At 64.1% G+C, this 57,203-nt stretch carries 52 protein-coding genes (1 of these 52 running past the window's edge); 35 read left to right on the forward strand and 17 right to left on the reverse strand.

The genetic code is table 11. The annotated features are described in order from the left end of the window. From ACIQC5_RS18865 to ACIQC5_RS18875, 3 genes are all read left to right on the forward strand, one after another. A partial coding sequence (locus ACIQC5_RS18865; protein ID WP_400285847.1) for a hypothetical protein occupies positions 1–221 on the forward strand: 221 nt, incomplete at its 5' end. A 155-nt stretch (positions 222–376) separates the two neighbouring features. Further along, complete coding sequence (locus tag ACIQC5_RS18870) at positions 377–1,864, forward strand: glyceraldehyde-3-phosphate dehydrogenase (protein ID WP_400285850.1); 1,488 nt, start codon at positions 377–379, stop codon at positions 1,862–1,864. Positions 1,865–1,899: 35 nt separating this feature from the next. Further along, entirely contained in the window at positions 1,900–2,925 is a 1,026-nt protein-coding gene (locus ACIQC5_RS18875; RefSeq protein WP_400285853.1) for an ATP-dependent 6-phosphofructokinase, read from the forward strand. Positions 2,926–2,941: 16 nt separating this feature from the next. Here ACIQC5_RS18875 and ACIQC5_RS18880 read toward each other — a convergent pair whose 3' ends face one another. Both ACIQC5_RS18880 and ACIQC5_RS18885 read right to left on the reverse strand, forming a co-directional pair. Then, positions 2,942–4,021 carry a substrate-binding domain-containing protein gene (locus ACIQC5_RS18880; RefSeq protein WP_400285855.1) on the reverse strand — a complete coding sequence of 360 codons (1,080 nt, stop codon included), beginning with the start codon at positions 4,019–4,021 and terminating at the stop codon, positions 2,942–2,944. Between the two features lie 128 nt (positions 4,022–4,149). Further along, complete coding sequence (locus ACIQC5_RS18885; RefSeq protein ID WP_400285858.1) at positions 4,150–6,171, reverse strand: PQQ-binding-like beta-propeller repeat protein; 2,022 nt, start codon at positions 6,169–6,171, stop codon at positions 4,150–4,152. 292 nt (positions 6,172–6,463) lie between these two features. Between ACIQC5_RS18885 and ACIQC5_RS18890 the strand changes: the two genes are divergently transcribed. The 5 genes from ACIQC5_RS18890 (at position 6,464) to ACIQC5_RS18910 (ending at position 13,266) form a co-directional block, all read left to right on the forward strand. Then, positions 6,464–7,777, forward strand: coding sequence for an ABC transporter substrate-binding protein (locus ACIQC5_RS18890; RefSeq protein ID WP_400285860.1), 1,314 nt, complete (start codon positions 6,464–6,466; stop codon positions 7,775–7,777). Positions 7,778–7,861: 84 nt separating this feature from the next. Next, the gene (locus ACIQC5_RS18895; RefSeq protein WP_400285863.1) at positions 7,862–8,794 is read left to right on the forward strand and encodes a carbohydrate ABC transporter permease; all 933 of its coding nucleotides are present in this window, start codon (positions 7,862–7,864) and stop codon (positions 8,792–8,794) included. After that, a complete protein-coding gene (locus ACIQC5_RS18900) occupies positions 8,791–9,717 on the forward strand; it encodes a carbohydrate ABC transporter permease (protein WP_400285865.1) in 927 nt (308 codons plus the stop codon). Before ACIQC5_RS18895 ends, ACIQC5_RS18900 begins: the two co-directional genes overlap by 4 nt. Further along, complete coding sequence (locus ACIQC5_RS18905) at positions 9,714–10,727, forward strand: hydroxyacid dehydrogenase (protein ID WP_400285867.1); 1,014 nt, start codon at positions 9,714–9,716, stop codon at positions 10,725–10,727. Before ACIQC5_RS18900 ends, ACIQC5_RS18905 begins: the two co-directional genes overlap by 4 nt. A gap of 109 nt (positions 10,728–10,836) precedes the next feature. Continuing rightward, on the forward strand, positions 10,837–13,266 hold the full coding sequence (locus ACIQC5_RS18910) for an HAD-IC family P-type ATPase (protein ID WP_400285869.1): 2,430 nt from the start codon (positions 10,837–10,839) through the stop codon (positions 13,264–13,266). Here ACIQC5_RS18910 and ACIQC5_RS18915 read toward each other — a convergent pair. After that, the gene (locus tag ACIQC5_RS18915) at positions 13,248–13,658 is read right to left on the reverse strand and encodes a hypothetical protein (protein ID WP_400285872.1); all 411 of its coding nucleotides are present in this window, start codon (positions 13,656–13,658) and stop codon (positions 13,248–13,250) included. The two genes, ACIQC5_RS18910 and ACIQC5_RS18915, sit on opposite strands and share 19 nt — an antisense overlap. A gap of 249 nt (positions 13,659–13,907) precedes the next feature. Here ACIQC5_RS18915 and ACIQC5_RS18920 point away from each other — a divergent pair, with 249 nt between their 5' ends. The 13 genes from ACIQC5_RS18920 to ACIQC5_RS18980 all read left to right on the forward strand — a co-directional run bounded on the left by ACIQC5_RS18920 (position 13,908) and on the right by ACIQC5_RS18980 (position 27,644). Beyond that, positions 13,908–14,597 carry a hypothetical protein gene (locus ACIQC5_RS18920; protein WP_400285874.1) on the forward strand — a complete coding sequence of 230 codons (690 nt, stop codon included), beginning with the start codon at positions 13,908–13,910 and terminating at the stop codon, positions 14,595–14,597. Between the two features lie 35 nt (positions 14,598–14,632). Continuing rightward, complete coding sequence (locus tag ACIQC5_RS18925) at positions 14,633–16,033, forward strand: phage tail sheath subtilisin-like domain-containing protein (RefSeq protein ID WP_400285877.1); 1,401 nt, start codon at positions 14,633–14,635, stop codon at positions 16,031–16,033. Between the two features lies 1 nt (position 16,034). After that, complete coding sequence (locus ACIQC5_RS18930) at positions 16,035–16,517, forward strand: phage tail protein (RefSeq protein ID WP_400285879.1); 483 nt, start codon at positions 16,035–16,037, stop codon at positions 16,515–16,517. Positions 16,518–17,782: 1,265 nt separating this feature from the next. Then, the gene (locus tag ACIQC5_RS18935; RefSeq protein WP_400285882.1) at positions 17,783–18,541 is read left to right on the forward strand and encodes a hypothetical protein; all 759 of its coding nucleotides are present in this window, start codon (positions 17,783–17,785) and stop codon (positions 18,539–18,541) included. Positions 18,542–18,596: 55 nt separating this feature from the next. Continuing rightward, entirely contained in the window at positions 18,597–20,117 is a 1,521-nt protein-coding gene (locus ACIQC5_RS18940) for a phage baseplate assembly protein V (protein WP_400285885.1), read from the forward strand. 18 nt (positions 20,118–20,135) lie between these two features. Beyond that, complete coding sequence (locus ACIQC5_RS18945; RefSeq protein ID WP_400285887.1) at positions 20,136–20,474, forward strand: hypothetical protein; 339 nt, start codon at positions 20,136–20,138, stop codon at positions 20,472–20,474. A gap of 13 nt (positions 20,475–20,487) precedes the next feature. Then, positions 20,488–20,922, forward strand: coding sequence for a GPW/gp25 family protein (locus tag ACIQC5_RS18950; protein ID WP_400285890.1), 435 nt, complete (start codon positions 20,488–20,490; stop codon positions 20,920–20,922). Further along, the gene (locus ACIQC5_RS18955) at positions 20,919–23,564 is read left to right on the forward strand and encodes a putative baseplate assembly protein (RefSeq protein WP_400285893.1); all 2,646 of its coding nucleotides are present in this window, start codon (positions 20,919–20,921) and stop codon (positions 23,562–23,564) included. Before ACIQC5_RS18950 ends, ACIQC5_RS18955 begins: the two co-directional genes overlap by 4 nt. Beyond that, a complete protein-coding gene (locus tag ACIQC5_RS18960) occupies positions 23,557–24,117 on the forward strand; it encodes a phage tail protein (protein ID WP_400285895.1) in 561 nt (186 codons plus the stop codon). The genes ACIQC5_RS18955 and ACIQC5_RS18960 overlap by 8 nt, the downstream gene beginning before the upstream one ends. After that, positions 24,110–24,586: a hypothetical protein gene (locus ACIQC5_RS18965; protein ID WP_400285898.1), complete on the forward strand. Its 477-nt coding sequence runs from the start codon at positions 24,110–24,112 to the stop codon at positions 24,584–24,586. Before ACIQC5_RS18960 ends, ACIQC5_RS18965 begins: the two co-directional genes overlap by 8 nt. Position 24,587: 1 nt before the next feature. Further along, a complete protein-coding gene (locus ACIQC5_RS18970; RefSeq protein WP_400285901.1) occupies positions 24,588–25,439 on the forward strand; it encodes a PASTA domain-containing protein in 852 nt (283 codons plus the stop codon). Next, a complete protein-coding gene (locus ACIQC5_RS18975) occupies positions 25,436–26,374 on the forward strand; it encodes a PASTA domain-containing protein (RefSeq protein ID WP_400285903.1) in 939 nt (312 codons plus the stop codon). The genes ACIQC5_RS18970 and ACIQC5_RS18975 overlap by 4 nt, the downstream gene beginning before the upstream one ends. A 43-nt stretch (positions 26,375–26,417) precedes the next feature. After that, positions 26,418–27,644 (forward strand): pyridoxal phosphate-dependent aminotransferase, encoded by a 1,227-nt coding sequence (locus tag ACIQC5_RS18980; protein ID WP_400285906.1) that lies wholly within the window; start codon positions 26,418–26,420, stop codon positions 27,642–27,644. 110 nt (positions 27,645–27,754) lie between these two features. Here ACIQC5_RS18980 and ACIQC5_RS18985 read toward each other — a convergent pair whose 3' ends face one another. The 4 genes from ACIQC5_RS18985 to ACIQC5_RS19000 all read right to left on the reverse strand — a co-directional run bounded on the left by ACIQC5_RS18985 (position 27,755) and on the right by ACIQC5_RS19000 (position 32,552). Then, positions 27,755–28,567, reverse strand: coding sequence for a hypothetical protein (locus tag ACIQC5_RS18985; protein ID WP_400285909.1), 813 nt, complete (start codon positions 28,565–28,567; stop codon positions 27,755–27,757). After that, positions 28,542–29,837: an APC family permease gene (locus ACIQC5_RS18990; protein WP_400285911.1), complete on the reverse strand. Its 1,296-nt coding sequence runs from the start codon at positions 29,835–29,837 to the stop codon at positions 28,542–28,544. The genes ACIQC5_RS18985 and ACIQC5_RS18990 overlap by 26 nt, the downstream gene beginning before the upstream one ends. Positions 29,838–30,010: 173 nt before the next feature. Continuing rightward, positions 30,011–30,460, reverse strand: a complete 450-nt coding sequence (locus ACIQC5_RS18995) for a hypothetical protein (protein ID WP_400285914.1) — start codon at positions 30,458–30,460, stop codon at positions 30,011–30,013. Between the two features lie 16 nt (positions 30,461–30,476). Further along, positions 30,477–32,552 (reverse strand): primary-amine oxidase, encoded by a 2,076-nt coding sequence (locus tag ACIQC5_RS19000; RefSeq protein WP_400285917.1) that lies wholly within the window; start codon positions 32,550–32,552, stop codon positions 30,477–30,479. A gap of 122 nt (positions 32,553–32,674) precedes the next feature. On the opposite strand from ACIQC5_RS19000, the gene ACIQC5_RS19005 reads away from it, so the two are divergent. Continuing rightward, positions 32,675–33,265 (forward strand): TetR/AcrR family transcriptional regulator, encoded by a 591-nt coding sequence (locus ACIQC5_RS19005; protein ID WP_400285920.1) that lies wholly within the window; start codon positions 32,675–32,677, stop codon positions 33,263–33,265. A gap of 56 nt (positions 33,266–33,321) precedes the next feature. Here the strand turns inward: ACIQC5_RS19005 and ACIQC5_RS19010 are convergent, their stop codons facing one another. Then, complete coding sequence (locus tag ACIQC5_RS19010) at positions 33,322–33,963, reverse strand: LysE family translocator (protein ID WP_400285923.1); 642 nt, start codon at positions 33,961–33,963, stop codon at positions 33,322–33,324. Between the two features lie 161 nt (positions 33,964–34,124). Between ACIQC5_RS19010 and ACIQC5_RS19015 the strand changes: the two genes are divergently transcribed. Then, on the forward strand, positions 34,125–35,537 hold the full coding sequence (locus ACIQC5_RS19015) for an aldehyde dehydrogenase family protein (protein WP_400286227.1): 1,413 nt from the start codon (positions 34,125–34,127) through the stop codon (positions 35,535–35,537). Between the two features lie 144 nt (positions 35,538–35,681). After that, on the forward strand, positions 35,682–36,539 hold the full coding sequence (locus ACIQC5_RS19020) for a prephenate dehydratase (protein ID WP_400286230.1): 858 nt from the start codon (positions 35,682–35,684) through the stop codon (positions 36,537–36,539). Between the two features lie 6 nt (positions 36,540–36,545). On the opposite strand, the gene ACIQC5_RS19025 is transcribed toward ACIQC5_RS19020, so the two are convergent. The 5 genes from ACIQC5_RS19025 to arsB all read right to left on the reverse strand — a co-directional run bounded on the left by ACIQC5_RS19025 (position 36,546) and on the right by arsB (position 41,095). Further along, positions 36,546–36,968, reverse strand: a complete 423-nt coding sequence (locus tag ACIQC5_RS19025) for a low molecular weight phosphatase family protein (RefSeq protein ID WP_400285926.1) — start codon at positions 36,966–36,968, stop codon at positions 36,546–36,548. After that, positions 36,965–38,356, reverse strand: a complete 1,392-nt coding sequence (locus ACIQC5_RS19030; RefSeq protein WP_400285929.1) for an NAD(P)-binding domain-containing protein — start codon at positions 38,354–38,356, stop codon at positions 36,965–36,967. Before ACIQC5_RS19030 ends, ACIQC5_RS19025 begins: the two co-directional genes overlap by 4 nt. A 180-nt stretch (positions 38,357–38,536) precedes the next feature. Next, the gene (trxB, locus tag ACIQC5_RS19035; RefSeq protein WP_400285932.1) at positions 38,537–39,526 is read right to left on the reverse strand and encodes a thioredoxin-disulfide reductase; all 990 of its coding nucleotides are present in this window, start codon (positions 39,524–39,526) and stop codon (positions 38,537–38,539) included. A gap of 27 nt (positions 39,527–39,553) precedes the next feature. Next, complete coding sequence (locus ACIQC5_RS19040) at positions 39,554–39,976, reverse strand: arsenate reductase ArsC (RefSeq protein WP_400285935.1); 423 nt, start codon at positions 39,974–39,976, stop codon at positions 39,554–39,556. Between the two features lie 18 nt (positions 39,977–39,994). After that, positions 39,995–41,095 (reverse strand): ACR3 family arsenite efflux transporter, encoded by a 1,101-nt coding sequence (gene arsB, locus ACIQC5_RS19045; RefSeq protein ID WP_400285938.1) that lies wholly within the window; start codon positions 41,093–41,095, stop codon positions 39,995–39,997. A 192-nt stretch (positions 41,096–41,287) separates the two neighbouring features. Between arsB and ACIQC5_RS19050 the strand changes: the two genes are divergently transcribed. The 3 genes from ACIQC5_RS19050 (at position 41,288) to ACIQC5_RS19060 (ending at position 44,559) form a co-directional block, all read left to right on the forward strand. Beyond that, entirely contained in the window at positions 41,288–41,611 is a 324-nt protein-coding gene (locus ACIQC5_RS19050) for an ArsR/SmtB family transcription factor (RefSeq protein ID WP_400286233.1), read from the forward strand. 50 nt (positions 41,612–41,661) lie between these two features. Next, positions 41,662–42,156, forward strand: coding sequence for a GNAT family N-acetyltransferase (locus ACIQC5_RS19055; protein WP_400286236.1), 495 nt, complete (start codon positions 41,662–41,664; stop codon positions 42,154–42,156). Positions 42,157–42,270: 114 nt separating this feature from the next. Next, on the forward strand, positions 42,271–44,559 hold the full coding sequence (locus tag ACIQC5_RS19060) for a PEP/pyruvate-binding domain-containing protein (protein ID WP_400285941.1): 2,289 nt from the start codon (positions 42,271–42,273) through the stop codon (positions 44,557–44,559). Positions 44,560–44,601: 42 nt separating this feature from the next. On the opposite strand, the gene ACIQC5_RS19065 is transcribed toward ACIQC5_RS19060, so the two are convergent. Continuing rightward, a complete protein-coding gene (locus ACIQC5_RS19065; protein ID WP_400285944.1) occupies positions 44,602–46,770 on the reverse strand; it encodes an MMPL family transporter in 2,169 nt (722 codons plus the stop codon). Between the two features lie 166 nt (positions 46,771–46,936). Between ACIQC5_RS19065 and ACIQC5_RS19070 the strand changes: the two genes are divergently transcribed. From ACIQC5_RS19070 to ACIQC5_RS19085, 4 genes are all read left to right on the forward strand, one after another. Next, positions 46,937–47,467, forward strand: coding sequence for a MarR family winged helix-turn-helix transcriptional regulator (locus ACIQC5_RS19070; RefSeq protein ID WP_400285947.1), 531 nt, complete (start codon positions 46,937–46,939; stop codon positions 47,465–47,467). 99 nt (positions 47,468–47,566) lie between these two features. After that, on the forward strand, positions 47,567–48,382 hold the full coding sequence (locus tag ACIQC5_RS19075) for a class I SAM-dependent methyltransferase (RefSeq protein WP_400285950.1): 816 nt from the start codon (positions 47,567–47,569) through the stop codon (positions 48,380–48,382). 224 nt (positions 48,383–48,606) lie between these two features. Further along, entirely contained in the window at positions 48,607–48,966 is a 360-nt protein-coding gene (locus ACIQC5_RS19080; protein ID WP_400267709.1) for a YciI family protein, read from the forward strand. 3 nt (positions 48,967–48,969) lie between these two features. Continuing rightward, a complete protein-coding gene (locus ACIQC5_RS19085) occupies positions 48,970–50,214 on the forward strand; it encodes an RNA polymerase sigma factor (RefSeq protein WP_400285953.1) in 1,245 nt (414 codons plus the stop codon). A gap of 97 nt (positions 50,215–50,311) precedes the next feature. On the opposite strand, the gene ACIQC5_RS19090 is transcribed toward ACIQC5_RS19085, so the two are convergent. Further along, entirely contained in the window at positions 50,312–51,367 is a 1,056-nt protein-coding gene (locus ACIQC5_RS19090; RefSeq protein WP_400286239.1) for a DNA polymerase IV, read from the reverse strand. 176 nt (positions 51,368–51,543) lie between these two features. On the opposite strand from ACIQC5_RS19090, the gene ACIQC5_RS19095 reads away from it, so the two are divergent. Continuing rightward, positions 51,544–52,167, forward strand: coding sequence for a LysE family transporter (locus tag ACIQC5_RS19095; RefSeq protein ID WP_400285956.1), 624 nt, complete (start codon positions 51,544–51,546; stop codon positions 52,165–52,167). Positions 52,168–52,223: 56 nt separating this feature from the next. Here ACIQC5_RS19095 and ACIQC5_RS19100 read toward each other — a convergent pair whose 3' ends face one another. After that, positions 52,224–53,258: a LacI family DNA-binding transcriptional regulator gene (locus ACIQC5_RS19100; protein WP_400285959.1), complete on the reverse strand. Its 1,035-nt coding sequence runs from the start codon at positions 53,256–53,258 to the stop codon at positions 52,224–52,226. A gap of 204 nt (positions 53,259–53,462) precedes the next feature. Between ACIQC5_RS19100 and ACIQC5_RS19105 the strand changes: the two genes are divergently transcribed. From ACIQC5_RS19105 to ACIQC5_RS19115, 3 genes are read left to right on the forward strand one after another with little or no spacing between them, the layout of a single operon-like run. Continuing rightward, positions 53,463–54,530, forward strand: coding sequence for a nucleoside hydrolase (locus ACIQC5_RS19105; protein ID WP_400285962.1), 1,068 nt, complete (start codon positions 53,463–53,465; stop codon positions 54,528–54,530). After that, a complete protein-coding gene (locus ACIQC5_RS19110) occupies positions 54,530–56,002 on the forward strand; it encodes an MFS transporter (RefSeq protein WP_400285965.1) in 1,473 nt (490 codons plus the stop codon). Before ACIQC5_RS19105 ends, ACIQC5_RS19110 begins: the two co-directional genes overlap by 1 nt. After that, positions 55,999–56,970, forward strand: a complete 972-nt coding sequence (locus ACIQC5_RS19115) for a ribokinase (protein ID WP_400285968.1) — start codon at positions 55,999–56,001, stop codon at positions 56,968–56,970. Before ACIQC5_RS19110 ends, ACIQC5_RS19115 begins: the two co-directional genes overlap by 4 nt. A 28-nt stretch (positions 56,971–56,998) precedes the next feature. Here ACIQC5_RS19115 and ACIQC5_RS19120 read toward each other — a convergent pair whose 3' ends face one another. Then, positions 56,999–57,203, reverse strand: partial view of a hypothetical protein gene (locus tag ACIQC5_RS19120; protein WP_400285971.1) — the 3' portion only. It continues 134 nt past the right edge of the window; only the last 205 of its 339 coding nucleotides appear in the window; its start codon lies off the right edge, out of view — the gene reads right to left on this strand; it ends in the stop codon at positions 56,999–57,001.

Consider the following 57,203-nt stretch of genomic DNA (forward strand, 5'->3'; position numbering starts at 1 on the left):
CAGCCTTCCAGCACACCCCCGCCCTGGCCATCACCCTCACCATGCTCTTCGGAACCGCCGCCACCGTCTTCCTCATCCTGCTCCTGCGCCGCCAACCCACCACCCACCAAAAAACCCACCACCACACCCGCACCACCCGGCACGCCACCCGCACCAACCACGGACTCGAAGCCGCAGGCGCCACCATCATGGCCCTCATGTTCGCCACCATGACCACCTAACCCCCACCCCACAACGCCGCCCACCCAAAGGAATGGTTTAAACCATCCCGAATTAGCGTTTCCGGTTTTTCTCCATGGAAGGACGATGGATATGTGGCCCCTGGATCATCCGGAAGCCTCAAGCCACCCCGTCCCTCTTCTGGAAAGGCAGTCCAATGCAAACCTCAGATACATGCCTTGCTGCGTGGATGGGCCGGGAGGCCCTCGCCGAAGCCATGATTCCGGTGATAGGCCGGCTCTATCGCGAAAACAACGTGGTGACCAGCATCCACGGACGCAGCCTGGTCAACAAGTCCACCATGAGCATCCTCAAGGCACACCGCTTCGCCCGCCGGATCAGCAAGGAAGAGTTGCTGCTGGACGAGACGGCTCCCCTGCTGAACGCATTGGCCCAGCTGGAACTCGGCTCAGCGGCAATCGACATCGCCCGGCTTAATCAGAAGTTCAAGGAAAAGGGCAACGGTGCCAGCCTGGAGAACTTCCTCCGGCTGGAGCTGGCCTCAGTGGTAGGCATGCGCGGGAGCGGAGCCGGCGGCAGCACCGACGTCGTACTTTATGGCTTTGGCCGGATCGGCCGCCTGCTGACCCGCATCCTGGTGGAACAAGCCGGCGGTGGCCACGGGCTGCGACTTCGCGCAATTGTGGTCCGCAAGGGCGCGGATAACGACCTCACCAAGCGAGCCAGCCTGTTGCGCCGCGACTCAGTCCATGGATCCTTCGAAGGGTCCATCAAAGTGGACGCTGAGGCCACCACCATCACCGCGAACGGCGTTCGGATCCAGGTCATCTACTCCGATAACCCGGCCAGCATCGACTACACCGCGTACGGCATCAACAATGCCTTGGTGGTGGACAACACCGGCCGCTGGCGGGACGCAGAGGGCTTGTCCCAGCACCTCCGCAGCAACGGCGTGGCCCGGGTCCTGCTGACCGCTCCGGGCAAGGGAGACCTGAAGAACATCGTGCATGGCATTAACCACGGCGACATTTCGGATGACGACAGGATCGTCACGGCAGCCTCTTGCACAACGAACGCCATTACCCCGATCCTGCAGGCGATCAACGACAAATACGGTGTGATCCACGGCCACGTTGAAACAGTGCATTCATTCACCAACGACCAGAACCTCATCGATAACTTCCACAAGGGTGACCGCCGCGGCCGCTCTGCCGCGCTCAACATGGTGATCACCGAGACCGGCGCCGCCAAGGCAGTGGCCAAAGCCTTGCCTGAACTGCAGGGAAAGCTCACCGGTAGCTCCATTCGGGTCCCCACCCCGGACGTTTCCATGGCCATCCTGAACCTGAACCTGGAACGCGGCACAACCAAGGATGAGGTCAACACCTACCTGCGCGAGATGGCACTGCACTCGGACCTGCGGCAGCAGATCGATTACATGGATTCACCCGAGGTGGTGTCCACCGATTTCGTGGGCTCCCGCCACACGGGAATCGTTGACGGCCTGGCCACCATTTCCAACGACAAGAACCTGGTTCTGTACGTCTGGTACGACAACGAGTTCGGCTACAGCTGCCAGGTGGTCCGTGTCATGGAAGAGATGGCCGGCGTGAACCGGCCGTCCTTCCCGGCAGCAAATGTGGTGGAAGAAGCCATGTCGGTGCTTGCCGCCGTGGGCTCCTGACACCCACTCCACGTCCTAACAAAGCGAGTCGAAGCATGAAAATTGGGATCCTTACCAGTGGTGGCGATTGCCCCGGGTTGAATGCCGTCATCCGCGGCGCGGTACTGAAAGGCATCGCTCTCCAAGGACATGAATTCGTGGGATTCCGGGACGGTTGGCGTGGGGTTGTGCAGGGTGACGTTGTGGATATCCCCCGCTCCCTGGTCCGGGGTATCGCCAAGCAAGGCGGTACCATACTTGGCACCTCGCGCACCAACCCCTTTGAGAATGGTGGCGGACCGGACGTCATCAAGGACCATTTGCAGCGCTTGGGCATTGACGCGATCATCGCGATCGGCGGCGAAGGCACCCTCGCCGCAGCCAAGCGCCTCACTGATGCAGGGCTCAGGATTGTCGGCGTGCCCAAGACTGTGGACAACGACTTGGACGCAACAGACTATAGTTTCGGCTTCGACACAGCCGTCCACATCGCTACAGAGGCCATCGACCGGCTCCGCACCACCGGCGAATCCCACCACCGCTGCATGATCGCCGAAGTGATGGGACGGCACGTCGGATGGATCGCGCTGCACGCCGGCATGGCCGCGGGCGCCCACGCGATCCTCATTCCGGAGCAGAAAGTCAGTGTGGAACGAATCGGCCAATGGGTGAAGGAGGCACACGCACGTGGCCGGGCACCGCTTGTTGTGGTGGCAGAAGGCTTCGTTCCGGAGCACATGGAATCACCACACTCCGAGCGGGGCCTGGACACTTTTGGCCGCCCCCGCATGGGTGGCATTGCAGACCAGCTGGCTCCGGAATTGGAAGCCCGGACCGGGATAGAAACCCGGACGACCATTCTGGGACACGTCCAGCGCGGAGGAGTGCCAACAGCCTATGACCGCGTGCTTGCCACACGCCTGGGCATGGCCGCTGTCCACTCGGTGGTGGAAGGGCGCTGGGGCAGCATGGTTGCACTCAAGGGGACGGACATTGAACAAGTGGACTTCCAGGCGGCGCTAGGCAAATTGAAGGTTGTTCCACAAAAACGCTATGAGGAAGCCGCGGTTCTGTTCGGCTGATCCACCGACTCAAGCCCTATGCTTCCTCTTCCCCCGTCACCGAGGACTCACGGATGATCAGCTTTGGGGCCAGGCTCACGCGGCGCAACGCAGGCGACACCGAAGAGCCCGTCTTCCCGGCCAGCCGCTCCATGCACATGGTGACCGCAGCGTAGCCGACGTCCCGTTTGGGCGGGGCGATGGAGGTTAGGGGCACAGGGGCGAGGTCGGCAACTTCGTCGTCGTAGGCAACGATTGCCAGGTCCTGCGGGACTTCGACGCCGGACTCCTCGGCAAGGTTGATCAGCGTGATGGCTTCTTCGTCAGGGAGCACCAAGACGGCATGGGTATCGGTTCGACGGCACTCATCCAGGAACTGCCCGAACTCCTTTTGGTTATTGCCGGCGCCCACAACGGAGCGCACGTATTCAAGGATGGGCGCGTCCGTTTCCAAACCCAGCTTGGCTATCATGCGGGCGTGGCTTTCAAGCAGCCACGGCGCCGTGGAACTGCTCGCGATGGCAAGCCCGATCCGACGGTGGCCCAGGGATGCCAGGTGCTCGATGGCAAGTTCGGCACCGTAGCTGTGATCTGACATCACCGATTCGAACACGCGGCTGGACCGCTCCACGAGCACCACAGGGATCCGCAGGCCGGACAGGAGTTCAAAGGTCGGAGAGCCGGGCTCAAGGGGCTCGGCAGTTGCCAGGAGCACCCCGTCCACGGAGTTGGCCACCATGCGTTGGAGTTGCTTGTATTCATCCTCGGTGGAGTAGTTGCTGACGCCAAGGATGAGCCTGGCATTCAACGCCCTGGCAGCCGCTTCGGCCCCGCGGATGATTTCAGGGAAGTAGTAGCCGGCCGTGGGAACAATGAGTCCCAGGGTTGCGAGCGGCTGGCGGGGCCTCCAGTGAACGGTCTCGCCAGGCCGCTCCACCACCATGCGGACCGCGCCACCGTGCACCCGCCGCAGAAGACCTTGGGCAGCGAGCTGGGTCAGGTCCCGGCGGATGGTCATGGTGGACTGGCCGCTCTTCTCGGCAAAGTCGTTCACGGTGAGGGTCCCGCGCAGCTCCAACTCACGGAGTATCTTTTCGTGGCGTTCCCCGCTGAGCATGCCAATCCTCTTCCGGAATCCCAATGTTCAAACAAGCATAAATGACCGATTACACCAACGTTGCGGGGCCTGCTCTGCGCGCCAAACACTTGCCAGAGTGCGCAAAGCAGGCCCCACAACGCGAGCTATTACCCCTGCGGGTGGTCGTCGATCCGCACGATGTTCCGCCCGCGCATGGTGTACAGGTAACCATCCTCGTCGTTGGTGATGTGCGAGCCGCTGTACCAGCCGCCGTCGATATCGGCCGCAACGGTGGCGAGCTCGAACGTCTTGGGATCGAAGCGGAAGACGTTGGTATCCGACACGCCGTAAACAGCGCCACGGTTGGTCACCATGGCAGCGAACCCGGTGCAAACCGTGCTGATGTCAGACTGGTGCACCACGGCGCGCGTGGGGAGGTCGATGACGAATAGCTTGCCCGTGCGGACGATGCCGTAGAGGAACCGACCCTGCACTGCCAGGGCGGAAATGCCGGCACCCAGTCCGGGGTCCAGCCGCCACAGTTCCTTGCCCTTGACCGGATCGAAGGCCACCACCGTGCCTGGCCCCTCCAAGCCGGGACGTCCGCCGCCGAGGTAAGCGACGCCGTCGCGCGCTGTGACGGCACGCACCAACTGCACCTTATCCACCGGGTTGAGGAAGAACCCGGACTTGCCGGTGGCGGGATCGTAGGTCCACAGCGAACCGCCGCCCTCGGTGTCCGCCTGCGCACAGACCAGGACGAGCTTGTTGACCTCATCCCAGTGGACGTCCAGCGGCCGGTTCTGTTCCGAGGAGAACTTGGCTACCTGGCTCATGGGCTTGCCGCTGCTGGGGTCGTAGCTCCAGATGCCCTGGGAGCTGTACTGGCCGGTGTAGAGGACGTTGTCCACCACAATGGCGTCCTTCGCTTCGCCGGGAACGGTCATGTTGGTGACCTGGCCGTTCTTCAGTGATCGGCGGGAGATAACGCCATTGCCGCCGACGTAAACCAGGCCTCCGCCAGCTGCCAGTCCCATGGCTTCCTGCGCGTCCGACGGCGCGCCGGCCTCGCCGAGGTCCGTGGTCTTGGTGGCCCCGGATGTGGGGTCGATCTCCGCGACAAAACCGAAAGCAGACGTCACCAGGAGCACGCCGTTCAGCGCATCCACGCCCCAGATTTCGCCCAGGAACGGGCCCTGGTACGGCACTGCTGAAACGGTGTTGGCAGAAAGCGAGTACGCCAAGAGGCCGGCTTCGTTCGCGAAGTAGACCTTGTCCCCTATCGCAGCGAAGTTCTTGGCCGTTTTGCCTTGGGAGAGAGCAGCGGCATACGACGTCGGGTTGGTGACACTCACCGCGGCGATCTTGGAGGTGGCCGTCGAGGCTGCCGAGCTCACCAAGAGCTTGTCGCCAACGATCGCGAGGTCCCGGATGCTGGGGTCCGCGACCATCTCGGCCGGCGTGACATTGGTGAAGGTCTTGGCGGCGTGGTTGTACGCGTACAGGCAGGCCCGGCTGGCGCTGCCTCCGCCACCCAGCGTGCTGCCTGCGCCGAAGAAAATGGTGGAGTCCGTTGCCGCAACTGCGCGGGCCAAGGTGGCCCCTGCGTCCGGAATGCCCAGATTGGAGACCAGCCCGGTTGCGGGGTCGTATTCCCACAGTGCCGGTGCCGTGCCGCTGCCACCGCCCACCGCGTAGAGGCGGCCGTTGGGTGCCACGCTCAGGTCGCGAACGTCGCGGTCACCGATCCGGCCGATCGCAGTGGCCTTGGTGCCCAGGTTGGACAGGTCCCAGCGGAACAGGTTCGGCTGGGGGCCGGTGGTGTTCTGCAGCACGCCGGCATAGAGGTAGCGGCCGGATGCGTCGGCGGCCATGGTCTGGATGGAGTAACCATTCCCAAGCTCAGTCACGCCGCTGACTTTGCCGCTGGGGACGTGGAAGGCCACGATGCGCACCGGGTCCAGGTTCCGGGAACCAATGTAGAGCGTCTCGCCCACCAGCAGCCCGCTCATCAGGGAGAACTGTACGACGCCGGGGCCCAGGTCCAGGATTTCCGTCGCCTTTGGCTTGGAGGCAAGAAAGGCGGACGCCGACGCCGGTTGGCCGGCTGCCAGCCCCATGGCCACGGCGAGCGACGCCGCTCCGCCGACCTGGAGGACTGCCCGCCTGCTGATGTTCGATTTCTCCATTGGAATCCCTGTTCTTAGGTAGTGGCTGTTCTGGGTGGTGCTCGTTGAGGGGTGTCCAGAATTCATAGCAGCCTCAAACAAACATCGTCCAGCATTCTTGTTCGTTCAAACACAAAATGCTGCTTTGGATCGGCCAGAATCAAGCCAGACCTTATCCCGTTCACTCGGTGTGATGTTTGAATTTGTTTGAAACGTTGAAGATGTTCGAACTTGCGGATTACATGGATTCATCGCCGTGTGGCCCCAACCACATGTCTTCCCTTCGCATCGCAAGTCTTCAAAGGAGAACACCATGAAGCGTCGTCACCTATTTGCAGGGATGGCCGGCCTGGCCGCCAGCACTCTCCTGCTCGCAGCCTGCGGAACCGGCACCGGCCCGGCCGCGGCTCCCACTCCCACGGAGGACCCCTCAGGCAGCATCACCTTCTGGTCCTCGCTGGCCGGAATGGACAAAGTGGCCGAAGCGTTCAACGCCAGCCAGGACAAGATCAAGGTCAGCTTCGAAACCATCCCCAACGGCGCAAACGGTGGCTACGCGAAGCTGTCCACCGCCATCACCGCAGGCAACGGCCCGGACGTAGCCACCATCGAGTACCCCCAGTTGCCGCAGTTCGTCAGCAACAGCCAGGTGATTCCGCTCGATGGCCTGATCAACAAGGCCGAAACCGTGGACAAACTCTCGGACGAGACCAAGGCCTTGGTCCAGTTCGGTGACAAGACCTACGCACTTCCGTACGACGCAGCCCCCATGCTCATGTGGTACCGCAAGGACATGCTGGCGAAGGCCGGCGTCGAGGTCCCCAAGACGTGGGACGAATTCGAGCAGGCCGGCAAGAAGCTCAAGGCCGTAGCGCCCGAGTCCTACCTCGCGAGCTTCAACCCCAACGAGGTAGCTGCGAGCGCCGGACTGGCCTGGCAGGCGGGTGCCAAGTGGTTCGGTACGGAAGGCGACAGCTGGAAGGTGGGCGTCAACGACGAGCCCACGCAGAAGGTCGCCTCCTACTGGCAGAAACTGATCGACCAGAAGATCGTCAAGGTCACCCAGGCTTACAGCGACGAATGGAGCCTGGACCTGGCCAACAGCACGGTGGTAGGCGTCCTGGGCGCGAACTGGAGCGCCACCGGCATCCAGAAGCGCACGGAAGCCAGCGGCCAGAAGGGCCAGTGGATCGCTGCCGAACTGCCTACGTGGGGTAACAAGTCCGGGGCGTTCTATGGCGGCTCCAGCTTCAACGTGACCAAGAGCAGCAAGAACCCTGCTGCCGCCGCTAAGTTCGTCGAGTTCCTCACCACCAACCAGGAAGCCATTAAGGCCCGGGGTAACACCGGTTCCGCGTTCCTTGCCTTCCCGGGCCTGACTCCCGTTGCACAGAAGGCCTACGATGCCAGCTACTTCGGCAATGACATCTACGAGGTCTTCAACAAGGCCTACGGCACCATCACCCCGGGCTGGCAATGGGGTCCCAACTGGGACATCACCAACACCGCCCTCAAGGACGCCTACGGAAAGCTGACCACCGGCGGCACCATCCATGACGCCGTCGAAACCGCCCAGGACGCCACCGTGGCCGGCCTGAAGCAGGCCGGCCTGTCCGTCACGGAGTAGCCGCCGCCGTCGAGTAGCTCCTTCCCGAGTCGCCACATAGGCAGGGGGCCTCTACGGAGGCCCCCTCCAAGCTAGGAGAATCCCATGGCCACCCAGGCCCTCACCACCACAGTGCGCCGCCGAGGCCGCGCACTGGCGGGAACCGGCGGACGGACTGCCGCGCTGTTCCTGGTCCCCTTTTTCGCAGTCTTCGCTCTAGCCATGATCGCTCCGGTGATTTACTCGCTGGTGCTCAGCTTTCACTCGCAGCAGAAGTCCGGCCTGGGTTTCGGCGAGGCCAAGACGGTGTTCGTCGGGCTCGAGAACTACGTGCAGGTCTTCCAGTCCGAAACGTTCGTGGAAGGCATCGCCCGGCTTGGGCTGTACTGCCTGATCTACATTCCGTGCATGGTGGGCGGCGCGGTGGTCTTTGCCCTCCTGCTTGATGCAACAGTGGCCAAGGCGCGCAAGCTTTTCCAACTTCTGGTGTTTCTTCCCCACGCTGTCCCGGGCGTCATTGCGGCGCTCATCTGGGCCTACCTCTACACCCCGGGTATCAGCCCCTTGGTCCAGGCTCTTCAGGGCGGCGGGATCCAGATCAACTTCCTGGATGCGCATATGGTGCTGCCGTCCATCGTGAACATCGGCGTGTGGGAGTGGACCGGCTACAACGTGATTATCCTGTTCACTGCTTTGCAGGCCGTTCCCCGGGAGATCCTGGAAGCCGCCCGCGTGGACGGTGCTGGTGAGATCCGTGCCGCCGTGAGCATCAAGTTCCCCCTCATCCTTCCGGCGCTGAGTGTCATCATGCTGTTCACCATCATCGGCACCCTGCAGTTGTTCACTGAGCCGTCCATCATCGCCAAGGCCACCGCTTCAGTCACCAGCACATGGGTTCCCAACCTGTGGGCCTATGACGCGGCCTTCATCCGCCATAACCTCAATCAGGCCGCGGCCGCCTCCATCATCATTGCCGGGCTGGCAGCAATCCTGTCACTGGCCGTCACCCGCCTCAGCTCCAGGATGAACAAATCATGAGCACCTCAACACTTTCCCGCCCGCGAAGCAGCACTCCATCGAAGCAAGCTCCCCACCGCACGCGTTCCAACCGCGGCAGTTCCAACCGCGGAGGGTTCGCCAGCAAACTCACGGTCAACGGGCTCCTCATTATTGGCTCCGCGTACATGGTGGTTCCGGTACTTTGGCTGGTGTTCGCTTCCACCAAGAATGCGGCAGACCTGTACGGCACCAGCGCCTATGCGTTGGGGAACTTCTCCCTGTTGGAGAACATTGCGGCGGTGGCAAACCAGGACGGCGGCCTCTTCTTCCGCTGGCTGGGCAACTCCGTGATGTATGCCGGCGTGGGGGCTGTCCTCGGCAGCCTGATTTCGGTCATGGCCGGCTATGCGTTCGACAAATTCCAGTTCCGTTGGAAGGACTCGCTCTTCGGTTTCGTGTTGGTGGGCGTCCTGATTCCGAACACGGCCACGGTGCTGCCAATGTACCTTCTGGCCTCCCTGGTGGGCATGACCAACACCATCTGGGCGGTCCTCATCCCCGTGCTCTGCAACCCGTTTGGCGTGTATCTGGCCAGGGTTTACTCCGCGAGCTATGTTCCGGCTGAAACGCTGGAAGCCGCACGCATGGATGGCGCCGGACCCATCAGGTCCTTCTTCTCGCTGGGCTTGCCCATGATGATGCCGGGATACATCACCATCGCCCTCTTCCAGTTCGTCGGTGTCTGGAACAACTTCATGCTGCCGCTGGTGATGCTCCAGGACCAGAAACTCCTGCCCGTCAGCGTGGGCATCTCCATCTGGCAGGGCTACTCGGTCCCGCAACCTGAATTCACGCCGATGGTCATCACGGGATCGCTGCTCTCCATCCTTCCGCTGCTGGTTGCCTTCATCTTGCTGCAGCGCTTCTGGAAGTCCGGCCTCACCGCAGGGAGCGTCAAATGACCACCGCCAAACCGAACGTCGCGCTGGCCATGGGTCCCGGCGTCGTAAACCGGGTCTTTCCGCCCCGCAGGCTGGACTCCTTGGCACCTGGGATGCGGTTGCTCAGCACGGAGCCCATGGAGGACTTCACGTCTCCCCGCTCGCTGGAACTACTTGCCGAGACGGACATCCTCATTACAGGGTGGGGCTGCCCGCGGCTCGATGCGTCCGCCTTGGCCGCGGCCCCGCGCCTGACCCACGTCCTGCACGCCGGCGGCACGGTCAAGCACCACGTGGGAGACGAATGCTGGGAAAGGGGCATAGAGATCAGCACGGCTGCAGATGCCAACTCCATCCCCGTGGCCGAATACACGGTGGCGATGATCCTGCTGGCCAACAAGCGGGTCCTGCAGATCGCCCGGAAGCTGCACACTGAGAAAACCGAAATCGAGCCCGATCAGGTGTTCCCGGACATGGGCAACTTCGGCAAGCGCGTGGGCATCATCGGAGCCTCGAGGATCGGCAGGCACGTCATCCGCCTCCTGGCGCCCTACGACGTGCAGGTAGTGGTCTCGGATCCTTACCTGTCCGCCGCTGAGGCTGCTGTTCTCGGCGTCGAACCCGTCACCTTGGACGAGCTCGTGGCGAGCAGCGATGTAGTGTCCCTCCACGCGCCGTCGCTCCCATCCACCCGCAACATGCTCCACGAAGGGCTGGTCGCCAGCTTCAAACCCGGGGCCACGTTCATCAACACTTCGCGCGGCGAACTGGTGGACCAGGACGCGCTGCTGGCCCGTGTGGAACAGGGCGATCTTTACGCGATCCTGGACGTCACCACGCCGTGGCTTCTCCCGGCCGAATCCGGGTTCTACACCCATCCGAACGTGCTGCTTACGCCGCATTTGGCCGGATCACTGGGGACTGAGCTCGAGCGGATGGCCGTCAGCACCATCGAGGAAGCCCTGCGGATCTCCCGCGGCGAACCACTCCTCCACAAGCTCCACCCGCAGGACCTGGCTTTCACTGCCTAGCCTGGCACGGAAGGGCGGGGACTTAACGCGACTCTGCTGGCATACTCAATCCCAACGCACCACCGTCCGATTGACCATCCCTGGGTCGACTCAAACTACGGGGGCATGAGTGGAACGTGCGCAGGATCAAGCAGGGGCAGCCATCCGGCTGAAGGGCTTGTCGGTTCAAGGGCTGAGCACGGCTGACGTTGCTGAGCGGGTGGCCGCGGGACAAACCAACGCGTTCGTCCAGGACACCAGCCGCAGCGTATGGAGCATCGTGCGCGCCAACGTGCTCACCCTGTTCAATGGCATCATCCTTGCCTGCTTCATCGTCCTTTTCGCGATCGGCCGCTGGCAGGATGCTTTGTTCGGCTTCAGCGCCATCGCGAATGCGGTCATCGGCAGCGTCCAGGAATACCGGGCGAAGCGCGCTTTGGACCGCCTGGCGCTGCTGAACGCACCGCATGCCCGGGTGCTGCGAGAGGGTTCAGAGGCTGAGATTTCCCTGGACGATGTGGTGCTGGACGACAGGCTGGTCCTGCGGGCAGGCGATCAAGTGCCCGCAGACGGGCTGGTAGCCGGATCACGGGGCCTCCAAGTGGACGAGTCCATGTTGACCGGCGAATCCGATGCCGTGGAAAAGAGTGAGGGCGACCGCGTGCTCTCCGGTTCCGTAGTGGTTGCCGGCGAAGGCACAGCCGTGGTGGACCGGGTGGGTGCAGATTCCTTTGCGAACTCGCTCGCTGCCGAAGCCAAGCGATTTTCCCTGGTTGCCTCCGAACTCCGGTCCTCGATCGACCGGGTACTGAAATGGGTCACCTGGTTCGTGGGTCCAGTGGCGTTGTTGGTTTTGAACGCGCAGATGATTGCCCAAGGCGGGTGGGCTGGAGCCACCGCAAGTGGAGCGTGGCGCGACGCAGCCACCGCAACCATTGCCTCCGTCGTCGCCATGGTCCCGCTGGGGCTGGTGCTCATGACCAGCATTACCTTCGCTGTGGGGGCGGTGAAACTGGCTCGCCAGCAAGTGCTGGTGCAGGAGTTGCCGGCTGTGGAAGGCCTGGCGCGGGTAGACATCATCTGCCTGGACAAAACCGGCACCCTCACCCAAGGCGACATCGTTTTCGATGCTGCGCATCCCTTGACCGCCCGTCCAGGGTGGGAGTCCGTGCTCGCCTGGTACGGTGCGCAGAAGGATGCCAACGCAACAGCCCGCAGCCTCGCGGGGCATTTCGATGAGCCGCCCGGCTTCCCGCTTGATCGCGTGCCCTTCTCCTCAGCCCGCAAATGGAGCGCGGTGGTTTTCGACGACGGGATGTGGATCCTGGGCGGCCCTGAAATGGTGTTCCCTGTACGAAATTCCACCGATCCCGTTCTTCAACAGCTCGCCATCCAGGCTGCAGAATTGGCGACAACCGGCCGGCGCACGCTGGTCCTTGCCCACGGGACACCCACTGACGACGAAACCGTTCCGGCAGACGCTGTCCCGGTGGTGCTCCTGACGTTCAAGGAGAACATCCGTCCAGATGCTGCCGAGACACTCACCTACTTCGCCGCGCAGGATGTGGAGGTCCGGATCATTTCAGGTGACAACCCACAAACGGTGGCCGCGATCGCCCGCGAAGTCGGCCTGAATGCCCCGCAGGGCTTTGATGCCCGCGAGTTGCCGGACAATGACCAGGAATTCCTGGACGTCATCAACAACAACATGGTGTTTGGCCGTGTGACGCCTGACCAGAAGAAGCGAATCGTGGTGGCCTTGAAAGCTGCCGGCCGCACAGTGGCCATGACCGGAGACGGCGTGAACGATGCCTTGGCCATCAAGGAAGCCGACATCGGCGTAGCCATGAATTCCGGCGCCGCCGCAACCAAGGCGGTAGCCCGGCTGGTGCTCCTGGACGGGAAGTTCTCCCACCTGCCCAGCGTGGTGGCGGAGGGACGCCAAGTGATCGCCAACATTGAGCGCGTCTCAATGCTCTTCCTCACCAAGACTGCCTACGCCACTTTCCTCGCCATCTCGTTCGGCATCCTCCTGCTGCCGTTTCCCTTCCTTCCCCGTCAGCTGAGTGTGACCGACGGCCTGACCATCGGCATTCCCGCGTTCTTCCTGGCTTTGCTGCCCAACGCCCAGCGCTACATCCCGGGTTTCCTTCGGCGCTCACTCACGTTCGCTGTGCCAGCCGGGGTGTCCGTGACGCTGGGGCTTGCCGCGTACGCACGTCTCGCCGCGAACCTGCAGATACCCGAAGCCGAGATCAGGACCGGGTCCACGTTGATCCTGGCGATCATCGGCATCTGGATCCTGGTGGTGCTCTCGCGCCCGGTTACCCGTTTCAAGGGGCTGGTCATCGGGGCCATGATGGTGGGGCTGGTCCTGGTCTATTCCGTGCCGATCGCCCGTGAATTCCTGCAATTTACCGATCCGACTCTCCCCACAGCGCTGCTGGTCCTGGGAACCTCGGTGGCCTGCATCGCACTGATCGAGATCGTGCGCTTCGTTCACCGCCGCGTCGCCTACCGGGATGCCCAGGATGCCCTGCATCACCGGGTCTCGAAGTAGCGGCGTCCCCGTCCGATCCACAACGGCACCACCACGGCCACCGTGGCCAGGAATTGCGAGATCACGGCGGACCAATCTCCATCAGCAGCAATTATCAGGTCCAGCACGGCAAGAACCAGCCCCAGCAGCATCACAGCTGTTGCACCACGCCGGGCGCCCTCGCTTCCCCGCGCCACCCCGGAGGCCAGCCCGATCACCAGCAGGCCGAACAAGATCATGCCGGCTCCAAGCAAAGTAATGGGCAGGGCAATGCCGCCGGCCTGGGCCTCCGGTGTGTAGCGCAGGAAAATCGTCAGGATCCCCAGAATGATTTGCGCGATGCCACCGATGTACATGAGCACCACCGAGAAAGTCACAGCGCCAGGCCGTTTAGGGCTCTCCCCCGTCGTCATGAACTGAGCATAGACGAGCCCTCCTGCAGGCCGGCACGGATTCAGCCCGGAACGTGGTGAGACCCCCGCTGCCTTGGCCACGGCATTCGCCAGCTGCGCGCAGTACAGCATGGCTATTTCACTCCGCGGCCCATCGGAGTACCGCTATACCTATCGGCCGGCATAGCACGCACTCAATCGAATGGAGATACCCCTGAAACCCCAGTGACTACGGGCAACCGCGGGAGTAACCTATTCCCAGTTGCATTTATGGATCACTCCAGCTGGGGTTCTGCCGTGGGCTATGTGCGTTCGTCGCTGTTCGACCTTCTTGGGGTACTTTCCGACGCCGTCGCTCCCCAGCGCGTCAGGTTCGACGACGGCTCGCCCACCGCCGGGGTTCCGCCACCCGACGCTCCGGTCACGGTTCACTCCGTCACCCTCAACCGTGTGGGAAGGTCGCGGCGCGACGGCCCGGTCCTGGACCTCGAGCTCAGGGTAGCGGTGGAATGCCACGGGCCCGAGCAACTCGACAATATGGAGCACTTATTGCTGGCCGTGGAACGCCACAGCCAGTACTCCGTGGTATCCACCGGCGAATTCCGGCCCGAGGAATACTCCGGCGCCATCCGGCAAGGACTGGGATTCCTGGTCCGCATTCCCGTGGCCCTTCGCTTCGAAGAACCCTCCGGACCTCCCGTCCGTGAGCCACTCATTGCCAAGACCGGCGTTGCCCGCCGCATCCACGGACGCTTGGTGGATGCCCACAACAAAGGCATCCCCGATGCCTACATCCACGCCCATTCGTCCGCCACGGCCGTTGTCAGCGATGCGACCGGCCACTTTGAGGTCCTGGCCTCGGCGGACGAACTCCAGCATTTTGCCGTAGCTGTCCGCGGCACTGAACGGGAAGTTTCTGCCAGCACCAGCAGCCTCCCGGTCATCATTCGGTGGACCTAAGCACCCGCTGACGCGGGCAGGAAAGGGAGCGCACCATGGCGAACTATCAGGCGCCAGGCGTTTATGTACAGGAAGTGCCCAGCGGCGCGCGCGCCATTGGGCAGGTCAACACGAGCATCGCCGGTTTCGTCGGCCTCGCGCCGGACGGGGAGGCCCTCGTCGACGAGCTCCGCGTGCTGGATAACTGGACCCAGTTCGTGGACCAATACGTCGGCAACGCGACGGCGGGAACGCCCCTCTCAAACGCTGTTTACGGCTTCTTCTCGAACGGAGGGAGCCGTTGTTACGTGGTGAACATCGGTCCCAACGGCAGTCTCACAGGCACGGCCAAGAAGCCTACCGGGCTCACGCTGTTCGAGGCCGTGGACGATATCTCCATGGTGGCTGCGCCCGGCTTTGCGACCGCCGAAGCTTACGCCGCACTGCAGGCCCATGTTGAGCATCCGCTCCGCCAGGACCGCATGGCGATCCTGGACACTCTGGAGAAAGTGGACGACGTCGGGGCGCTCACCCGGGCAGCAACGTCGGGCGTTCCGGACAGTGCTGCGTCTTCAGAAGAAAGCGGTACGACGGCGGACGCTGACTCGGGCGGGGACCATGGCGAAGCCGGGGACTCACCAGCGGAAACGGACGACGCCGACGACAACCCGCCGTCGTTGCCCTCCGCATCGGCGTCCGCCGACGCACCCGACTGGCCGGACTCTACCCGCCCCGCAGCGGTGGCCTCCGCTGACCCGAGTACGGAAGCCGACGAAGAGCAGGACCTCGGCGCCCCGCAGTCCCCCGGCGGTTACACGGCGCTGTATTTCCCGTGGATCGTGGTGATCGATCCCGTGTCCGGCAAGAAGGTGACCCAACCGCCGTCGGGCCATATTGCAGGGGTGTGGGCCCGCGTTGACGCGACGCGAGGCGTTCACAAGGCGCCCGCCAACGAACCCATCCAAGGCGCGATCGACCTCGTCCGGCGCGTGAGCCGCGGCGAGCAGGAGGTCCTGAACCCGGCCGGCGTGAACTGCATCCGCTACTTCCCGGGCGAGGGCATCCGGATTTGGGGTGCGCGGACCAAGGCCCCCGAGGCGAGCGAATACCGGTACGTGAACGTCCGGCGGCTGACCAACATGATCAAGGAATCGGTGGCGGATGGAACGCGCTGGGTGGTCTTTGAACCCAACGACCACACACTGTGGAAGTCCATCCGCCGTGACATCGGCGCGTTCCTGACCAATGTGTGGCGGGACGGCGCCCTGCTGGGGACTACTCCTCAACAGGCGTTCTTCGTCAAATGCGACGAAGAAACCAACCCGCCCGAGGTCCGCGACGCCGGGCAAGTGGTCACGCTGATCGGTATCGCCCCCGTGAAACCGGCAGAATTCGTGATCTTCAAGCTCATGCAATCGGCGGACAACACCAGCGAGACAGAAAGCGCAGGAGCCTGACATGACAACCCAGCCAACACCTGCAGCCCAACCGGGCAACGTGGTTGACCCGTACAGGGCGTACAACTTCAAACTCGTGATCCAAGGCGTGGTCCAGGGGCATTTCACCAAAGTGGAAGGACTCGGCCTGAAGATCGACCGCATCCTCTACCGCTCCGGCGGCGAAAACAGCACCGTGCGCGTCATCCCCGGCCAGGTGGAATACACACCCGTGACCTTGAAATACGGGCTCACGGACTCCACCGAAATGCTCCAATGGCTATTCAAGGCAGTGGACGGCAAAGTCGAGCGCCGCAACGTCTCCATCGCCATGCTCAACGACGCCGGATCCGTGGAAGTCCGGCGCTGGAACCTCTTGGGAGCCTGGCCGTGCGACTGGTTCGGCGCACCCCTTGACGCTCTTGGCAAGGACCTCGCCATCGAATCCCTCAGCATCGCGTACGACCGCTTGGAGCTCGACGATGCCCGCGCTCCCGTCGCCTGATCCGGGGTCATCCTGGCGGCGCGCGGCTGCCCGGCGGCTGCGGGATGTGGCTGCTTGGCTGGACGGGGCCGAGTGGCTGCCGGCGGGCCGGGATGGTGGTGCACATTCCGGGGCGTCGGTCCTGGGCGCGCCGGATTGGGTGCCTGACCCGGCGGGCGCTGGTGCGCCGGCGTCGTCGCCTGGCTCGTCGTCGCCTGGCTCGTCGTCGCCTGGCTCGTCGTCGCCTGGCTCGTCGTCGTCTGGCTCGTCGTCGTCGCCCGACTCGTCGTCGGTGCGCGGCCTGAACACGGAAGGTGCACCCGAGCATTGGGTCCAGTTGCTGCGCGACGCCGGGCTGGCCCCTCCCGTTGCGGGGCCCACTCTGCGCGCTTCCACGCCATCTTGGGGCGCACACCAGGCCTCACACGTCGGATCGCCCACATCGCCGCCCGTTGTGGGGCCCGCTCTGCGCCTCTGGACTCGGTTCAGGGGCGCAAAGGTGGCCTCACAACGCGTTGCCCAAGGCGCAACCCCCGAGTCCGGCCCGCGCCTGGCCCACGGGTCTTTAGCGTCCTCAAGCACTCAATTCCCCGAATCACCCTCCGTTGCGGGGCCGGCTCTGCGCGCTTCACAGCAAGACAGGAACGCAGAGCAGGCCCCACAACGCACGCCTGCCCTGCCGCTCCGGCCCGACCGGTCGGGAACACCCCCCGTTGCGGGGCCCGATGTGCGCGCTTCAGAGCAAGACAGGAACGCAGAGCAGGCCCCACAACGCACGCCTGCCCTGCGGCTCCGGCCCGACCGGTCGGGAACACCCCCCGTTGCGGGGCCCGATGTGCGCGCTTCACAGCAAGACAGGAACGCAGAACAGGCCCCACAACGCACGCCTGCCCTGCAGCTCCGGCCCGACCGATCGGGAACACCCCCCGTTGCGGGGCCCGATGTGCGCGCTTCAGAGCAAGACAGGGGCGCAGAGCAGGCCCCACAACACAAACCCACCCCCGTTGCGGGGCCCGATGTGCGCGCTTCAGAGCAAGATAGGGGCGCAGAGCGGGCCCCACAACGTGTCCCCCACGAGGCAGTTGAACTCAATGGTCGCCCCAGCATTGAAGCGCAGGGCCACCCGAGCAGCACCCAACCCCACACACCCGCGCCGCCGCTCACCGGCAACTGGCCGGAACTCACGCCTCGGACGATGCCAACGCAACAGCAGTTACCAACCAGACCCGTAACTGAGGCCATCAACCGCCAAGCCCGACTGCACGACGAACAGTTGGCGGTCTGACATGGAACGCGTCGCCTTCCTGATCGAGGACACCGGGGAACACCTCGGCTGCCTCCTGAACCCCGAAACCGTGGTGATGCAGCGCTCGGCCGGAGTGGAGCCCCGGAGAAGTGCGGGCGGCAAACTGAGCGGCAGCGGCCTGGCAGACGATCCCCTGCTGTTCACAGGCGGCGGCCACACGGAGCTGCGGCTGGATCTGTTGTTCGACGTCGACCTCGCGCCGGCGTCGCTCCATGTCCAGGACGTTAGGCAAATGACCCGGCCGATCTGGGCTCTGGCAGAAAACAGTGCGGAGGTGGAGCGGCAGCGCCGGCCGCCGTCGGTCAGGTTTGTCTGGGGCCGGGCGTGGAACGTGCCGGGCATCGTGACCGAAGTGGCGGAGCGCTTCGATCGTTTCGCGCCGGACGGTTCGCCGCTCAGGTCCTGGATGCGGATGGTCTTCGTGCGCGTGGGCCAGTCTGCCGACGAGGAAGGCGGCGAGAATTACGAGCTCGCGCTGCGGCTGCCTCCGGTCGACCTGACGGCGCCGCCCGTAGACACGCTGGCGGTCACCGGCGACGGAAGTACGGACCGGGACGCAACCACGCCCGACGGCGGTGAGCTGTTTCCCGAGGTACCCCCTGCTGAGCTGGGGCGACTGTCCGTGGAGGCCTTCGGGACACCGTTGCTGTGGAAGCTGCTCCTGGAGTACAACAACATCGACGACCCCGCGCATTTCAGCGGACCGCTCGCCGTCCCGCCTGTAGGCGAGACGCCATGAGACGGAACACCCTGAGACGGAACACCATGAGACGGAACACAGCGAGGGCAACGCCATGAGGCAACTCCAGGGCCTTCCCGAACTCATCGTCACACTCGGCCGGAGCAGACTGTCCACGGCAGAAACGGCGGCGATCGTTTCCGTCCAGGTACTCAGTTCCCTGGCACGCCCGGCGCAGTGCCTCATCAGCTGGCGGCCGGGCCCCGGACGCACAGCGGCAGCGAGGGGTGGCGTGGATCCCGCGCCCGGGGATCCCCTCAGGGTGGAGCTCGGCGGCCAACGGACTCCGCTCTTCGTGGGCGAGGTGACGGTGGTGGAGTACAGCTACGGGGCAGACCTGGGTCAGGAAATCCGCATCCGCGCCTATGACGCCCTGCACCGACTGCGGAAGCGGCAGTTCACCAGGCTCCACAGCGACGTGACCCTCGCAGGGCTCGCAAGGAATCTCTGCGAAGGCACCGGGCTGGATGTGGTGGGCGGCGGCGAACGGCTGGGCGAGGTGTACCAATGTGCCCGTTCCGACCTCAGCCTGCTGGTGGAGCAGAGCGCCCGCGTGGGCGCCTACCCCGTGGTTCATGACGGCGCTTTGAGACTCACCGGACTCGACGGCGAAGGCGAACCTTTGGAGCTCACGCTTGGGGCGTCCCTTCATTCAGCGGAGATCGAGCTCAGCCAGGAACCGGCGTATGCGGGCGCCAAAACCAACGGCTGGCGTGCCGAGGATGCTTCCATCCACCATGCCGGGACATCAAGCAGCGATGCCAAAGCCCACGTCGCGGCCGATCCTGCCTTGGCCAGCGTGGGCGCAGGGGGTGACCTCCGGAGGGACAACGAGGTTCTGGACTCCACGGCGCTCGCGGACGGATTGGCCAAGGCCGAGCTGGACACCAAGGTGGCCGGCCAGGTCACGGGCGTCTTCGTCGCGGAAGGCAATCCCCGGCTGCGCGCAGGAGGAAGGGTGCGCATCAAGGGGGTGGCCCCGTCCGTCGAGGGAACGTACCTGATCGCGAGCGCCGCGCATCGTCTGGACGGAACCGGCTACGAGACCACCCTGACCACGCGGCCGCCCAGCCCCGTCCCTGAACGACGACCGGACGTCTTTACGCTCGGGGTCGTCACTGACGTAGACGATCCCGATGCCCGCGGCCGTGCACAGGTGAGGCTCCCCGCTTACCCCGATCTCCAAACAGCGTGGGCTCCTGTAGTGACTGCGGGCGCAGGTCCGGGCAAAGGACTGGTGGTCCCGCCGGCTCCCGGGGACAACGTGCTGGTTCTCCTCCCTGCCACTGATCCGGCCCATGCCGTCATCCTGGGCGGCCTGTACGGCAGCGAACAGACGCCGGACAGCCAGGTCCGCAGTGACAGGAACAGCCGCTACACCTTCCGCAGTGCGGATGGTCAACAGATAGTGCTCGACAGCGGCGCCCGCACCGTCAGCTTCACGGATGGCCATGGCTCCTCTGTTGAGCTGGGGCCTGACAAGCTCCGCATCACTGCCGCCACGGATCTGGTCCTCGAGGCTCCAGGCAAAGCCATGAAGATCCGTGCCAAATCCGTCGACTTCGAGGAGGCCTGAAATGGGGGCTCAGACGCCATGAGGATCCTGGTCAAGGAAGCGATCCTGCGGTGCGGGCACGACGGCAAGGTGGAGAACGTGCCGTCGCAGGAATGGGTGCGCGTCCACGAGTCCCCCATCCTTGTGGATAACGATCCCCAAGGCCGGGACATCAGTATGTGCCCCCATATCGGCATCAACATCAAACCCTGCAACAAGACGATGCCGGTGACCAAGGGCTATTCAACGTTCATCTCCATCGGCGGCAAGGCGGTGTGTCTGGACACGGTGGAGGGCTTCACTGACGGTACGCCTCCGGGCGCGGTCAAGTACAACGTCCGCCGCCCGGGGCAAACGTTCGTGGGTGCCGGGTCATGAGCAAGGGACTGACATGAGCACCCCGCGCTACAAGTCCGTGGCGTTCATCCACCCGGATTTCGACGCCAGCGCTGGAATCCCCGGGCTGCGGATCACGCCGTCCGGCAGGCTCGCCACGGTGACGGATGCGGCCTCGGTCCGCCAGGCACTTCTTCTGTTGCTGAGCACCAGGCCCGGCGAGCGCGTGAACCGTCCGACGTACGGTTGCCACCTGTTTCGGCTCGCGTTTGCCCCGGCCGACGACACCACCGCCGGTCTTGCGATTCACTATGTTGCAAGGGCCGTGGAGCAGTGGGAACGCCGCATCACGGTCTTATCCTTGGATGCCTCGAGATCTCCTGCGGACCCCGAAGTGCTGGAGGTCCGGTTGAAGTACCGCGTCCGCACGACCCAACTTGAGGACGAGATTGCCATCGCCCTGCCTGTGGAATCCGGAGGCACAGCATGAGTATCCCCGTGCCCAATCTGGACGACCGCAGCTTCGCGGACCTTGTGGCCGGTGCGCGCGAACGCATCCAGCAGATCGCTCCGGAGTGGACCGACCTCTCCGTCCACGACCCCGGCATCACCATCATCGAGGCCTTCGCCTACCTCACGGACACGCTCATGTACCGGCTCAACCGTGTGCCGGACAAGCTCTACGCCGTCTACTTGAACCTCCTGGGCACCTCGCTCTACCCGCCGAGCACGGCCGAAACCATGCTTGAATTCAGCCGCGCCTCAGCGGGTGATCAGGAAATCCGTATCCCCCGGGGCACCCAGGTCAGCTGCCCACCCGGTGTGCCAGGCTCGCCCCAGCCGGTCTTTACGACGACGGCGGCAGCCACTTTGGCGTCCGGCAAGGCCACCGTGGTGGTCCCGGCAGCCGATGTCACCTTGTACGACGCCGTGCCGATCGGTTCGGGCACCGGCAGGCCCGGCCAAAGCTTTGTGATCCCCAACGCCCCGATCGTCTCGGGCGCTGGCTTGGCAATCGCCGTCGAGGTTCCGGCGGGGACGCGGTTAAGCAGTGGCGAGGCTGTGCTGGTGGACGGCAAGCCGTTCCGGTATTGCAAGGAAGTGGAGGCGTTTGCCGACGCTCGGCCCGGGGAGATGCCGGTGCGCATTGACCGGAGTGCCGGCGTCGCGATGTTCGCCTGGTGGGACGAAGAGTCCGCAGGGCGGACGGAGACCGGGCAAGAGCCGCTGGTTCCGGGCCCGGGCGCAGAGGTCCGCGCCTGGTATCGGAGTGGCGGTGGCGCGGCCGGCAATGTCGGCGCGGGCCAGCTGACGGTGCTGCGCACGCCCGTTCCTGGTGCCAAGGTGACCAATCCGGAGCCCGCAACCGGTGGCCGGGACGGCGAATCCTTGGACAACGCACTCAGGCGCGCGCCGCAGGATTTCCAGGCCCGCGATCGTGCTGTCACCGTTCGCGACTATGAGGTCCTGGCCCGGCGGCACGGCGGCGTTGCCCGTGCCAGGGCCTTCACCCGCAAGGACCTGTGGGCCTTTGCCCGGCCTGGCGAGGTGGAGGTAGTTCTGGTGCCCTTCGTTCCAGGGGCGCGAGCGGGTTCGGAGCAGCCGCTGAGGGCGGCCGAACTCGAATCGCATGCACGGGACGAAGTGCGGCTTGAGGTGGAACAATATCTTCGCAGGCGGTCCACGGTAGGCGCCGAGCCTGTAGTGCGCTGGGGCCTCTACAAGCAGGTGCTGGTGGACGCGCGGATCGTTGTTCGTCCCGATGAGGATGCCGAGGCCGTGAAGTCCCGGATCGTGGGCCGTCTGTCTGAAGGCATCAGCCCCCTGAGCTCGGATGCGTCCTCCTATGGTTCAGGCTTCGGCAGGCCGCTGCGCGTCTCCAACCTGTACCGCGCCATGGAGGAAGCCGAGCCGGGCGTGCAGTATGTGGACCGCGTCAGGCTGGAAGTGGACAAGGTTCCTGACACGGATGCCATGGCTTTGGTGCAAGCCGAGGGCCAGGACAACACATGGTTCGTAGCCCAGGACGGCATGCTGTTCCGCACCACGAATGCCGCCGATGGGTGGGAAGCCTGCGCGGAGTTTGGCAACGACGCCGACCGTGACGGTAGTGCCGGCGAGGGCGAGGTCGGTGACGAGACGGTTCGCTCGATCGCCCCCTTCCGTTCCCCCGCACCAGGCCGTGTTGGCCCGGAAGGCCACCCCGGCATGGTTGCCGTCAGCACGGTCACGCCCACGGGTTCCCGCATTTACATCAGCGAGGACCTCGGCGAATCGTGGCGGAAGGCAGCCGAGTTGGGATTCGTCGTCGCCGACTTGTGTTGGGTGGACCGCCAAGGAGAGCCGCTTTTGCTGTTGGCCGGCGAGCGCGGACTGTACGAACTTCCCGTCAGCACAGGTGCCATTCCCGTCCAGAACGTGGTGGATACGAGCCAGCCTGACCGCGGCTTCTACGCCGTGGATGCCCTGGTGGATATCCGCGGCCGGACTGGGGTTGTGGTGGCGGCCGAAGCGTCCGCTGGCGTCTGGCTTTCTCCCGACGCCGGGACCGCCGGCAGTTTCAAGCAGGTTAAAGCGGCCGGCGAGGACATCCGCTGCCTGACGGTCCAGTACGACGGCGGTGCGAGCTATGTGTGGCTCGGCCGCGCCGTGCCTGAGGGCACCGGGACGGGATGCCTGCGGCTGAAGATCGACGAACTGGCGCGCACGCAATTCGATGCTGCCCTGATGAATTCATGGGAGCAGTTCAGTGCGGGGTGGACCGGCGGCAGTTGCTGGGGCGTGCACGTCATGGGCAACGCCGCTTACGCCGCTACCCAGAGTGGGGGCGTGCTGCGGCTCCAACTGGGCCAGGCGTCGGCCCAATGGAGCGTGCCCGACGTGAACTGCAACCTTCCCTTGCGCGACCGGACCCGGTTCGAACCGGTCAAATCCGTGTCCGGGGCAATCCTCCCCGGTGGGAAAGCTTTGGTGCTGGCCGCGGGTCCCAAAGGCGTGTACCGCAGCACTGACAACGCCGTGAAATGGGAAAGCTGCACGCGGCGGGTGGTGGACGATGTTGTGACCCTGCCCGATACCTGGCTGTTCTGCTCCGGCGACCACAGGATCGAGGTGGTCCACGGCAATGGCTGACGTGTTCAGGCCCACGGAGTCCAAGCTGCTCAGGGTCCTGCCCGAGGTGTTCCAGGTGGCCGCGGATACGAGTGCTCCGATGCAGGCTCTGCTCGCCGTGGCCGAGGATCTGCACCGGCCCGTCCGGCACGTCTTGGACCGCATCCATACCGTGCCCGATCCGGGGCGCGCGCCGTCGTCGTTGATTCCTTTCCTGTCCCGCTGGGTGGATCTGGACTGGCTGACCATGCCCGGCGCCGGCGAGGCGGGCACCGGTTCTGCCGCGGTTCCCGTCAGCCGGCAGCGGGACCTGATCGCCGCCGCCGCGCAGTTGTCCGCCCGCCGTGGCACCGTGGACGGGCTCACCCGCTTCCTGCACCTCGCCACGGGAGTGTCTGGTTTCGACGTCGAATCCGTCCCGGGTGCCTTCCACATCAGGGTGCTTGTCCCGGCTGAAGCAGCCGGGCAGTTGGAGTTGGTCCGGCGGATCGTCAACGGCGTGAAACCGGCGCACGTGACTGATGAGATCGCCCTGCGGACGGAGTCAGCGACGAACGGTGCCAAGGATGAATAAGGAGAACCGCACGCCCATCATCGTGGTGATCGCCTGTGGAGTGATCGCAGTGCTGATCCTTGTGTTCGGGGTGAGCTGCGGAGGCGGGAATGACGACGCCGCAGCCGACTGGCAGGGCGGATTCTCCGATGCCGCAAAGGGTGGGAAGCTCACGGCGGCGGACCTGTCCGTGCAAGGCGGCTCGTGCTCTGCCTCGAACACCCAACTGGTGGTGGCCGGTGCGTGCGTGTTCGAAGTGAAGGAATTCGGTGGCGGACTGTTTGACTTCGGACCGCCCACCAAGCGGGCAAGGCTGGCCCCGCTGCAGGCAGTGACCGTGGCCCTTTTGGTGGAGGGTACGCGGACGGAACAGGAGTCCGGCCCGGGGAAGAGCGTGGACCTGACCTTCGGAACGTCCGGCGGCCAGTTGGTCATTACGTGCCGGGCGATAGGAAACTGCGTGCTGCAGCTTCAGGAAGCCGGGGGCTGAGATGACCAGTATTACCCTGACTCTGAGCTCACCCACGGTGGAACTCAAGGATGGCAAAGGTTCCCTGACGGCCTCGGCTTCCAACACGGGTACCCAGCCGCTGCGTGTGGTGCTGGGCGCATTCCCTGTGGGCGAGTCAGGCGGGCCAACGTATGCCGGGATCCAGAATCCGCTCCGGACCATCGGCCCGGGCGCCACTGAACAATACCTCGTCAGCTTCGACACCACGGGGGCTGCAGTGGGCAGCTACCAGGTCAAGCTCATCGCCTACTCCGCGGATGACGCCCCCGAGGACTACGCGGACCAAGCCCACATAGTCACTTTGGTGGTCACAGCTACCCCGGTACCGGTGACGCCGCCAGCCCGGCCCTTCCCTTGGCTGTGGGTCATCATCGGCGCCGTGGTGCTGGTGGCGGTCGCAGCAACGCTGTGGTTCCTGCTGCGACCCGGCGGCGTGCCCAACGTTGAAGGCCGGCCGGAAGCAGAAGCACGGCAAGTGCTCCTTGATGCCGGCTACGCAATCGCCAGCACCAACGTGCAGAGCGACTCTGCGCCGGGAACCGTCGTCCGCCAAGACCCCAGAGGCGGAAGCCAGACAGACAAGGGATCCATCGTCACCATCGAAATCTCCGCACCGGATACCGTCACCGTGCCCAACGTGGTGGGGCTTCAGCAACAGGAAGCCACCCAACGCCTGGAACGGGCCGGCCTCACCGTCAGCATCAACATCGTGTCCAGCTCAGCCCCCGCAGGAACCGTCCTGGTGCAAAACCCCGCAGAAGGGACCCAGGTTCCGCCCGGTACCAACGTCAACATCCACATCGCCGCGATCATAGGACTAGTTGTGCCATGACAACCATCACCATGACCCTGAGCTCGTACGACGTCGAACTGAAGGACGGGAAGGGATCCATCACGGCCTCAGTCACCAACGGCTCCACGGAACCAGAGCGCGTGGTGCTGGGCGCCTTCCCCGGGCAGGTGACCAATCCGCCGTCGAGCACGTACACCACTATCCCCAACCCGCTGCGGGTCATCGCCGCAGGGGCCACCGAGCAGTACGTTGTCCAGTTCGACACCGCGGGGGCCGCCGAAGGCAGCTACCCGGTGAAGCTGATCGCCTACTCCGCCGACGACGCCCCCGAGGACTACGCCGACCAAGCCAAGGTGGTCACGCTGGTGGTGCCCAAACCGGCAGAAAAGCCAAAGCCGACCCCGGGGTTCCCGTGGCTGTGGGTGATCATCGGCGGCGTGGTGCTGCTGGCTGTGATCGGCGTGATCCTGTTCTTCCTGTTCAAGGACGCCAACGTTCCGGACGTGAAAACCAAGCCGCAAGCCGAAGCCGTGCAGATCATCACCGACGCCGGGTTCAAGGCCGCCACCAGTCAGGTCGAGAGCGCCTCACCCGAGGGCACCGTGGTGAACCAAAGCCCCGCCGGCGGCGAAAAGGTGGGCCGCGGCAGCACTGTGAACCTCGAAATCGCGGTGCCGGTCAGGGCCACAGTTCCGGCCGTCCTCGGATCCAGGATCGAGGACGCCAAGGCAGCATTCCTCGCCGCCAAACTGCAGCTCGACTTCACCCAGGGCTCCACGTGCACCTCTTCGGCGTTTGAGCCGCTCTTCCGACCCTGCGTTGTGGTGGGAGTGAATCCTGATGTCGGCAGCAAGGTCAACGTCAACGCGCTTGTCCTGGTGCGAGCCGAGCCGCGCTTTGGCCCGATCATTGACCCTCCGTTCAACATGTGCAAGGTCAATCCCGAGCTGTGCGTCATCAAACTGAACCCGTGATGCCGGTTTGTCCCGCAAGGCCCGCGCCGTGAAAAGATCAACCATGCGTCCGATGCAATCCTCCAGCAAACTCCAGAACGTCCGCTACGAACTCCGTGGTCCCATCCTCCAGGCTGCCAAGGCCATGGAAGCCGAGGGGCACCGGATCCTCAAGATGAACCTCGGGGACACAGCGCCGTTCGGGCTGGAGGCGCCGGAGTCCGTGGTGGTGGACATGATCCACCACCTTCGCGGCGCGCAGGGTTACAGCGACTCCAAGGGCATCTTCTCCGCCCGGACCGCCATTTCGCAGTACTACCAAACGCGCGGGCTGATGACCATCGGCGTCGAGGACGTCTTCATTGGCAACGGCGTCAGTGAGCTGATTTCCATGACGTTGCAGGCGTTCATGGAGAACGGCGACGAAATTCTCGTACCTGCCCCGGACTACCCGCTGTGGACTGCGGCCGTGACCTTGACCGGCGGACAGGCCGTGCACTACCTGTGCGACGAGGACGAGAATTGGTGGCCGGACATGGCTGACGTCGAAGCCAAGATCACCCCGCGCACCCGCGGGATCGTGATCATCAACCCGAACAACCCCACCGGCGCCGTCTACCCCCGGCACATCCTGGAGCAGTTCGCCGCATTGGCCCGCAAGCACGATCTTGTGCTGTTCTCCGACGAGATCTACGAGAAAATCCGCTACGTCAGTGCCCCGCACATCCACACGGCCGCCGTGGCCGAGGACGTATGCGTCCTGACGTTCAGCGGGTTATCCAAGGCGTACCGCATGCCCGGCTACCGGGCCGGGTGGGTTGCAGTCACTGGTCCGTTGACGGCGACCGCGGCCTACCGGGAGTCGCTGGAACTGCTGGCCTCGCTGCGGCTGTGCGCCAATGTTCCCGCCCAACATGCCATCCAAACGTGCCTTGGCGGCTACCAAAGCATCGAGGCCCTCATTCGTCCCGGCGGCCGGCTGCGCGAGCAACGGGACCTGGCATGGAAACTGTTGACCGCCATTCCGGGTGTCTCGTGTGTCCCGGCTGCCGGTGCCATGTACCTGTTCCCCCGGCTTGATCCGGAGATCTACCCCATCGCCTCGGATGAGAAATTCGTCCTGCAACTACTGCAGGAGCAAAAGATCCTGATCTCGCACGGCACGGCCTTCAACTGGCCCACGCCGGACCACTTCCGCTTCGTGATCCTGCCGGCCGTGGAGGACATCGAGGAAGCCGTGCGACGGATCTCGCACTTCCTGGCTGCGTACCGGAACCGCCCGGTGGACTAACGTCCGATCGCTGTGAGTTGGCTCGAAGTAGCGGGAATGCTGCCCGTTCGTGGGGAAACTTCCATGCGAATTGGCAGGATTCCCGCGAAGTCACCGGACTGGTGGCAAGGCTAGTCCCCCGCAGAGCCGCTCACGCGCAGGGCGTTGATGATCGCCGGGATGGACGCGATCAGCATGATGAGTGCCCACACGAGCGCCACCACCACCGTGATCAACGCCCAGAACTGATCTCCAATGGACACCAGCGGCCCGGGCAGGAAGTCGTGGATCAGTCCCAGGATCACCTGAAGCAGAACTGAAACCAGCAGCAACACCACCAGGCCAGTGACCTTGAGGAACTTGGGTTGGCTCAGGATCAGCAGCACGGCAAACACGATTTTGAGCACCAGGAGCAAGCCAAGGATCGCGGCGGCCTGACCAGTCGGGAAGCTCCCCCACAGCGCCAAATACGCGATGGTTCCAAATGGCGTCGCCACAAACAGGCCAAACATCAGGAACAGTTTCGCCAAAGCCAACATTGCGGTCAGGAACGCCGCGATAACCCACAAGAGCGTGACGATGAACGTTGTGATCCCTTGGATCCGGCCATAGGTTCGAAGATCCATGATCAGGCTGAGCCCCAGCATCACCACCGTGAAGAGCAGCAGGCCATCCAGGAACGCCAGGAACCCGATCCCGGCCCCGGGAGGTTCGGCGTCGGCCCGCTGCGTTTTGAGGAACACATCGAGCGGAACGCCCAGTTTGTTGGCGTCGCCTGCAGTGACGGGGTCGACGGCGGTCCCGCCGAGCAGGAGCGACATCCCCACCTCTGCCAGGACTACTGCGGCGAAGACAACAACGGCTGCGATGAAGAAGGGACGGCGCAGGGCATCAGGGTCTGGTCCGCTGCGGAACCCCTCACGAATTGACCACGCTGCGGCCATGGCTCAATTGTGGCACCGGGGGTTTCAAATACAAGCGCCCCGCCCAGAATGCCGCGGCGCCCAGCGCGGCTGGAACCACCAAGGCCCAGCCACTGAACAACAGGACCACGAGCATCACGACGGCGGCCACGATCACCCCGTACCAGGCTGCGGTTCCGCGGGGCAACAGGAGCACGCCTGCCGCCAGCCCGAACGCGGTCACGGCCGTGAAGCATGCAGACGCAGCGCCGATCTGGAACTCCATGCTGAGCAGGCCGGCACCGGCCAGCGCGAAGGAGATTGAGGTCATGATTGCCAGCGAAGCGAGGCTCACAGAGGGCACTTCGCCCGGGGCAACGCCGCGCGCAAGAGGCCGCGGCAGCACGCCGTCGGACGCCAGCCTGGCACCGAGCTTGCTGGCGCCGGCCACGAAAGTATTGAGCGGCCCAAACGTCAGGACGGCCGCCGCCACGGCAGTCACCGGAGCTGCAGCGGGTCCAAGTCCCTTGGCCAGCAACTCGGCCACCGGCACAGTGCTTCCTGCAAGTCCGGGGCCAAGGACGGCAACACACGCCGCCACGAGTCCGATGTAAACAACGCCAACCACCACGAGTGTCAGCCAGGTTGCCCGTTTGAGGTCGCGCTCGGGGTTGCGGAATTCGGCGGCTAGATGCGTCACGGCCTCCCACCCGGCGAAGCAGAAGAACAGCAGGCTGGCTGCCCCGCCCACGGCCCAGAAACCATGGGGAGCGAAGGGCACGAAGTTCCCTGCCTTCGCGTGGGGTGCCGCCACGGCTACGGCGAGCGCAAGCAACGCCACGAGCAGAACCATCAGGAAGAGTTGCAGTTTGCTGGAGACCCGGATCCCCACCGCGTTGCTCACGAATCCTGCCGCCAGAATGAACCCGGCGGCGATCAGTGCGGTCTCCCGGCCGCCGCCCATGGCATGTGCGATGTACTCCCCGCCGATTACCGCGGTGGCGGGCGCCCCGAACGGGATGGCGAAGTAGAAGAGGTAACCGGCCACAACTGAAGCCCGCTGCCCGAAAGCGCGGGTCACGAACGTAGCGATCCCACCGGCGTCGGGCTGTTGCCTGGACATCTCCGCGAAGCTGAAGGCCACCGGCGTGCAAAACACCAACAGCAGGGCCCAGGCCAACAACGACGCCGGACCCGCTACTTGGGCGGCGATGGCGGGAAGCACCAGCACGCCGGAGCCCAGAATGGCACCTACATAAATGCCTGTTGCGCGGAAGAGTCCCAGACCCGAAGTACTGACAGCTTTATTCACTCTCCCACTGAACAGTATTCGGTGTGACAGCAACAAGCGGGGAAACTGCCTGCTGGGGGCAATATCCTGCCGAATTTCTGTGGGGCTGTAGCTGGTTGACCTTGTTTGAATCTTTGGCGGCCGGAATTCAACCAGGTGGAGGTGGATTCCGGCCGCTCCGGCGGCAAAGAAGGTCAGGAAGCTACAGGGGCGCCGGCCGTCCGGGCACGCCGCAGGCGGGCCACCAGCGTCGCGGCCAGCAACGCCGTCGTGATTTCCAGTCCGATGACCAGCAACAGTCCGGCGGCGCCGGAGGTATCAACAACGTTCGACGTCGGCGGCCCGGCATGGGCGTGTCCGGCGCCGCCCGCTCCCAGCAGCAGGATGGCATGGAGTCCCACCATGGCAATGGCCACGCCGGTCACTTGATGGAGTGCCCCGACCCGGCTGTGGCGCCAAATGTGGACAGTGCACGGGACGCAGACGGCTGCCAGCCCGATCATGAGAATCCCGAGCCATGCGCCGTGGTGTCCCGAGGCCGCGAGCCAGAGGTGCACGGCGCATGACACCGCGGTGAGGGCTGCGCAGATCCGGGGATGGAGGACGGGCCCGGTTGACCGGACCCGTCCCGTCGTCGTGGTCATGTGTCCGAGGATCCGTTTAGTGGCAGTGGCCGTGCTGACCTGAGCCGGAGGCATCGCCATGTTCATCCGCAGCGGCGGCGCTGTCCGCCTCGGTGGCGACCGTGCCGGCGGAGCTGTGGCAGCTCGAGCCGGAGGTGTTGGCCGGGACATCCAGCACGGGGCTGCGGTCGAAGAAGCCCTCCGGCCGGAGTTTGAAGCCAACGGTGTCCACGGGCATGATGGGCCAGTCCTCCACGCGCGGGAAATGCGTGAGGCCGAAGGTATGCCACAGGACGATGTCCTGGCCGTCAATGTCGCGATCCTGGGCGATGTAGGCCGGGAGGCCTGCGCCGCCGGAGTGCTGGTTCACAAAGTCGCCGGTGGGGTAGCGCTCCTCGTCGGCGTAACGGGTGACCCACACGTCCTTGGTGGCGAAGGCGGCCCGCTTCGCGATGGAGGAGCCAGGGTCAGCCAACAGTGTGGGCTGGTTCTGGGAGTGGAGCTTGTATCCCACGGGCTCGCCGAGGCGATTCCTGGACTCGGGGTTGGAGATGATCCAGGTACGGCCTGCGCGTGCGTCGGCTTCGCGGACACCCTCCGATTCCCGGGACAACACAGTGCGCTTGCGGGAGAAGGCGTTGCCGCGCTCATTGCCTTCGCCCATGGCCTGCCGGACCACATCTTCTTCCTCCACGCGGTTGGTGAAGCCGTCGATCGCCATGTCCAGACGGGCGCTGAAGAGGTGCTGGTGGAAGGGTGCGCCGAGACCGGGTGCCAGCTGCGAGATGTTGTCCGAGCCGCCTTCCGGAAACGCGCTGGTGAACACGACGCCGGTGGCCTTGGCCTCAAACTCGATGGTGCCGTCCAGGTAGAGGTACCAGTAGAAGCCGTAGTCGTAGTTGCCGATGGTGGTGAAGAAGGAGATCACCAGGCGGCGGTTGCGGCGGGTGTAGTTGATGCCGGTCCAGAGGTCGGAGTGCTTGGACAGGATGCCCCAGTCTTCCTCGTGCATGCAGATGCCGTTGCGGATTTCGCGGGGGTTGCCGAAAGCATCGCTGATGACGGGACTGAGGTAGGTGATATCGCCGAGGCAATCACAGCCGAGTTCAAGCGAGTTGGCGTACTGGCCTACGAGGTATTCGCCGGTGTCGAAGTAGTTCTGCCAAGACCGGATGGGCGAGGGATCGCCATAGGGAACCACCATCTCGGCGATGGAGGCACGTTTGATGATGGGACGCTTCTTGTCGCCATCCTGGAAGGCCAGGTTGTGGAGGACAACTCCCTCGCGGACATCGAAGCCGACGTCCACGCTCCACTTTTCCCACTCAACATGGTTGCCGCCGCTCACGGTGAAGCTGGGCCCCTCGGGCTGCGTAATGCTGATCGGCCTCTGGGTGGTGCGGAGCGGGCCGGTCAGTTCGGGGTCCGTGTAGTTTCCATGCTCTTCCGGGATCGGCATGGTGCCAAGATCGATCACCTGGGTGACTTCCTTGTTGACCACATCCACGTAGGCCACGAGCCCGTCCACGGGGTGGGCCCAAGCACTGTCCTCCGGGAAATCCTGCACGAAGGCCAGGCCGCGGAGGATGCGGCGGCCACGTTCTTCCTGGTACTCAAAGACACCTGCGGACAGTGGTGCAACGCGGACCTTGGCGACATCCAGATCGCGGGCGGCAAGGGCGGCCAGCCACCGCTCATCCGTGGCGAGGAGCGTCTCCACCACCTCGAACTCCTCCTCCAGCACGGGGAGTTCGCCGGAGACTTTGGTGTCCAGTTCTGTTACGGACAGGATCTCGCCGCGGGTTACCGAGACCAGGACGTCTGCAGGGGCTCCGCCGGAGATGTCATGGATGAAGATGCGGAAGCGACGGTCCTCTTTTGCCTGGCCTGCTTGGTTTGCGGCGTCCGCGGTTCCGGCGGCGTCCGCGGTTCCGGCGCCGCCTCGCGACGGATCCACCAGCCCCATGTACGCAATCCGCTTCCCTGCACCAAGGTGTCCCGCGGCCTGAAGGATGCCCTGCACTTCGGTGATTTCGGCGCTCGTTGCCAGGCGGTACTGTGTTTCCGCAATGGCGGCGGCATCGGTTGCTGTCTGAGTTGCTGTGGGCGTCATGGCTGCCTCTTGTCCGGGACCTGCATGGGTCAGGATTTATTTTCTATAGGTGTAGAGAATAACCAAAACGTAAGATGAGTCACAAGACCTTTCCGCTAAATATTTCTCCAGGAGCCCACACAGTGCCCAAGATTGTCGACCACGATCAACGACGTCTCGAACTGGTCGACGCAACGTGGCGGATCATCGCAAGGCTCGGCATCGAAGGCGCCACCATGCGGGAAATCGCCATCGAAGCCGGATTCGCCAATGGGGCCCTGAAGCCCTACTTCCCCACCAAGGACCTGCTGCTGACGTCCGCTTTCGGGCACGTTTTCAACCGGACCAACCAGCGCATCGACGCCACCACCTCGGGCTTGACCGGCCTGGCCGCGCTGCGCGCTTTCTGCGCCGAAGTCCTGCCGCTGGATGAGGAGCGCGTGAACGAAGCGCGGATCGTGATCCCGTTCTGGCAGAAAGCACTCAACGACGCCGATATGGCAGCCTTGCATGCCGAGTCCATGAACCAATGGCACTCCACCATTACGGCCCATAGCGCAGCAGCCCGGGCGGCCGGTGAGATCAAAGCCCCCATCGGGGACGCCGCCGTCGCCGATCACCTGCTCAACATGATGCTCGGCGCGCAGATCGTCGCAGCGCTGTCACCCGCCGAGCACTTCTCGCTCGATCTCGCAGCGCAGCTGGACAACTACCTCACGCTGCTGTCCGCGTAGCTTTGGTAACTGCTTTGGTGGCCGCTGCTGGCCGCCGCTGCTGGCCGAGCGGGCAGCTAGCTGGTGGCGCCGGACGCCACCACGCCGATACCAAGCCCGGCGATGATGCCACTGCTGGTGCGTTCGACGACGGTACTCACCTTGGGGCGCTTCAGCCACCGCATCGCCTTGAACGCCACAACCGCGATCATCGAGAGATACGCGAAGGCGATGACGGCCACCACAACGCCCAGTATCAGGGATGTGCCCATGGTGTCGCCGCCGTGCGGGATGAACTGCGGAACCACGGCCAAGTAGAACAAACCCACCTTGGGATTGAGCAGCGTGGACAATGCCCCGGCACCCAAGGCCGAGAGCCGGCTGTATGGCAGGGGAGCTTCCTCAGCGGATCCGTCAACGCCGGCCTTGGCAGCCTTGCGCGACTTGATGAATGAAGACACGCCCAAGTACAGCAAGTACAGTCCGCCCGCAATCTTGAGCCAGCGGAACAGTTCGGCCGATTGCTCCAGAATCGCGGCCAGGCCGATACCCACCAACGCGGCCCACACAATCGCTGCACCCGCGGAACCAGCTGCCGCGGCAATGCCTGCACTCGGCCTGTTCAGTGCGATGCGCAGGACAAGGAATGTGTCCGGACCTGGTGTCACGGACAAGACGAGGCAGAGGCCGGCGAAGGCAGCCAGGGAAGCAAGAGTCACAAGCTCGATTATCCGACACAGCGCCCCGGACCGAAAGCGTTCACTTCCCGTCAAGGGCTGTTCGTGCATCGACAAGACCTGTTGCAGTGGCGCAGACCACACTGAAGTCATCGCCGCGCGCCTTACCGGCCGCCAAGACTTACAACCCGAGCGGAGTACCAATGGAGACTTACGACGCCCTGCTGGCCTCGATCACCCCGGCCACCGGCCAGAACAGCCGCACCATCCTTGACCCTGCAACGGGTGAGGCTGTCGGCGAAGCGCCCGTGCACACCGTCGAAGACCTCGAAACCGCCATCGCAGCCGCCGCTGCGGCGCAACCTGCGTGGGCTGCCTTGGGCCACGACGCCCGGTCCGCCGCGCTCATGAAGGCCGCGGACGCCGTCGAACGCTCCGCAGAAGAACTCGCCCAACTGCTCTCCCGCGAGCAAGGCAAGCCGCTGAACGGCCCGAACGCGCGGTTCGAAGTCGGCGCCTGCGCCGCTTGGCTGCGCGCCACCGCGACCACGCCGCTGGACCCCGAAACCGTAGTGGACGACGGCGAAACCCACGCCGAGCTGCACTACCGGCCCATCGGCGTCGTCGGTGCCATCGGTCCCTGGAACTGGCCCATGATGATCACCGTCTGGCAGATCGCCCCCGCCCTCCGCATGGGCAACGCCGTGGTGGTCAAGCCCTCTGAATACACCCCGCTGTCCGTGCTCGCGCTGGCCTCGATCATCAATCAGGAACTGCCGGAAGGCCTGTTGTCAGTGGTGTCCGGCGGCCGCGAAGTCGGCGAAGCACTGGCTTCCCACGACGCGATCGGCAAGGTCATGTTCACCGGCTCCACCGCCACGGGCAAGGCGATCATCCGTTCCTCGGCCGATACCGTCAAGCGACTCACCCTTGAGCTGGGTGGCAATGACGCCGGCATCGTCCTGCCCGACGCCGACCCCAAAGCCATCGCCGAAGGCCTGTTCTGGGGTGCGTTCATCAACACCGGCCAGACCTGCGCGGCCCTGAAGCGTCTCTACGTGCACGACTCGCTGTACGAGGCCGTGTGCACCGAACTCACGGCCGTGGCTGCTGCCATGCCAATGGGCAATGGCCTGGATGAAAACAATGTTCTTGGGCCGCTGCAGAACAGGGCACAGTACGACATCGTGGCCCGCCTCGTTGAAGCCGCTCGCGAATCGGGCGCCAGGGTGTTGCTCGGCGGGAACCCGGACACTGACCAGCCCGGCAACTTCTATCCGACCACTTTGGTGGCCGACATCGACAACGACAACCCGTTGGTTGCCGAAGAGCAGTTCGGCCCGGCTTTGCCGATCATCCGCTACAGCACCGTTGACGAGGCAGTCGCCAAAGCGAACGCGCTCGACGTCGGATTGGGCGCCTCGGTGTGGTCCTCAGACCTGGGTGCCGCGCGCGAAGTCGCATCCCGCATCCAGGCCGGCACAGTGTGGATCAACAAGCACGGCGCGGTGGACCCCCGCGTTCCCTTCGGCGGCGCCAAGCAATCCGGCTACGGCCTCGAGTTCGGCGCCGAAGGCCTCAAGGCACTGGGTGTTCCGCAGATCATCAACGGCTAAGTTTCCGCTTTCCTGACCCAACTGAGTCGCAGTAGAGCGCGTTTTGACCCCTCAAAACGCGCACAACTGCGACTCAGTTGGGTTGCCGGTCACAGGGTGGACCCGGTTGGGTTGCTGGGGGCTCCGCGTGAAACCATGAGCACCATGTCCCAGAAGATCGCGTACCAAGGTGAGCCCGGAGCCAACTCGGACCTCGCATGCAAGGAAATGTTCCCGGAGCTTGAAAGCGTTCCCTGCGCGAGCTTTGAGGACGCGTTTGAACTGGTCTCAACCGGGGCCGTGGACTTGGCGATGATCCCCATCGAGAACTCGATCGCCGGACGCGTGGCAGATATCCACGTCCTGCTCCCCCAGTCGAAGCTGCAAATTGTCGGGGAGTATTTCCTGCCCATCCGCTTCGACCTCCTGGGCATCCCGGGCAGCACCATCGAGGGTGCCACGGAGGTTCACAGCCACATCCATGCCCTGGGCCAATGCCGCAAGATCATCCGGGAAGCGGGCCTCAAGCCGGTTATCGCAGGCGACACGGCAGGATCAGCACGGGAAGTGCGCGACTGGAACGATCCCCGCAAACTGTCCCTGGCTCCGCCGCTCGCCGCCAGGCTCTATGGACTGGACGTGCTGGCCTCCGGCGTCGAGGATGACCCCACCAACACCACACGCTTTGTTGTCCTTGCCCGGGAACAGGAGTTGCCCGGCAAGGAAAAACTCCCCGGCGCCGCGATCACGAGCTTCGTTTTCCGTGTGCGCAACGTTCCCTCGGCCCTCTACAAAGCGCTGGGCGGCTTCGCAACCAACGGCGTCAACATGACCCGGTTGGAGAGCTACATGGTGGGCAACGAATTCTCGGCCACCATGTTCATGGCCGACGTCGAAGGTCACCCCGAGGATGCGCGTCTTCGCCGGGCGCTGGAGGAACTGGAGTTCTTCACTACCGAAGTGCGTGTGCTTGGCGTCTACGAAGCGGACGGCTACAGGGCACGGCAGACGGTCAACGCCTGAGCACTGTCACCTGCCTGCAAGTTCGCTGTAAAGCTTCTCTACGCGCGCCTTGATGTCGTCCCGGACCAAGCGCATCCGTTCCATGCCCTGGATGCCGCGCTCGGAGGGTTCGTCGGTGGTCCACGTTTCGAGTCGCTTCCCGGCCGGCGGATCAAGCTTGGCTTCGGTTCCCAAGACCACCACCACATCGACGGAGTCCATCACGTCATCAGTAATGCACTTGGGCTGCTCACCCGCGATGTCTATGCCGAGTTCGACCAGCGACTCCACGGACTCCGGGTTGAGGGCGGCCCCCGGCTTGGTACCTGCGGAATGCACAACGACGGTGTCGCCTGCGAGCTCGCGCATCAGTCCGGCAGCGAGCTGGGATTTTCCGCCGTTCTTACTGCAGACGAACAGGACGGCAGGGGTCTTCATGGTTTCAGTCATACAGATGATTCTTCCTTGTCGCCCTGGCGCCCGTGAGCCAATCCGGTGGGAATCCCAATGAGGATCGGTTCCTGTGCGGCGCAGCAGCCAGCGTCTGTTGCGGCCGCCCCGCTGGATGCCGGGACGTCGCAGCTGATGCCGGCGTCGGTGGAGCAGACCCCGGTTTCGGGCAGTTCAAGACGGACGGTGTCCGCCGCCTCCTGGTCACCGGCGAGGGCTGCGGCGACGGAGCGGACTTGCTCGTAACCGGTAGCCAGCAGGAAGGTCGGGGCCCGGCCGTAGGACTTCATGCCGACAATGTAGAAGTCTTTTTCCGGGTGGGCCAGAAGCTTGGCACCGTGCGGCGGGACCGTGCCGCAAGAGTGGAACTCGGGGTCGATCAGTGGGCCCAGCCCGGTGGGGGCTTCAACTGCGGGGTCCAGGTCCAGGCGCAGTTCGCGCAGCATCTCAAGGTCGGGACGGAATCCCGTGCAGGGCACAACGACGTCGGCCTCCAGGGTGCGTCCGTCCACGGATTCAACCGTCACGCCCGAGTCGAGGGTTTTCAGAGCGGCGATGCCGAAGCCGGTGTGCAGTTCAATGGTGCCGCCTTGGACGAGGCGGCGGAGGCGGGAGCCGAGTTGGCCGCGTGCGGGCAGCCCATCAGCGTCACCGCCGCCGTAGACCTTCTCTGCGGAGGCGCCCCGAACGGCCCAAAGGATGCGTGTGTCCGGTTCGTCCTTGGCGAGCTCGGCAAGGTTGATCAAGGTGTTGGCTGAGGAATGGCCGGCTCCAACGACAAGGACACGGCGACCAGCGAAGGTGGCCCGGTCCCGACCGGCGACGTCAGGAAGTGGCGAGGAAATCCGTTCCGCGGCAGCTCCCTCACCGATGGCAGGCAGGCCGGAAGTTCCGAGTGGGTTGCGGGTAGACCACGTTCCTGAGGCGTCGATGACGGCGGCCACGGTGTAGTCGCGGACTTCGCCGTCTTGGTGCTCCACCCGGACAACAAACGGAGTGGTGTCGCGGTTCCGGACATGGGTTTTGTCCAGGCCCTGCCGGGTGACGGCGATGACGCGGGCCCCCGTCTGCAGCCTGGAGGCGAGCTGGGGAATCGCGGCCAAGGGGGTCAGGTAGTTGTCGATGAGCTCCCCGCCGTACGGCAGCGCCGTGGGCCGGGGCGATTGCCAACCGGTGGGTTCGAGCAAGCGGACAGCGGCGTCGTCAAGGTTGAACCGCCACGGCGAGAACAGTCGGATGTGGCGCCATTGTTCGATTGCTGCACCGGCTGTGAGGCCGGATTCGAAGATCACTGGTTCGAGTCCGCGTTCGAGCAGGTGGGCTGCGGTGGCGAGTCCTACCGGACCTGCGCCGATGACGGCGACGGGAAGGGTCTTCACTGAATCCATGCTGTCCTCATGTTCCATCCGTTGATGTGTGGCGGTTTGGTTGGGGTGCCTGCCGGTCCTTGTAGGCCCGGCAGGCCAGGGCTGTGCTGTCAGCAGCAGTCCAGCTCGTCCTCGTCGCAGCAGCCCGTGTCGGTGCAGCATCCGGTGTCCATCCAGCTCACCCCCTCCCTTATCGAGTGGTCAGGCGTGGGTCGGTTCTTCGACCAATGCTGTGGCGATGCTGGCCGCGTCCTCGAGCGCAGCCAGATACCGTTCGGCGTCCAACGCCGCTGCGCAGCCGGTTCCGGCGGCGGTGATGGCCTGCCGGTAGCGGTGATCCACCACGTCGCCGCAGGCGAAAACGCCGGAGAGGTTGGTGACCGTGGTGGGTGAATCCACTTTGACGTAGCCCTCGTCATCAAGGTCCACCTGTCCGGCTACCAATTCAGTCCGGGGAAGGTGCCCGATCGCCACGAAAATTCCAGTTGCGGCCCGTTCCCGGGTTTCGCCAGTGCGAGTGTCGGTTAGGGTGACGCCGGTGACTTTTGAATCGCCATGAATCTTGGTGATGGCAGTGTTCCAGGCGAAGCTGATCTTCGGGTTGTCCTTGGCACGCTGGGCCATGATGCGGGACGCTCGGAGTTCGTCCTTCCGCACGACCACCGTGACGGACTTCGCAAACCGTGTCAGGAAGGTCGCTTCCTCCATTGCCGAGTCTCCACCGCCGACCACGATGATGTCCTGCTCACGGAAGAAGAAGCCATCGCAGGTGGCGCACCATGACACGCCGTGTCCGCTGAGCTGCTTCTCCTCGGGCAGGCCGAGTTCCTTATATGCGGAGCCGGTGGCGAGGATAACGGCCGGGGCCTCGTGGGTCTCTCCGGCGCCGGTCACCACGCGCTTGAGGTGGCGTTTCAGATCAACGTCAGTGACGTCGTCGAACACTATTCGTGCACCGAACTTCTCGGCCTGTTCCTGCAGACCGTCCATAAGTTCGGGTCCTTGGATGCCGCCGGGGAAGCCGGGGAAGTTCTCCACCTCCGTGGTGTTCATCAGCGCGCCCCCAGCGGTGACCGACCCGGCAAGAACCAGAGGGTTCAGCCCGGCCCGGGCGGCATAGATGGCCGCCGTGTAGCCCGCGGGGCCGGATCCGATGATGATCAGTTGCTCGGTGTGGACGTTGTTGCTCACGAGGCTCTCCTAATCCGGGAAGTCGGGTTATTTGGCGGCCGGAATGAGGGAATCGATCAGACCCTCGATGCGGGATTTGATCTCATCGCGGATGGGACGGACTGCGTCCACACCTTGGCCGGCAGGGTCTTCCAAGACCCAATCCTCGTAGCGCTTACCGGGGAAGTATGGGCATTCGTCGCCGCAGCCCATCGTGATCACCACGTCGGATTCCTTGACGGCCTCGGTGGTGAGGACTTTGGGGATCTCGGCTGACATGTCGATGCCGAGCTCGGCCATGGCTTCCACGGCTGCCGGGTTGACCTTATCTGCGGGCTGCGAGCCGGCGGACCGGACCTCAATCTCGCCGTGGGCGAGGGTGGTGAGGAACGCTGCGGCCATCTGGGAGCGTCCGGCGTTATGGACACAAACGAAAAGAACGGATGGCTTCTTGGCGGTTTCTGTGGTCATGAGACTTCTCCCTTATGGTCAGGCATCGACGGCAGCGGTTGTGAAATAGCGCTTGCGCGCCCAGAGAGCTGCATACACAAGTGCAACAAGGACAGGTACTTCAATCAAGGGTCCGACGACGCCTGCCAGCGCCTGTCCCGAGGTGACACCGAAGGTGCCGATCGCCACGGCTATGGCCAACTCGAAGTTGTTGCCCGCGGCGGTAAACGCCAAAGTTGTGGTTTTTGAATAGCCCAGGCCCAGGAAGCGGCCGATCACCATGCCTGCACTGAAGACCACCAGGAAGTAGGCAAGCAGCGGTAGGGCGATGCGGACCACGTCCAGGGGCCTGGAGGTGATGGTTTCACCTTGCAGCGCGAACAACAAGGTGATGGTGAAGAGCAGACCATAGAGTGCAAAAGGACCAATCCTCGGGAGGACTCGGGCCTCGTACCAGTCCCGGCCTTTGGCCCTCTCACCCACGGTCCGGGTGAGGAAGCCCGCGAGAAGCGGGATCCCCAGGAAGACGAGGACCGAGGCGGTGATGGACCAGAAGGCGAAGTCCGCACTGGTAGTGGGGAGCCCCAGCAGGGAAGGCAACCATTGCAGGTAGAACCAGCCCAACGCTCCGAAAGCGATCACTTGGAACACGGAGTTGATGAAAACCAACACCGCCGCGGACTCCCGGTCGCCGCAGGCGAGGTCATTCCAGATCAGGACCATGGCAATGCAGCGGGCCAGCCCAACAATAATGAGCCCGGTGCGGTACTCGGGAAGGTCAGGAATGAAGATCCATGCCAGCGCGAACATGAATGCTGGAGCCAGGATCCAGTTAATCACCAAGGACGTAATCATCAGCTTGCGGTCTGCGAGGACGCGGTGTGCTTGGTCGTATCGCACCTTCGCGAGCACCGGATACATCATCACCAACAATCCCACCGCAATTGGCAGGGACACTTCACCAACCTTGAATGCTTCGAGGACTGTGTTCAGGCCCGGAATCAGGCGCCCCAAAAGCAGACCCAACACCATGGCGGCGATGATCCAGGCCGGCAGGAATCGGTCCACCCATGAGAGCCTTCCGACGACGGCGGTCTCACCAGCACGCTCAAGGGTCGCGGACCCAACATGTGTACTCACTGGACTCCTGGCTGGTTTCTCCCATTGCCTGCAGGGCGGGAACTAGATTGACAAACTTCGATATAGAAGTATCACCAGCTATATCGATGATTGTCAATCTATGTGCATAATGGGTACATGAAATCTGCGCTAACCCTTTCGTCCTCGGCGGCGGAGGCCGCCCTGGCGGAGGCTGCTGCCGCTCAGCCGTCCATGGCACCCGATGCCTGTTGCGAACCCGCCGGCATGCCGTCTTTGGATGCCTACGAGGCACAGTTCCGGGCGTCGGTGTTCAAAGCACTCGCAGACCCCAACAGGCTCCGCTTGTTGTCCATCGTCAAGGGTGCAGAGGCCGGGGAGGCTTGCGTCTGCGATCTCACCGAGCCGCTGGATCTCGGCCAGCCGACCGTTTCGCACCACCTGAAAATCCTTGTCGACGCCGGCCTCCTCCATCGCGAAAAGCGCGGCACCTGGGCTTACTACTCCATGGTCCCCGGCGCGTTGGAGCGGACAGCCGGACTTCTGGAGAGCCTGTGACAAGCGGGCCTGCTTCCAGCCCCCGGCCTCACTCCAGGCCCCAGGAAGTCCTGATCCGCTCCATGACGCGGCAAGATTGGCCCGCGGTCAGGGAGATCTTCGCGGACGGTATCGCATCCGGGCACGCCACGTTTGAAACGGCTGTACCCGAGTGGGAGCAATTCGACGCGACCCGCCTTCAGGATCACCGCCTCGTGGCTGAAGTCGACGGGCAGGTGCTCGGCTGGACGGCCGTCTCCCCCGTTTCGTCACGTGCGGTGTACTCCGGCGTCGTGGAGCACTCAATCTATGTGGCCGAAGCAGCCCGTGGTCAGGGTCTTGGTGCCCGTTTATTGCAGGCGCTGGCGGCGTCCACGGAGGCTCACGGCATCTGGACCATCCAGTCCAGCATCTTTCCTGAGAACGAGGCCAGTCTTAGGCTTCACCAGGCAGCAGGATTTTCCATCGTGGGACGACGGGAGCGCATCGCTCGAATGAGCACGGGCCCCGCCGCAGGAGAATGGCGCGACACTCTCTTGCTGGAGCGCCGCTCGGCTGCCATCTGACCTCAGGCATCTCGAGGCGTCCACGCCAGCCATCAATGACGACGCCCCACTATCCATGACGGGAATGAAGAGTAGCGTCTTGGAGAACAGGAAGAACTCTCCAGGAGTAGGCCAATGACGGGCACCGAGGACAGATTTCCCCAGCTGGGCAGGGCAAGCGCGGAACGGGCTGCGCTGGGCAGCAAAGCAGCCACTCTCGACGCCCTTGCCGCTGCAGGGTTCAATGTGCCGCCAGGATTCGTGGTGACATCAACGGTCGCCGCACAGCTTGGGCCCAAGATTTCCAGCGCTGTGGAAGACGCCGCAGTACTTATTGGCCCGGGTCCATTCGCCGTAAGGTCCTCCGCTGCCGCAGAGGACTTGCCCGGAGCCTCCTATGCAGGCCTCTACGAGACATTCCTTAATGTCCAGACGGGCGACCTCGGGTCTGCCATCGCCCAATGCCTGGCCGCCGCCGACGCGGAGAGGGTTTCGGCGTATCAGTCGGCGCGCGGAACGGACCAGACACATCAGGCAAGCCCGGCCATGGCAGTACTGGTGCAGCAAATGATCCAATCCCATGCCGCCGGCGTTGCCTTCACCACCAACCCGATCACTGGAGACCGCGAGGAAACCATCATCACGGCCGTCAAGGGCCTCGGGGAATCACTCGTGTCCGGCGAGGCCATAGGAGAACAATGGACCTTCCGCAACCAAGAGGCTATCTGTGACCGAAGCGACGGCGCCCTCACTCCACAGCAAGCCCGGGAAATAGCGTCAATGGCCCTCCGCGTCGCCGAGCGTGCAGGAATGCCACAAGATATTGAATGGGCGATCGATAGTGCCGGTACCTTGTTCCTTCTGCAGGCGCGCCCCATGACGGCTCTACCGGAGCCGGTCGAGTGGTCGGCTCCGGGCCCGGGCGTGTGGGCCCGAAACTTCCGCCTGGGTGAATGGCTGCCAGACCCCATGACTCCGCTGTTTGAAGAATGGCTCCTGCCCCGGATCGAAGCCGGGTACCTCGATGGCATGGAAGAGGATGTCCACATTCGGATGCCCTTCCGGTACGCCTCAGTCAACGGCTGGTATTACATCGCCCCACCCATACCGTCCCCGCGGGTCGTGGTCCCGAAAATCGTCAGCAGCCGGGGCCGCCTTCCCTGGTTCCTCTTCAACGCGCTCCTCCAGGTCTCGCGCAACCCGGCCGCCGCTCACCGGGCAGTGCTTCACGGACTGGAACTCAAATGGCGGAACGAGCTACTACCGGAGTACCGCAAGATCGTGACGGCCGCGGAACAAGAGGTAAATTCGGCTTCCCCGGAGGAGCTCGTTGAGCTCGTGGACACCATCTGCCATGTGGCAGGAAGGTATCTGTGGTCGCTGTCCGTCGTTGGCGGATCGGCGTGGAAAATGGAAGCTGCCCTGGCCAGGTTCTGGCAAAAGCACTTGGCCGGGCCCCTCGCCGGAACACCAGCGGGTATGGCAGGCCATCAAGCACTCCTGCGGGGGCTGACCGGAACCAGCCCGGTCCCTGCTCCCCATGCCGTCTACTCCGTTGACTGGTACCACCCGACGGCTGGGGAAACCGGCGAGCGGGACCCAAACACCCCAACCGCCACCGATCTGCACAACGCAAGGGCCCTGGACCTACCCGCCCCGCGCATCCACGCCCAGCGCATCAGTGCCGAATCCGCGGCCCGGCATGCCCTCATGGATATCCCAGGTGCGCTCACGCGATTCGATTCCCTCCTGACGATGGCACAGTACTACGCAGTTCTTCGTGAGGAGCAGTCCCTGCACTTCACGCTCGGTTGGCCGGTTTTGCGCAAGTGTGCCCAGCGACTCGGCGAACGGGTGACCGAGGCTGGTGCCATTGATGATCCGGCCGACATCCATTTCCTCACCCTGGCTGAAGCCGTAACCCAGGCCCCGAGCACAGCCCCATCACGCGACTATCGCCCCGCCGTGACCAGCCGCCGCACCACATGGAATCGTCAACGGCTCCTTGATGCCCCGCTTCTCCTCGGCGATCCGGGCAGATTCGGCGCGGACCCGGTGGCCAGCGCCGTCGAGGCAGCCAGAACCTCCCTCGAGCGTCCAAAAGATGCCATCGTCGGACATCCAGCCAGTACAGGGCGAGCGACTGGAACCGTCCGGGTGCTGACAGGCCCGGCCGACTTCGACAGTTTCCTCGACGGCGAAGTGCTGGTGGCACGGTCCACGGCTCCGGCATGGACCCCGCTTTTCGCCCGTGCTGCCGCTGTGGTGACGGACGGCGGAACGTTGGCAGCTCACGCTTCCCTGATCGCGCGGGAGTTCGGAATACCGGCCGTCGTCGGGACGGGCGACGCAACCCGACGCCTCAGGACGGGCCAACGCGTCACCGTGGATGGAGGCGCGGGTTTCGTCGTCCCCACCAATTGACAGGCCGCCCAACCCACCAGCACCCGGTCAGACCCCGTGCGCCTAGCGCGCCGCAGGTTCCTCGTCACGTTCCGGCACCGCGGCATGAGTGGCCGTCCATCCGAGCCTACTTGGCCACCAGATCCGGTTCCCGATGTCGTACGCCACCGCCGGCACCAGTAGCGAGCGCACCAGGATCGTATCCAGTAGGACACCGAACGCCACGATAAACGCCAACTGCACGAGGAACATGATGGGAATGACCCCGAGTGCGGCAAACGTGGCCGCGAGCACCACACCGGCCGAGGTGATGACACCGCCGGTGACACTTAGTCCCCGCAGGATTCCCGGACGTGTCCCGTGCTTCAGGGACTCCTCGCGGACACGGCTCATCAGGAAAATGTTGTAGTCCACGCCCAACGCCACCAGGAACACGAAGCCGAACAGCGGAACCGTGGCGTCCGCACCTGAGAATCCGAAAATCCCGTTGAAGACCCACGCGGAAACACCCATGGCGGCCCCGTAGGACAAGACCACGGACAGCACCAACAGCACCGGGGCCACAATCGAGCGCAGCAAGATCATCAGGATCAGCAGGATGACCACCAGGACGATCGGAATGATCACCACCAGGTCGCGTTGCGCGGTGATATTGGTGTCCAGCGCGGTCGCCGTCACTCCACCCACCAGGGCTTCGGAATCAACATCGCGGACAGCCAAGCGCAGCGCCTTCACCGCTTCTTCAGCCTCAATCGAGTCGGCAGCGGAGTCCAATGTCGCGTTGATCAGCACCTTTCCGTCCCGAATGGCTGGATCGGCGGGGGTACGCGGGGCTCCGGTGATGGGGACGCTGCCTTCAGCCAGGAGATACGCCTCGCCCACGCCGTCGGCGGTTTTGACCCTGTCCAGGACTTGCTGCGCAGAATCTTGGGAGGCGACCACGACGGCGGGGCTGCCGCTGCCGGCGTCGAAATGCCGCGCCAGCGCGTCCTGGCCGTCCACAGCATCGGAGGCTGAAAGGATGACGTCCGTCTGCGGGACCCCGTTGGCCTTGAGCTGAAGGACCCCCGCTGAGGCGACCAGCAGTACGAGGACCGACGCAACCCACACGACGCGAGGCCGTCGCGAGACCAGCGATCCGATGCCGCGCCACAGGCCCTTTTGCCCTTCAAGTCCGGTGATAAGCTCCGGTTCGCGTTCGTCGTCGGGCAGCAGCTTGGGCCGGAAAGGCCAGAAGGCGCCGCGGCCCAGGAGCGACATGAGCGCAGGCAGGAGTGTCAGTGCGGCGAACAGAGAGCAGAGAATGCCGGCAGCCGCCACGGGACCGAGCGCCTTGTTGGAATTCAGGTCCGAGAAAAGCAAGCAGAGCAGGGCGATGATCACGGTGGCGCCGGACGCGAGTATGGGTTCGAATGACGCCTTCCAGGCAGTGATGACTGCCTGCGTGCGGTTGGCGGTGTGGGTGAGGGCCTCGCGGAACCTCGCTACGTACAACAGCGCGTAGTCCGTGGCCGCGCCGATCACCAGGATGGAGAGGATGCCTTGGCTTTGGCCGTTCAGCTGGATCCAGCCCAGTTTCGCCATCCCAAAGACCAGCAGAATGGCCGCGCAGAGGGCGAAAACGGACGTTAAGAGCACGGCCAGTGGCAGCACCAGCGAACGGTAGACCAAAAGCAGGATCACGAACACCGCGCCGAGCGCCACCAGCAGCAGGATGCCATCGATGCCGCCGAACGCGTTGACCAGGTCGGCGGTCAGCCCGGCAGGACCGGTGACAAACGTCCGCATGCCGTCCGGAGCACCTGGTTGGACCACGTCCCGGAGCTCCTTCACCGCTTCCCGGAGCTCGTCCGCGGACGCAATCGGGACGATGAACTGGACGGCCTTGCCGTCTTCCGACGGTATGGGCCCGACGACGGCGCTCCCGAGCTTGAGTGCCTCAATGTCGGCTTTCAGCTCGGCTGCTTCGCCAAGCTGGGCCGGGGTGAAGGGCATATCTCCTTCGACGATCACCACGGCCGGGATTTCCTCGGAGTCCCGGAATTTCGCCTGCCATTCCCCCGCTTCCGTAGCTTCGGCGCCGGCAGGCAGGAAGGAAGCTTGGTCGTTTGATGAAACTTCATCCAAGCGCCCGAACGTTGGGCCGCCAATTCCTGCGATGCCCAGCCAGGTGATCACCAGCACCACGGGCACAAGCCAGCGGAGCCAGAACGGTACTTTCTGCATGTTCATGAGTCCTTCTTCAGGGGCTTTCGAGGAACTATTTATTCCACCATAGATTATCTCTATCATGGAAGTATTCCAAGAGTACCCCAGCGCTGATGTCGGATTCCCGTGAGGCTGGGAGTAATATCCGGAGGGCAGTAAACACGGAGACAACGCGGGCAGGAGGGCTGACATGCCGGATCCTTCAGTCCCGCGCCCTGCGGGAGCTGGCGCCGAAACGGGCGCACCCCAGGACCTCGTCCGACTCCTGCAGGACTTCACGCTGGAGGCCAATCATTACGTTGACGCAGCAGGTGGCCGGAACGACATGCACCGGACGGACCTCAACGCCCTCGCCGTGATCATGCGCCATTCTGCGGCGGGCCGAGTGGTGACGCCCGGCGTTCTCCGCACCGAACTGCGCCTCAGCTCCCCCGCCACCACCGCTTTGGTGGACCGGCTATATGCGTCGGGGCACGTTGTTCGCGAGCGCCTCGGCACCGACCGGCGGCAAGTCCAGCTGCATATGACGCCCAAGGCCTACCGTGACGGAAGTGCCATGTTCATGCCCTTGGCGATTCGGATGGGGCAGGCCATGGGGGCGTACACCACCGAGGAATTGGACGTGGTTCGCCGCTTCATGACCGACATGGTGGAGGCAACCATGGCGGCGCGTGAGGAAGCGGCCCGGACACCGTCGCCTGATATTGCCTCAACTGAGTAAGTTCACGCACCGCTTGGAACGTTGAAGAGGGCAATAACTGGTACCTACTCGCGTGCCGCGTTCCGCCTAAATCCGTCCCCGAAGTTGTAGCGTTTCCCTATGAACGCGCAGCAGCCTGAAGATGTCTACACCCACGGACACCACGAGTCGGTTGTCCGAGCCCACGCCTCACGGACGGCCGAGAACTCGGCGGCGTTCGTCATTCCCCATCTCACCGCCGGGACATCAGTGCTCGACGTCGGATGCGGACCCGGCAGCATCACCTGCGATTTCGCGGGGCTGGTTGCGCCCGCGCAGGTGGTTGGGTTGGACAGGTCCGCGGACATCGTGGCCCAGGCAACGGCCTTGGCAGCAGAGCGCGGCGTGGAGAACGTAGAGTTCCGCACCGGCAACATCTATGACCTCGACTTCGAAGACGAATCCTTCGATCTCGTCCACGCCCACCAAGTCCTGCAACACTTAACTGACCCCGTCGCCGCACTGCGGGAAATGCGCCGCGTGGCCAAGCCCGGAGCCATCGTAGCCGTACGTGACGCCGATTTCCACGGCATGAGCTGGTACCCGGCAGTTCCGGAACTCGACGATTGGATGGAGCTCTACCAGAAGATCGCGCGCCGCAACGGTGCAGAGCCCGACGCCGGCCGTCGCCTTGTGTCGTGGGCGCAGCAGGCCGGTTTCGCCCAGGTCGCGCCCACCAGCAGCAACTGGCTCTACGCCACGGCCCAGCAGCGGGCCTGGCAGTCCCGGGTCTGGAGCGAACGCGTGCTGCACTCCGCCTTCGCCGAACAAGCCTTGGAGTACGGATTCGCCAACGAGGCCGATCTCGCCCGGATCGCGGCGGGCTGGCACCGTTGGGGCGCCACGGATGATGGCTACTTCCTCATTCCCAACGGCGAGGTAATAGCCCGGGCGTGAGTGGGCTCCGGAGTGAGAGTGCGCGGCTTCCTGACCTTGTTTGACGCTGCCGAGGCGTGAAATCAACCTCTTTGGGTCACATTCCGGCCGCACCGCCGCCAAAAAAGGTCAGGGAGGAACACTCCCCCAAAAAAACTTTGCCCAACCATGTAGAAATACTCCCCGCAGTTCCGACCCATGAGTGAAAGCACCCAATCAGGGCGCCACTTCATAAGGAGTTCGAGATGAAATACATGATCATGATGTTCGGTTCGGCCGAGGGCATGATGGAAACCGCCGATCCGGAGTGGGTCAAGGAAATGATCGGGTTCATGATCCAGATCGACAAGGACCTGACCGAGTCCGGTGAGCTCGTCTTCAACGCTGGTTTGGCCGACGGCAGCACCGCGAAGCTCGTTAAGCAGACCCCTGATGGCGTCATCACCACAGATGGGCCGTACGCGGAGTCCAAGGAATCGCTCATTGGCTATTGGGTGGTGGATGTCGCGAGCGAGGAACGGGCCGTTGAGATCTGCTCCAGCATCGTCAAGTACTCCCAGGTGGTGGAACTCCGCGCCATCCCGGATGGGCCGCCGGAGGTCTAGCCTTTGACCGAACCCCCGCGGGACACGCGAATCGAGGACCTGCTGCGCACTTTGGCGCCGCAGGTCCTCGGCGTGCTGGCCCGCAAGCACGGCCAGTTCGATGCCTGCGAGGATGCTGTCCAGGAGGCGCTTCTCGAAGCCGCCCTGCAGTGGCCGTCCGCCTTGCCCGAGAACCCCAGGGCATGGCTGATGGCCGTCGCGTCCCGGCGTTTGGTTGATTTTTGGCGCAGCGAAAGTGCCCGACGCACACGTGAAGAACGCGTTGCGGCCATGGATGTCGTCGATTTTTCCCACAGCTCCGTTTCGGAAACCGACGACACCCTCACTCTCATGTTCCTCTGCTGCCACCCCGTGCTGTCAGCACCGTCGCAGCTCGCCTTGACACTGCGCGCAGTGGGAGGACTCACGACGGCGGAAATCGCCTCTGCTTTCTTTGTCCCCGAAGCGACCATGGGTCAGCGCATCAGCCGCGCGAAGCAAGGGATCCAGAAGGCAGGAGGCCGTTTCGACATGCCGCCGGCTTCCGAGCGCAAGGCGCGGCTCGGCGTCGTACTTCACGTCCTCTACCTGATCTTCAACGAAGGCTACGCCGCAAGCTCGGGCGAGTCCCTGCAACGCGAGGACCTGACAACGGAGGCGATTCGGCTCACGCGCCTTTTGGTAACAGCGGCGCCGCGTGAGTTGGAAGCAACTGGCCTGCTGGCGCTCATGCTGCTGACTGAGTCGCGCCGCCCAGCCCGGGCCCTCGACGACGGGACGCCCGTGCCGCTGGCCGAGCAGGACAGAAGCCTGTGGAACCGCGGGCAGATTGACGAGGGCATCACGCTGTTGTCCTCCGTGTTGGGCCGTTCGCGGCCTGGTCCGTATCAGCTGCAGGCCGCAATCGCTGCCGTTCATGCCGAGGCGCCGTCCGACGCCGAGACAGACTGGCCGCAAATCCTCGCCCTCTATACGGTGCTTGAGGCTGTGGCGCCGAACCCGGTTGTGACATTGAACCGAGCTGTCGCTGTTGCCATGGTGCACGGGCCGGCTGCGGGGCTTGAGTTGCTGGCCGGACTGGATTCCATGCTGGGGCGGTCGCACCGGTTGGATGCAGTGCGGGGCCATTTGCTCGAGATGTCGGGCTCCCTGAACGAGGCCCGCGCCGCGTACCTCGCTGCCGCCAAGAAGACGGGAAGCCTGCAGGAGCGGCGGTACTTGATGGGGAAAGTGGCGGGATTGAACGGTGAGGGGGCCGTGCCTTCCTGACCTTCTTTGGACTAGCGGGCGGCCAAAATCACCCTGTTTGGCTCTCAAAATCCGCCGTCCCCAGCCAAAGAAGGTCAGGAAGACACGCTCGACGGCGTTACCAGCCGCCGCGCGTCGGCGTATGGCCCTTTCGGGCTTCCTCGGGCATGGACATTTCCGCTCGCAATCCAAGGAGCCGGATAGGACGGTCCGGCTCGATCTTTGCTGTAAGTCCCAAGGCCTGGGCAAGGACTTCCGTCCGGTCGAAGGTCTCCGGAAGCTTCTTGCCGTACGTCTTGGTGAAGAACGGCGCGTACCGGACCTTGAGGGTCAGCCCAATAACAGGCCGCCCCTCACCCACAACGTCCTCAAGCACGCGCGCCGCCAGTTCTTTGATGGCGTCACTGACCTGGGCAGGCTCTGTCAGATCCTGCTGAAAAGTAGTCTCGCGGCCATGTGCTCGGGCCACCCACGGAGTGTCGTCCACTTCGCTGGAACCTTCTCCGCGCCCCAACTGCGCGTACCAAGGTCCCATCTTTGGGCCAAACTCCGGGACAAGGACTTGGGGATCTGCCGCGGCGAGCTCCGCCACAGTGTTGATGTCGTGCTTCGCAAGCCGCTGCGACACTTTGGTTCCAACGCCCCATAGTTCCTTGGTGGATCGGCTCCCCATGACCTCGAGCCAGTTCTCCTTTGTCAGCCGGAAGATGCCGGCCGGTTTGCCAAAATCCGTGGCGTTCTTTGCACGGACCAAGGTGTCACCAATACCTACGCTGCAATGCAGTTGCGTCTGTTCCAACACAGCAGCCTGTATCTGCCTGGCGTACGCTTCCGGATCCTCGGTTTCGATGCCAACGAACGCTTCATCCCATCCCAACACCTGAACGGTGGCACCGGGCTGCGCGCGCAGGGTGGTCATCACCACTTCCGAGGCCGCGAGGTAGGCCGCTTGATCCACGGGAAGGATGATGGCGTCAGGTACTTTCCGGGCGGCAATGCGGAGCGGCATCCCGGAACCTACACCGAACGCCCGTGCCTCGTAAGATGCCGTGGACACTACAGCGCGTTCCGTGGGATCTCCACGACCGCCCACGATGATTGGCTTGCCCGCGAGCTCAGGACGACGGAGTACCTCCACAGCCGCGATGAACTGGTCGAGATCGACGTGCAGCACCCAAGGGATTCCGCTCACGGCACCAGTCTGCCCTAACCTGTGGCTTCCTGACCCTCATTGGGCCAGGATCCCGCGGAAGACAACCTAATCCGGGTGCATTCCCCATCCCCGGCAGCCAAACAAGGTCAGGAAGCCACGCGTCCGAGACACCCCTCTCACCGGCATAAGCTGAGGTGGTGCAGTTTTCACTTTGGCTGGCCCTGGTTGGCGCCGGTACCCTGATCAGTTTTACGCCCGGCGCTGGAGCCATTTTCACCATGAGCAACTCGCTCAATTCGGGATTCCGACGTTCCATTTGGGGAATCCTCGGCCAGCAGTTGGCTTTGGTGATCCACATTGTGATCGTCGCCCTGGGCGTTGGCGTCTTGGTGTCCAATTCGCCGGTGATCTTCAACGTCATTCGGTACGCGGGCGCTGCCTACTTGGTGTACCTCGGCATCCGGCAATTCCTGCACAAGCCTGATTTGGACAAAGAAGAAGTCGAGAGCAAGAAGAACGAGTCCGCTCGTTCCATGTTCCAGCGCGGCATCTGGGTGAACCTGCTCAACCCAAAAGCGATCGTTTTCTTCCTGGCCTTCATGCCCCAGTTCATCCGTCCGGACCAGCCGCTGTTGCAGCAATACGTAGTGCTGACGACGACGGTCCTGGCCATCGACATCATGGTCATGTGGTTCTTCTTCGCACTGGCAGCACGGTCATTTCAGCGGTTCACCCACAATGAGCACGGCCAGAAGGTCCTCAACCGGATCTTTGGTTGCCTGTTCGTGCTGGTCGGCATCCTGCTCGCGGTCATCCACTAGGGATGAGCGCCGTCCACCAGGGATGAGCGCCGCCCACTAGGGATGAGCGCCGCCCTCTAGGGAAGGGAAGTAGACCGTCGCACCACCAGCGAACTGTCCAGCGTCACGTGCGGTTCGGCTAAGTCCAAGCCCTCCATGAGCCCCCGCAACTGCTCCCCCGCCCTGCGCCCAAGCGGGGTTGCCGGCAGGTGCACGCTGGTGAGGCTGGGGTTGCTGGTGGCTGAATATGGCAGGTCGTCGAACCCTGCAACTGCCAGCTCGTCAGGGATGCGAACTCCCGCCACGCGAGCTTCCTGCAACACACCGTAGGCGTGGGTGTCCGTGCCGCAGACGACGGCGGTCACTCCGGCGCCGTGCCACGAAGGCCACGCTTCGGCGAAGGCGGCAGCGGCAGCACCGACGTCGATGGTTGTGCTGATGAGGTGACTCTCGGCAACCACAATCCCGTATGAAGAAGCTTCTTCAAGGAACGCTTCCCTGCGGATCCGGAAGGTCTCGGTGCCGGTGACGCCGTCCACGTAGGCGGCCCGTGTGTGCCCAAGGGACGCCAGGTGCCGTGCGAGCTCACGGGCACCATGGGCGACGTCGAGGTTGACGGAGGGCGCGAAGGAATCGAGTCCCGGGGCATCAAGGAGCACAAGGGGCCCGGCGGCCGAGAGATCCTCAAGGAATTCCGCACTGGGGGCGCCCACCAACAGGCCGGCGGGTCTGAGGGCCAGCAACTTGCGGACGTCGTCGGCTTGTGGCGACTGTCCTGCGTCAGTGACCGAGAGCAGTAACTGGTAGTCCGTGCCCAGGGATTCGCGAACCCCGGCAATGACGTTTGCAAAGAACGGATTGGAGACGTCCGGGGTCACCAAAATGACGATTGAACTGACGCCCTTGGCCAGGGAACTTCCAATGCTGTCCACGACGTAACCCAGTTCGGCAATCGCGGCGCGAACCCGGGAGATGTTGTCCTCGGACACCCGCCCTTGCGTCTTTCCATTCGCCACCAGGGACACCGTGGCGGTGGAAACACCGGCACGTGCTGCCACCATGGCGGCCGTCACGCGGGGCGCGCGGGCGTTGCGCCGGTCCAGGGTATCCATGCATCGATCGTAGCGTTGTTGCACAGCCCCGAAACACACCATGGCATCAAGCGCTTGACGCGATTCGCGTTAAGCGTTTGACGTGACGCGCAGAGAAGTGCCAGAATTCCCCTGAATGCTTAGCGCCCTGCCCGGCCCGGCAACGGACAGTCCAACGCGGAAACGCCAAGGAGGTCATGGAAACCGGAAAACCTGCAGGCCCCAATGACGTGGAGAGAAAACGTGGACCCCAATCCCATGACAGTACGCAAGAAGATCATTCTTGACTGCGACCCCGGACACGACGATGCCGTGGCATTGCTGCTGGCTCACGGCAACCCGGATATCGAGCTGCTCGCAGTGACAACGGTAGTGGGCAACCAGACCCTCGAAAAGGTCACCCGCAACGCCCTCTCGGTGGGCACCATTGCCGGCATCACAGGCGTTCCCTTCGCAGCAGGTTGCGACCGTCCCCTTGTGCGCACCATCGAGACTGCCCCGAGCATCCACGGCGAGACCGGCATGGATGGCCCGGACCAGCCCGAGTCCGCCATCGAGCTGGACCCGCGCCACGCCGTCGATCTCATCATTGAAACCGTCATGGCGCACGAGCCGGGCACGGTCACTTTGGTCCCCACCGCGGGCCTCACCAACATCGCGATGGCCGCCCGCAAGGAGCCTCGCATCGTGGAGCGCGTCAAGGAAGTTGTCCTCATGGGCGGCGGCTATCACGTGGGCAACTGGAGCGCCGTGGCGGAGTTCAACATCATCATCGATCCCGAAGCTGCGCACATTGTGTTCAACGAAAAGTGGCCCGTGGTGATGGTGGGCCTGGACCTCACCCACCAGGCCCTGGCCACGGACGAGGTAGTGGAACGCATCGCAAAAATCGGCACCAAGCCGGCCAGGTTCGTCATGGAGCTGATGGAATTCTTCAAGAAGACCTACAAGGACGCGCAAGGCTTCGACTTCCCGCCGGTCCATGATCCGTGCGCCGTCGCCTACGTGATCGACCCCACAGTGATGACCACCCGCAAGGTCCCCGTGGACATCGAGCTCCAGGGCAAGCTCACGCTCGGTATGACCGTTGCCGACTTCCGCGCGCCCGCCCCGGAGGACTGCCACACGTCCGTGGCCGTTGACCTGGACCACAAGAAGTTCTGGGATTTGGTCACCGATGCGATCGAACGGATTGGCGAACCCACGTACGACGGCGATGCTGCCGCCACCGTTGGTGCCGAAACCGCCGGCACCGACGCTGCAGCGGTAGTAGCAGCCGGAGAGGCAAAGTAATGTCCACCCTCGCAACAACCAAGTCCTCCCGCGGCAACGTCACCGCGCTCATGGTCGCATTGCTGGCAGCCTGCGTGGCCTTCCAGCTCAACGCCTCCATGCTCAGCCCCGCCCTGGTCACCATGGGCAACGAACTCAACACAGACCAGGCCACCATCGGCCTTTCCCAAACCTGGTTCTTCACGGCAGCCGCTTTGTTCTCCCTGTTCCTGCCGCGTCTCAGCGACATCGTGGGACGCAAGAAGATCCTTGTGGGCATGATGCTCCTTATGGCTGTCGGTTCCGTCATCGCCGCCCTCGCGCCCGACGTCACCTGGCTCTTCGTGGGCCGCATCATCCAGGGCGTCAGCGGACCCACCGTTCCGCTCTGCCTCATCATGTTGCGCTCCGCCGTCAGCAATCCCCGCAAGTACGGCGCGCTCATGGGCCTCATCACTGCCGTCAATGGCGGCGTGGCCGGCGTCGACTCGTTTGTTGGCGGCTACTTCGCCGAGAACTTCGGTTTCCGCAGCATCTTCTGGCTGATGGTTGCCTTGGCTCTCGTAGCCACGGTCCTGATCGCCGTCCTGGCCGGTGAGAGCAAGCCCGCTGCAGGCACCACCATGGACTGGCTGGGCGTCTTCTTCATTGTGATCGCCGTGGGCGCACTGCTGACGGCCCTGAACGAAGGCTCCAAACTGGCCACCTCGTTCGACGCCGGCACCTTGACTCTCGCAGTCGGCCTTACGGTGATTGCCGCCGTCGCGTTTTTCGCGTTCTGGACGGTGGAGAAGCGCGCCAAGCAGCCCATGGTGGAAACCGTGCACCTGCGGCAGCGCTCCACGTGGGCTCCGTTGCTGACCACCACGCTGACCATGACGGGTATTTTCGCGGTGATCAATGGCATCGTTCCGGCTTACGTCCAGGCCGCCGACCCCGGCTTCGGCGTTGGCCCCACCGAGATGTCGCTCATGATCCTCACCCCATATGCACTGCTGGGTTGGCTCTTCGGCCCGATCAGCGGCCGGCTTGCCCCGGTCCTCGGCTACACGAAGGTGCTGCGCATCGGCCTGGTGGGCAGCCTGGTGGCGTTGGCAATCATCGCGTTCTTCGGTCTGACCAACCTGCCGATGATGATCGTGGGCACGGCCTTGCTGGGCATCATGTACGCCGGTACCGTCAACATCATGCTGAACGGACTGGGCGTGGTTCTCTCGCCGCAGGGCAACCCGGGCTTCCTTCCCGGCATGAACGCGGGTGCCTTCAACCTGGGTGCCGGCCTGAGCTTCCTGGTTCTGCCTGCAGTGCTCGTCGCGACTGCTTCGCTGAATGACGCCAAGGCGTCCTACCTGACGGTTGTGGTGGTTGGGCTTGCGATCACGCTGGCCGCGTTCGCCGCCTCACTGCTGATCCCCAAGCCGGTTGATGCCGAAGTCACCGAGGCCGCGGACGCCGAGACTTCCGAGACTTCCGAGAAAGAGGTCACCGCATGAGCACCGAGGCCGATGCACCCAAGGCGCGTATCGTCGTCGTCGGCTCCCTCAATGCCGACCTCACGATCTACTGCGACAGGCTCCCCCAACCCGGCGAGACCGTTCACGGCAACGGTTTTGCCGTGAATCCCGGCGGCAAGAGCGCCAACCAGGCGGTGGCCGCCAGCAAGCTGGGCGGGCAGGTGAGTCTGATCGGCGCTGTGGGCCAGGACTCCAACGGCAGCATGCTCCTCGACTCGACCGCCAGCGCGGGCGTGGATGTCACCCGCGTCCGACGCTCCGGTGCTGCCACGGGGGTAGCGGTCATCTCCGTGGACGCGAGCGGCGAGAACAGCATCATCATCTCCGCCGGCGCCAACGGCACGCTGACCCCGTCGGACGTCACGGCCGCACAAGATGTCTTCACCGATGCCGCGGTGGTCTGCCTTTGCCTGGAAGTGGGCATTGAGACGGTGATCGCCGCCGCGCAGGCAGGACACGACGCCGGAGCAACAGTCCTGCTGAACCTCTCGCCTTACGCCGAGGTGCCCGAGCTATTGGCCCGGCTGAGCGACGTCCTGTTGGTGAATGCGCACGAGGCATTGCTGTTCCTGGGCCTGGAGGCAGACGTTCCTGATGCCGATGCAGATGCCGAAGCCTGGGAACCCGTTCGGACCCAGTTCGCGGATCGCGGCCTGCAGCGCGTGCTGGTGACTCTGGGCGCCCACGGTTCTGTGGTCCTGGATTCGCTGGCCCGTGGAGCGGAGGGCCAGATCACCCGCATCGAGCCGACGCGCGTCAATGCCGTGGACACCACGGGAGCTGGCGACGCTTTCACGGGAGCTATTGCTGCGCGCTTGGCGTCCGGCGAGTCCCTCGCAGACGCCGCTGCCTTTGCCTCCGTGGCTGCCGCGTTGGCTGCCACCAAGAAAGGCACGCAGGCCGCGTACCCCGGCATCGCCGACGTCGAGCGTCTGCGCGACGCATAGCCCCAGCGCCTCCACCCAGATAAGGGGGTTAGGCGGATTTGCGGGCGGCACGTTGGGCGGCGCGCTCAACCGACTTCCGGGAAAGGGCTCCGTGGCCGGCGAGCAGCCGCGGCACCACCACATACACCGCCAGGGGAACCACCAGCGCAGTCAGCAGGAGTGCCCGCAGTACAGGGTGCCACGGCTCCATGATCGGGCCGAGCAGGAGCATCCCCAGAGATACCAGCGGGAAG

The sequence above is a fragment of the Paenarthrobacter sp. NPDC092416 genome, assembly GCF_044755025.1.
Classification (GTDB): Bacteria; Actinomycetota; Actinomycetes; order Actinomycetales; family Micrococcaceae; genus Arthrobacter.

Coding starts and splice junctions, on each gene's coding strand:
- ACIQC5_RS18870 (WP_400285850.1), top strand. CDS start 377: ATGCAAACCTCAGATACATGCCTTGCTGCGTGGATGGGCCGGGAGGCC.
- ACIQC5_RS18875 (WP_400285853.1), top strand. CDS start 1,900: ATGAAAATTGGGATCCTTACCAGTGGTGGCGATTGCCCCGGGTTGAAT.
- ACIQC5_RS18880 (WP_400285855.1), bottom strand. CDS start 4,021: ATGCTCAGCGGGGAACGCCACGAAAAGATACTCCGTGAGTTGGAGCTG.
- ACIQC5_RS18885 (WP_400285858.1), bottom strand. CDS start 6,171: ATGGAGAAATCGAACATCAGCAGGCGGGCAGTCCTCCAGGTCGGCGGA.
- ACIQC5_RS18890 (WP_400285860.1), top strand. CDS start 6,464: ATGAAGCGTCGTCACCTATTTGCAGGGATGGCCGGCCTGGCCGCCAGC.
- ACIQC5_RS18895 (WP_400285863.1), top strand. CDS start 7,862: ATGGCCACCCAGGCCCTCACCACCACAGTGCGCCGCCGAGGCCGCGCA.
- ACIQC5_RS18900 (WP_400285865.1), top strand. CDS start 8,791: ATGAGCACCTCAACACTTTCCCGCCCGCGAAGCAGCACTCCATCGAAG.
- ACIQC5_RS18905 (WP_400285867.1), top strand. CDS start 9,714: ATGACCACCGCCAAACCGAACGTCGCGCTGGCCATGGGTCCCGGCGTC.
- ACIQC5_RS18915 (WP_400285872.1), bottom strand. CDS start 13,658: ATGACGACGGGGGAGAGCCCTAAACGGCCTGGCGCTGTGACTTTCTCG.
- ACIQC5_RS18920 (WP_400285874.1), top strand. CDS start 13,908: ATGGATCACTCCAGCTGGGGTTCTGCCGTGGGCTATGTGCGTTCGTCG.
- ACIQC5_RS18925 (WP_400285877.1), top strand. CDS start 14,633: ATGGCGAACTATCAGGCGCCAGGCGTTTATGTACAGGAAGTGCCCAGC.
- ACIQC5_RS18930 (WP_400285879.1), top strand. CDS start 16,035: ATGACAACCCAGCCAACACCTGCAGCCCAACCGGGCAACGTGGTTGAC.
- ACIQC5_RS18935 (WP_400285882.1), top strand. CDS start 17,783: ATGGAACGCGTCGCCTTCCTGATCGAGGACACCGGGGAACACCTCGGC.
- ACIQC5_RS18940 (WP_400285885.1), top strand. CDS start 18,597: ATGAGGCAACTCCAGGGCCTTCCCGAACTCATCGTCACACTCGGCCGG.
- ACIQC5_RS18945 (WP_400285887.1), top strand. CDS start 20,136: ATGAGGATCCTGGTCAAGGAAGCGATCCTGCGGTGCGGGCACGACGGC.
- ACIQC5_RS18950 (WP_400285890.1), top strand. CDS start 20,488: ATGAGCACCCCGCGCTACAAGTCCGTGGCGTTCATCCACCCGGATTTC.
- ACIQC5_RS18955 (WP_400285893.1), top strand. CDS start 20,919: ATGAGTATCCCCGTGCCCAATCTGGACGACCGCAGCTTCGCGGACCTT.
- ACIQC5_RS18960 (WP_400285895.1), top strand. CDS start 23,557: ATGGCTGACGTGTTCAGGCCCACGGAGTCCAAGCTGCTCAGGGTCCTG.
- ACIQC5_RS18965 (WP_400285898.1), top strand. CDS start 24,110: ATGAATAAGGAGAACCGCACGCCCATCATCGTGGTGATCGCCTGTGGA.
- ACIQC5_RS18970 (WP_400285901.1), top strand. CDS start 24,588: ATGACCAGTATTACCCTGACTCTGAGCTCACCCACGGTGGAACTCAAG.
- ACIQC5_RS18975 (WP_400285903.1), top strand. CDS start 25,436: ATGACAACCATCACCATGACCCTGAGCTCGTACGACGTCGAACTGAAG.
- ACIQC5_RS18980 (WP_400285906.1), top strand. CDS start 26,418: ATGCGTCCGATGCAATCCTCCAGCAAACTCCAGAACGTCCGCTACGAA.
- ACIQC5_RS18985 (WP_400285909.1), bottom strand. CDS start 28,567: ATGGCCGCAGCGTGGTCAATTCGTGAGGGGTTCCGCAGCGGACCAGAC.
- ACIQC5_RS18995 (WP_400285914.1), bottom strand. CDS start 30,460: ATGACCACGACGACGGGACGGGTCCGGTCAACCGGGCCCGTCCTCCAT.
- ACIQC5_RS19000 (WP_400285917.1), bottom strand. CDS start 32,552: ATGACGCCCACAGCAACTCAGACAGCAACCGATGCCGCCGCCATTGCG.
- ACIQC5_RS19015 (WP_400286227.1), top strand. CDS start 34,125: ATGGAGACTTACGACGCCCTGCTGGCCTCGATCACCCCGGCCACCGGC.
- ACIQC5_RS19020 (WP_400286230.1), top strand. CDS start 35,682: ATGTCCCAGAAGATCGCGTACCAAGGTGAGCCCGGAGCCAACTCGGAC.
- ACIQC5_RS19025 (WP_400285926.1), bottom strand. CDS start 36,968: ATGACTGAAACCATGAAGACCCCTGCCGTCCTGTTCGTCTGCAGTAAG.
- ACIQC5_RS19030 (WP_400285929.1), bottom strand. CDS start 38,356: ATGGATTCAGTGAAGACCCTTCCCGTCGCCGTCATCGGCGCAGGTCCG.
- ACIQC5_RS19040 (WP_400285935.1), bottom strand. CDS start 39,976: ATGACCACAGAAACCGCCAAGAAGCCATCCGTTCTTTTCGTTTGTGTC.
- ACIQC5_RS19050 (WP_400286233.1), top strand. CDS start 41,288: ATGGCACCCGATGCCTGTTGCGAACCCGCCGGCATGCCGTCTTTGGAT.
- ACIQC5_RS19060 (WP_400285941.1), top strand. CDS start 42,271: ATGACGGGCACCGAGGACAGATTTCCCCAGCTGGGCAGGGCAAGCGCG.
- ACIQC5_RS19065 (WP_400285944.1), bottom strand. CDS start 46,770: ATGAACATGCAGAAAGTACCGTTCTGGCTCCGCTGGCTTGTGCCCGTG.
- ACIQC5_RS19070 (WP_400285947.1), top strand. CDS start 46,937: ATGCCGGATCCTTCAGTCCCGCGCCCTGCGGGAGCTGGCGCCGAAACG.
- ACIQC5_RS19075 (WP_400285950.1), top strand. CDS start 47,567: ATGAACGCGCAGCAGCCTGAAGATGTCTACACCCACGGACACCACGAG.
- ACIQC5_RS19080 (WP_400267709.1), top strand. CDS start 48,607: ATGAAATACATGATCATGATGTTCGGTTCGGCCGAGGGCATGATGGAA.
- ACIQC5_RS19100 (WP_400285959.1), bottom strand. CDS start 53,258: ATGGATACCCTGGACCGGCGCAACGCCCGCGCGCCCCGCGTGACGGCC.
- ACIQC5_RS19105 (WP_400285962.1), top strand. CDS start 53,463: ATGACGTGGAGAGAAAACGTGGACCCCAATCCCATGACAGTACGCAAG.
- ACIQC5_RS19110 (WP_400285965.1), top strand. CDS start 54,530: ATGTCCACCCTCGCAACAACCAAGTCCTCCCGCGGCAACGTCACCGCG.
- ACIQC5_RS19115 (WP_400285968.1), top strand. CDS start 55,999: ATGAGCACCGAGGCCGATGCACCCAAGGCGCGTATCGTCGTCGTCGGC.